Origin of the sequence: Methylobacterium sp. J-068 (assembly GCF_022829445.1) — a bacterium.
GTDB lineage: Bacteria > Pseudomonadota > Alphaproteobacteria > Rhizobiales > Beijerinckiaceae > Methylobacterium.
Genome location: NZ_JAKSXY010000125.1, coordinates 224,958 through 279,858, shown reverse-complemented (window position 1 = coordinate 279,858; position 54,901 = coordinate 224,958). Strand labels below are relative to the sequence as shown.

At 71.3% G+C, this 54,901-nt stretch carries 55 protein-coding genes (2 of these 55 only partly in view); 26 read left to right on the top strand and 29 right to left on the bottom strand.

What is annotated here, in order from left to right; translation table 11 throughout:
* From MKK54_RS24335 to MKK54_RS24305, 7 genes are all read right to left on the bottom strand, one after another.
* A protein-coding gene (locus tag MKK54_RS24335; RefSeq protein WP_244015211.1) for a formate dehydrogenase crosses the window boundary here: on the bottom strand, positions 1 to 73 show its beginning. The gene continues 170 nt to the left of window position 1, outside the view; only the first 73 of its 243 coding nucleotides appear in the window; it begins with the start codon at positions 71 to 73; the stop codon falls past the left edge of the window.
* 70 nt (positions 74 to 143) lie between these two features.
* Positions 144 to 809: a molecular chaperone gene (locus tag MKK54_RS24330; protein WP_409564236.1), complete on the bottom strand. Its 666-nt coding sequence runs from the start codon at positions 807 to 809 to the stop codon at positions 144 to 146.
* 105 nt (positions 810 to 914) lie between these two features.
* Positions 915 to 1,607, bottom strand: a complete 693-nt coding sequence (locus MKK54_RS24325) for a DUF3306 domain-containing protein (RefSeq protein ID WP_244015209.1) — start codon at positions 1,605 to 1,607, stop codon at positions 915 to 917.
* Positions 1,604 to 2,104, bottom strand: coding sequence for a DUF3305 domain-containing protein (locus MKK54_RS24320; protein ID WP_244015207.1), 501 nt, complete (start codon positions 2,102 to 2,104; stop codon positions 1,604 to 1,606). The genes MKK54_RS24325 and MKK54_RS24320 overlap by 4 nt, the downstream gene beginning before the upstream one ends.
* Positions 2,105 to 2,156: 52 nt before the next feature.
* Positions 2,157 to 3,167 carry a DUF6352 family protein gene (locus MKK54_RS24315; protein WP_244015205.1) on the bottom strand — a complete coding sequence of 337 codons (1,011 nt, stop codon included), beginning with the start codon at positions 3,165 to 3,167 and terminating at the stop codon, positions 2,157 to 2,159.
* Between the two features lie 34 nt (positions 3,168 to 3,201).
* Complete coding sequence (locus MKK54_RS24310; protein ID WP_244015203.1) at positions 3,202 to 3,771, bottom strand: DUF6505 family protein; 570 nt, start codon at positions 3,769 to 3,771, stop codon at positions 3,202 to 3,204.
* Complete coding sequence (locus MKK54_RS24305) at positions 3,768 to 4,511, bottom strand: biotin/lipoate--protein ligase family protein (RefSeq protein ID WP_244015201.1); 744 nt, start codon at positions 4,509 to 4,511, stop codon at positions 3,768 to 3,770. The genes MKK54_RS24310 and MKK54_RS24305 overlap by 4 nt, the downstream gene beginning before the upstream one ends.
* Before the next feature lie 269 nt (positions 4,512 to 4,780).
* Between MKK54_RS24305 and MKK54_RS24300 the strand changes: the two genes are divergently transcribed.
* Both MKK54_RS24300 and MKK54_RS24295 read left to right on the top strand, forming a co-directional pair.
* On the top strand, positions 4,781 to 6,787 hold the full coding sequence (locus tag MKK54_RS24300; protein WP_244015293.1) for a 4Fe-4S binding protein: 2,007 nt from the start codon (positions 4,781 to 4,783) through the stop codon (positions 6,785 to 6,787).
* Positions 6,784 to 7,290: a GNAT family N-acetyltransferase gene (locus tag MKK54_RS24295; RefSeq protein WP_244015199.1), complete on the top strand. Its 507-nt coding sequence runs from the start codon at positions 6,784 to 6,786 to the stop codon at positions 7,288 to 7,290. Before MKK54_RS24300 ends, MKK54_RS24295 begins: the two co-directional genes overlap by 4 nt.
* A 9-nt stretch (positions 7,291 to 7,299) precedes the next feature.
* Here the strand turns inward: MKK54_RS24295 and MKK54_RS24290 are convergent, their stop codons facing one another.
* Entirely contained in the window at positions 7,300 to 8,523 is a 1,224-nt protein-coding gene (locus MKK54_RS24290) for a c-type cytochrome (protein ID WP_409564242.1), read from the bottom strand.
* A gap of 263 nt (positions 8,524 to 8,786) precedes the next feature.
* Between MKK54_RS24290 and MKK54_RS24285 the strand changes: the two genes are divergently transcribed.
* The 4 genes from MKK54_RS24285 to glp are packed head-to-tail and all read left to right on the top strand — an operon-like array spanning position 8,787 to position 13,679.
* Positions 8,787 to 9,932 (top strand): molybdopterin-binding protein, encoded by a 1,146-nt coding sequence (locus tag MKK54_RS24285; protein WP_409564235.1) that lies wholly within the window; start codon positions 8,787 to 8,789, stop codon positions 9,930 to 9,932.
* Positions 9,929 to 11,899 (top strand): molybdopterin biosynthesis protein, encoded by a 1,971-nt coding sequence (locus tag MKK54_RS24280; RefSeq protein WP_244015194.1) that lies wholly within the window; start codon positions 9,929 to 9,931, stop codon positions 11,897 to 11,899. Before MKK54_RS24285 ends, MKK54_RS24280 begins: the two co-directional genes overlap by 4 nt.
* Positions 11,896 to 12,441: a molybdopterin-guanine dinucleotide biosynthesis protein B gene (gene mobB, locus MKK54_RS24275; RefSeq protein WP_244015192.1), complete on the top strand. Its 546-nt coding sequence runs from the start codon at positions 11,896 to 11,898 to the stop codon at positions 12,439 to 12,441. The genes MKK54_RS24280 and mobB overlap by 4 nt, the downstream gene beginning before the upstream one ends.
* Positions 12,429 to 13,679: a gephyrin-like molybdotransferase Glp gene (glp, locus tag MKK54_RS24270; protein ID WP_244015190.1), complete on the top strand. Its 1,251-nt coding sequence runs from the start codon at positions 12,429 to 12,431 to the stop codon at positions 13,677 to 13,679. Before mobB ends, glp begins: the two co-directional genes overlap by 13 nt.
* On the opposite strand, the gene MKK54_RS24265 is transcribed toward glp, so the two are convergent.
* Entirely contained in the window at positions 13,655 to 14,677 is a 1,023-nt protein-coding gene (locus MKK54_RS24265) for a substrate-binding domain-containing protein (protein ID WP_244015188.1), read from the bottom strand. The two genes, glp and MKK54_RS24265, sit on opposite strands and share 25 nt — an antisense overlap.
* Positions 14,678 to 14,750: 73 nt before the next feature.
* Here MKK54_RS24265 and MKK54_RS24260 point away from each other — a divergent pair, with 73 nt between their 5' ends.
* The 7 genes from MKK54_RS24260 (at position 14,751) to MKK54_RS24230 (ending at position 23,178) form a co-directional block, all read left to right on the top strand.
* Positions 14,751 to 15,446: an ABC transporter permease gene (locus MKK54_RS24260; protein WP_244015186.1), complete on the top strand. Its 696-nt coding sequence runs from the start codon at positions 14,751 to 14,753 to the stop codon at positions 15,444 to 15,446.
* Between the two features lie 5 nt (positions 15,447 to 15,451).
* Positions 15,452 to 16,168, top strand: coding sequence for an ATP-binding cassette domain-containing protein (locus MKK54_RS24255; protein WP_279597524.1), 717 nt, complete (start codon positions 15,452 to 15,454; stop codon positions 16,166 to 16,168).
* Complete coding sequence (locus MKK54_RS24250; RefSeq protein WP_244015182.1) at positions 16,141 to 16,974, top strand: extracellular solute-binding protein; 834 nt, start codon at positions 16,141 to 16,143, stop codon at positions 16,972 to 16,974. The genes MKK54_RS24255 and MKK54_RS24250 overlap by 28 nt, the downstream gene beginning before the upstream one ends.
* A 73-nt stretch (positions 16,975 to 17,047) precedes the next feature.
* A complete protein-coding gene (locus MKK54_RS24245; protein WP_244015180.1) occupies positions 17,048 to 18,439 on the top strand; it encodes a Wadjet anti-phage system protein JetA family protein in 1,392 nt (463 codons plus the stop codon).
* A 155-nt stretch (positions 18,440 to 18,594) separates the two neighbouring features.
* Positions 18,595 to 18,861, top strand: coding sequence for a hypothetical protein (locus MKK54_RS24240; protein WP_244015178.1), 267 nt, complete (start codon positions 18,595 to 18,597; stop codon positions 18,859 to 18,861).
* A 98-nt stretch (positions 18,862 to 18,959) separates the two neighbouring features.
* Complete coding sequence (locus tag MKK54_RS24235) at positions 18,960 to 19,595, top strand: DUF4194 domain-containing protein (RefSeq protein ID WP_244015176.1); 636 nt, start codon at positions 18,960 to 18,962, stop codon at positions 19,593 to 19,595.
* A gap of 118 nt (positions 19,596 to 19,713) precedes the next feature.
* The gene (locus MKK54_RS24230) at positions 19,714 to 23,178 is read left to right on the top strand and encodes an SbcC/MukB-like Walker B domain-containing protein (RefSeq protein WP_244015174.1); all 3,465 of its coding nucleotides are present in this window, start codon (positions 19,714 to 19,716) and stop codon (positions 23,176 to 23,178) included.
* 60 nt (positions 23,179 to 23,238) lie between these two features.
* Here the strand turns inward: MKK54_RS24230 and MKK54_RS24225 are convergent, their stop codons facing one another.
* A complete protein-coding gene (locus MKK54_RS24225) occupies positions 23,239 to 23,505 on the bottom strand; it encodes a DUF6894 family protein (protein ID WP_244015172.1) in 267 nt (88 codons plus the stop codon).
* Positions 23,506 to 23,523: 18 nt separating this feature from the next.
* Positions 23,524 to 23,886 carry a helix-turn-helix domain-containing protein gene (locus tag MKK54_RS24220; protein WP_244015170.1) on the bottom strand — a complete coding sequence of 121 codons (363 nt, stop codon included), beginning with the start codon at positions 23,884 to 23,886 and terminating at the stop codon, positions 23,524 to 23,526.
* Between the two features lie 382 nt (positions 23,887 to 24,268).
* Between MKK54_RS24220 and MKK54_RS24215 the strand changes: the two genes are divergently transcribed.
* Positions 24,269 to 25,051, top strand: coding sequence for a Crp/Fnr family transcriptional regulator (locus tag MKK54_RS24215; RefSeq protein ID WP_244015168.1), 783 nt, complete (start codon positions 24,269 to 24,271; stop codon positions 25,049 to 25,051).
* A gap of 72 nt (positions 25,052 to 25,123) precedes the next feature.
* Here the strand turns inward: MKK54_RS24215 and MKK54_RS24210 are convergent, their stop codons facing one another.
* Positions 25,124 to 25,327, bottom strand: coding sequence for an Rmf/CrpP family protein (locus MKK54_RS24210; protein WP_244015166.1), 204 nt, complete (start codon positions 25,325 to 25,327; stop codon positions 25,124 to 25,126).
* Between the two features lie 413 nt (positions 25,328 to 25,740).
* On the opposite strand from MKK54_RS24210, the gene MKK54_RS24205 reads away from it, so the two are divergent.
* The 6 genes from MKK54_RS24205 to MKK54_RS24180 all read left to right on the top strand — a co-directional run bounded on the left by MKK54_RS24205 (position 25,741) and on the right by MKK54_RS24180 (position 31,335).
* Positions 25,741 to 26,847, top strand: a complete 1,107-nt coding sequence (locus MKK54_RS24205; RefSeq protein WP_244015164.1) for a sensor histidine kinase — start codon at positions 25,741 to 25,743, stop codon at positions 26,845 to 26,847.
* Entirely contained in the window at positions 26,847 to 27,305 is a 459-nt protein-coding gene (locus MKK54_RS24200; RefSeq protein ID WP_244015162.1) for a response regulator, read from the top strand. The genes MKK54_RS24205 and MKK54_RS24200 overlap by 1 nt, the downstream gene beginning before the upstream one ends.
* A 105-nt stretch (positions 27,306 to 27,410) precedes the next feature.
* Positions 27,411 to 28,676: a LarC family nickel insertion protein gene (locus tag MKK54_RS24195; RefSeq protein WP_244015160.1), complete on the top strand. Its 1,266-nt coding sequence runs from the start codon at positions 27,411 to 27,413 to the stop codon at positions 28,674 to 28,676.
* Complete coding sequence (locus MKK54_RS24190) at positions 28,673 to 29,500, top strand: adenine nucleotide alpha hydrolase (RefSeq protein WP_244015158.1); 828 nt, start codon at positions 28,673 to 28,675, stop codon at positions 29,498 to 29,500. The genes MKK54_RS24195 and MKK54_RS24190 overlap by 4 nt, the downstream gene beginning before the upstream one ends.
* Positions 29,497 to 30,189, top strand: coding sequence for a nickel pincer cofactor biosynthesis protein LarB (larB, locus tag MKK54_RS24185; protein WP_244015155.1), 693 nt, complete (start codon positions 29,497 to 29,499; stop codon positions 30,187 to 30,189). The genes MKK54_RS24190 and larB overlap by 4 nt, the downstream gene beginning before the upstream one ends.
* Before the next feature lie 36 nt (positions 30,190 to 30,225).
* A complete protein-coding gene (locus MKK54_RS24180) occupies positions 30,226 to 31,335 on the top strand; it encodes an aldo/keto reductase (RefSeq protein WP_244015153.1) in 1,110 nt (369 codons plus the stop codon).
* Between the two features lie 60 nt (positions 31,336 to 31,395).
* Here the strand turns inward: MKK54_RS24180 and cynS are convergent, their stop codons facing one another.
* On the bottom strand, positions 31,396 to 31,884 hold the full coding sequence (gene cynS / locus MKK54_RS24175) for a cyanase (protein ID WP_244015151.1): 489 nt from the start codon (positions 31,882 to 31,884) through the stop codon (positions 31,396 to 31,398).
* A gap of 260 nt (positions 31,885 to 32,144) precedes the next feature.
* Positions 32,145 to 33,767 (bottom strand): ABC-F family ATP-binding cassette domain-containing protein, encoded by a 1,623-nt coding sequence (locus MKK54_RS24170; protein WP_244015149.1) that lies wholly within the window; start codon positions 33,765 to 33,767, stop codon positions 32,145 to 32,147.
* A gap of 185 nt (positions 33,768 to 33,952) precedes the next feature.
* On the opposite strand from MKK54_RS24170, the gene MKK54_RS24165 reads away from it, so the two are divergent.
* The 3 genes from MKK54_RS24165 to MKK54_RS24155 are packed head-to-tail and all read left to right on the top strand — an operon-like array spanning position 33,953 to position 37,365.
* Positions 33,953 to 35,836, top strand: a complete 1,884-nt coding sequence (locus MKK54_RS24165) for an MHYT domain-containing protein (RefSeq protein WP_244015147.1) — start codon at positions 33,953 to 33,955, stop codon at positions 35,834 to 35,836.
* Positions 35,837 to 35,871: 35 nt separating this feature from the next.
* Entirely contained in the window at positions 35,872 to 36,285 is a 414-nt protein-coding gene (locus tag MKK54_RS24160; protein ID WP_244015287.1) for a response regulator, read from the top strand.
* A 30-nt stretch (positions 36,286 to 36,315) separates the two neighbouring features.
* Positions 36,316 to 37,365, top strand: coding sequence for a sensor histidine kinase (locus MKK54_RS24155; protein ID WP_244015145.1), 1,050 nt, complete (start codon positions 36,316 to 36,318; stop codon positions 37,363 to 37,365).
* Here MKK54_RS24155 and MKK54_RS24150 read toward each other — a convergent pair.
* Positions 37,362 to 37,778: a rhodanese-like domain-containing protein gene (locus MKK54_RS24150; protein ID WP_244015143.1), complete on the bottom strand. Its 417-nt coding sequence runs from the start codon at positions 37,776 to 37,778 to the stop codon at positions 37,362 to 37,364. The two genes, MKK54_RS24155 and MKK54_RS24150, sit on opposite strands and share 4 nt — an antisense overlap.
* A gap of 86 nt (positions 37,779 to 37,864) precedes the next feature.
* Between MKK54_RS24150 and ftrA the strand changes: the two genes are divergently transcribed.
* Positions 37,865 to 38,845, top strand: coding sequence for a transcriptional regulator FtrA (gene ftrA / locus MKK54_RS24145; RefSeq protein WP_244015141.1), 981 nt, complete (start codon positions 37,865 to 37,867; stop codon positions 38,843 to 38,845).
* A gap of 23 nt (positions 38,846 to 38,868) precedes the next feature.
* Here ftrA and MKK54_RS24140 read toward each other — a convergent pair whose 3' ends face one another.
* A complete protein-coding gene (locus MKK54_RS24140; RefSeq protein WP_244015139.1) occupies positions 38,869 to 40,293 on the bottom strand; it encodes an FAD-binding oxidoreductase in 1,425 nt (474 codons plus the stop codon).
* Between the two features lie 283 nt (positions 40,294 to 40,576).
* Between MKK54_RS24140 and MKK54_RS24135 the strand changes: the two genes are divergently transcribed.
* Positions 40,577 to 41,839, top strand: a complete 1,263-nt coding sequence (locus tag MKK54_RS24135) for a D-serine ammonia-lyase (protein WP_244015137.1) — start codon at positions 40,577 to 40,579, stop codon at positions 41,837 to 41,839.
* 25 nt (positions 41,840 to 41,864) lie between these two features.
* Here the strand turns inward: MKK54_RS24135 and MKK54_RS24130 are convergent, their stop codons facing one another.
* The 12 genes from MKK54_RS24130 to MKK54_RS24075 all read right to left on the bottom strand — a co-directional run bounded on the left by MKK54_RS24130 (position 41,865) and on the right by MKK54_RS24075 (position 52,753).
* The gene (locus MKK54_RS24130) at positions 41,865 to 43,283 is read right to left on the bottom strand and encodes a phosphatase PAP2 family protein (protein WP_244015135.1); all 1,419 of its coding nucleotides are present in this window, start codon (positions 43,281 to 43,283) and stop codon (positions 41,865 to 41,867) included.
* Between the two features lie 79 nt (positions 43,284 to 43,362).
* Complete coding sequence (locus MKK54_RS24125) at positions 43,363 to 44,163, bottom strand: amino acid ABC transporter ATP-binding protein (RefSeq protein ID WP_279597523.1); 801 nt, start codon at positions 44,161 to 44,163, stop codon at positions 43,363 to 43,365.
* Positions 44,160 to 44,801 (bottom strand): amino acid ABC transporter permease, encoded by a 642-nt coding sequence (locus MKK54_RS24120; protein ID WP_244015133.1) that lies wholly within the window; start codon positions 44,799 to 44,801, stop codon positions 44,160 to 44,162. Before MKK54_RS24120 ends, MKK54_RS24125 begins: the two co-directional genes overlap by 4 nt.
* Before the next feature lie 9 nt (positions 44,802 to 44,810).
* A complete protein-coding gene (locus tag MKK54_RS24115; protein ID WP_244015131.1) occupies positions 44,811 to 45,473 on the bottom strand; it encodes an amino acid ABC transporter permease in 663 nt (220 codons plus the stop codon).
* An 85-nt stretch (positions 45,474 to 45,558) separates the two neighbouring features.
* The gene (locus MKK54_RS24110) at positions 45,559 to 46,347 is read right to left on the bottom strand and encodes a transporter substrate-binding domain-containing protein (RefSeq protein ID WP_409564241.1); all 789 of its coding nucleotides are present in this window, start codon (positions 46,345 to 46,347) and stop codon (positions 45,559 to 45,561) included.
* A 131-nt stretch (positions 46,348 to 46,478) separates the two neighbouring features.
* Positions 46,479 to 47,234, bottom strand: coding sequence for an ABC transporter ATP-binding protein (locus MKK54_RS24105; RefSeq protein WP_244015126.1), 756 nt, complete (start codon positions 47,232 to 47,234; stop codon positions 46,479 to 46,481).
* A 12-nt stretch (positions 47,235 to 47,246) separates the two neighbouring features.
* A complete protein-coding gene (locus MKK54_RS24100) occupies positions 47,247 to 47,981 on the bottom strand; it encodes an ABC transporter permease (RefSeq protein WP_244015283.1) in 735 nt (244 codons plus the stop codon).
* Between the two features lie 143 nt (positions 47,982 to 48,124).
* The gene (locus MKK54_RS24095) at positions 48,125 to 49,129 is read right to left on the bottom strand and encodes an aliphatic sulfonate ABC transporter substrate-binding protein (protein ID WP_244015124.1); all 1,005 of its coding nucleotides are present in this window, start codon (positions 49,127 to 49,129) and stop codon (positions 48,125 to 48,127) included.
* 40 nt (positions 49,130 to 49,169) lie between these two features.
* The gene (locus MKK54_RS24090) at positions 49,170 to 50,132 is read right to left on the bottom strand and encodes an aliphatic sulfonate ABC transporter substrate-binding protein (RefSeq protein ID WP_244015122.1); all 963 of its coding nucleotides are present in this window, start codon (positions 50,130 to 50,132) and stop codon (positions 49,170 to 49,172) included.
* Positions 50,133 to 50,151: 19 nt separating this feature from the next.
* Positions 50,152 to 50,679: a cupin domain-containing protein gene (locus MKK54_RS24085; protein ID WP_244015281.1), complete on the bottom strand. Its 528-nt coding sequence runs from the start codon at positions 50,677 to 50,679 to the stop codon at positions 50,152 to 50,154.
* A gap of 29 nt (positions 50,680 to 50,708) precedes the next feature.
* Entirely contained in the window at positions 50,709 to 51,650 is a 942-nt protein-coding gene (locus MKK54_RS24080; protein WP_244015279.1) for an ABC transporter substrate-binding protein, read from the bottom strand.
* Positions 51,650 to 52,753: an LLM class flavin-dependent oxidoreductase gene (locus tag MKK54_RS24075; protein ID WP_244015120.1), complete on the bottom strand. Its 1,104-nt coding sequence runs from the start codon at positions 52,751 to 52,753 to the stop codon at positions 51,650 to 51,652. Before MKK54_RS24075 ends, MKK54_RS24080 begins: the two co-directional genes overlap by 1 nt.
* A 444-nt stretch (positions 52,754 to 53,197) precedes the next feature.
* Between MKK54_RS24075 and MKK54_RS24070 the strand changes: the two genes are divergently transcribed.
* Positions 53,198 to 54,574 (top strand): FAD/NAD(P)-binding protein, encoded by a 1,377-nt coding sequence (locus MKK54_RS24070; protein ID WP_244015117.1) that lies wholly within the window; start codon positions 53,198 to 53,200, stop codon positions 54,572 to 54,574.
* Here MKK54_RS24070 and MKK54_RS24065 read toward each other — a convergent pair.
* A protein-coding gene (locus MKK54_RS24065) for an RrF2 family transcriptional regulator (RefSeq protein WP_244015115.1) crosses the window boundary here: on the bottom strand, positions 54,571 to 54,901 show its 3' portion. It continues 113 nt past the right edge of the window; 331 of the gene's 444 nt are visible here — the last part of the coding sequence; the start codon falls outside the window, past its right edge — the gene reads right to left on this strand; it ends in the stop codon at positions 54,571 to 54,573. The genes MKK54_RS24070 and MKK54_RS24065 overlap by 4 nt on opposite strands.

Below are 54,901 nucleotides of genomic sequence, written 5' to 3'. Positions count from 1 at the left end.
CCGCCACCGTGCCGCCCCCGAGCGCCCGGAAGAACTGGCGACGGCCGAGCTGGTCCTTCTGATCCTGTCCCATCGTCGCCACTCCTCAACCGGCGCCCGCCCGAAGGATCGGGCGCCTCGATCCACTGTGTCCGGATGCCCGTTCAGGCATCCATCGCGAAAGCCGCGGCCTCGACCTCTAGGAAGGCGCGGCCGAGGGCCCCCACGGTGCGGTAGAAGCGCGCCGCCTTCGCGCGCTCCAGATCCGCGAAGAAGCGCCCCGCCCACGGCGCCACGTGGCGCAGGAAGAACGCCCGTTCGGCCCCGGCCTCGGCCTCGAAACGCCCCGCCGCGAGCCCCGCCATCACGTCGAGGAGAATGGCGAGGTGATCCTCCGGTTCGGTCATCGCCTCGTCCCGCTCGATTCCCAGGGCGGCGAGGTCCTCGCGCACGCGGGCGAGAGGGCGCTCGTTCAGGAAGCCGGTCAGGTAATAGGAGGCGTAGGGCAACAATTCACCGCGTCCGACGCCCACGAAGAGCGCGAAATACTCGCGTTCGGCAGCTTCCCGCGTGGTGGCGGCGGCCTCCGTCCCGAGGGACGCGACCTCGCGGCCGAGCACGCTGTCGCCCCCCGTCAGGTCTGCGAGGACCGCGAGCAGCCGATCGTCCGGCGCGCGGCCCAGCAGGACGGCGAGCAGGTCGTATTGCTGGGCACGAAGTTGATCGACGTCGTCCGAGCTCACGTTGGCCAATGCGTTTCGGGTGATCGCGGCGGGTAGGTCGGCGCCGCTCGTGGCCGAGATCTCGATGAACGGCGACACGGAACGCATCCGACTCCTCGACCCGATCCGCTGCGCACCGTTCTCGATGAGAACCGGCTAGTTTGTATCTGTAATAAAAAGCGTTTGGCCCTGCCGCAATCGGGATTTTTCGATTCAGCTCGGCATCGCCCCGCCATGGCGTCGCAGGCGAGAGACAATCGTCGGCGATTGAAACTCGCGCACGGCGTTCGTCGGCGGAATAGAAACCGGGGGTTCGACGTGAGCCAGCGCCTCCGGCGCGTCCTCGGGGGGGACGGTCGCGTCTTCGGGCGTCACGGCCGCGACCTCGGGTGTGGTGGTCTCATCGGTCTCGGACGCGGGCATCGGGACTTTCGCAGCCGTCTCGGACCTCTTCGCCTCGGGTGCGTGGCCCCTCATCACGCGCTCCACCATCGCCCCGATATCGTCGGTGGGGAGCATCGGCCCGAGCCCGGGGACGCCACCGGGCGTGTTCCAGTCGTAGGCGTATTCGCGGGCCTCGCTCACGAAGTCGCGGATGCCGGGATCGACGGACCACATCCTCCGGAGCGCGGCGTTGCGCAGGGCGGACGGAATGCCGGCCCTCAGGAACGGAGCTAGGTCGGTCTGCGCCGTCAGGTCCTCCAGCTTCGGCAGGCGCGCGATCGCCTCGGCGAGGGCGCCCGCCACCTCGGGAGACTCTTGGGCTGCCTCGAGGGATTCGGGCGCCGCCTCGGCGGCAGGGCCCGGCGGCGTGTCCGGCGGGAGCACGTCTGCGCGTGCCTCGCGCTCGGCAGCGCGCGCCGCCTGCTTGCGCCGGGCCCAGCGCGAGAGGATTCCGTCGCTCATTCCCCTTGCCCCCGGTTGGATCCACCGCGAGCCAGGGCCTCCGGATCGGCGCGGTCGCGCTTGCGCTTCTCGAATTTCCGCTCGACGTGGAAGGCTTCGAAGAAGGCCAGCAGGACGGCCTGGGACTCGGCCGGCATCGGCACGGCCTCGACGATCTCGCCGATGCCTTCCGCCATGGACTCGCCCTCGTAAGGATCGGCGGTGACCGCCGCGACCTCGTAGGCGTCCTCCGCGAGCTTGCGCAGCGCGACCCAGAGGGAGGGGCGGCCCGAGACGAGGTTGTCGCGGTAATGCGCGGTCTCGGCCGGGTGAAGCAGCACGTCGAAGGCGCCGGCGTAGAACACCGTTTCCTCGTCCGTCTCCGTCAGCTTGGTCCAGTTCGCCACTGGGGGAGCCGCCGGAAGGGCGGCGACCGGCATCCAGGCATGGCTCGCCCACGGCCCGCGCAGGCGACGGCGGGCCACCAGGATTCCGACCTCGAAATGGTTCTCGGGCATCGCCAGGTCCTCGGCATGCGGCATCGCCGTGCCGGCGCGCCGTTCTGAAGTCTCAGGAAACGGGTGGAACGCCCCTCAGGGGCAATCCGGCGATCAGGTTCTGCGGCTTCAGCGTCACGAGGTTGGCGGATGTCGCGGCGAGCAGGAGATAGACGGGCCGGTCGCCGACGAGTTCGTCGACGATCGTCGTCTCCGCGAAGGTCAGGCGGAAGATCGCGATGACCCGCGCCCGATCGGCGGCCGCGACGGCCTCACCGCGCCAGAGCGCGTTGCCGATCCGGGTTGCCTCCGCGTCGAGGCCGACGAACCAGCGCCAGTCGGGATCCTCCAGTCGTTCCAGCGGCTCGACGCGCACATCCACGTTGAGGAGGTGGCGCAGGAAGGCCTCGATGACGCGCGCCAGGCCATCCCGGCTCCGGGCGCTGGAGCCGAGGTTCAGCGCCATCGAGAAGGCGTCGGAGCGGCTCCAATAGCTCCAGGCATTCTCGTCGTTGAGGATGTCGAGTTCGTTGGCGGCGTCCTTGCCCAGCATCGACACCAGCGGTGAGAGCGGCGCGCTGCCCTCGCGCGCCTCGATCACCTCGGAATCCGCCAGCAGCACCGCGCCGTCGAGGCGGCTGACCCTCTGGGGCCGGAAGAACAGCTCCGCCGCGCGCAGCACGAAGGGGTCGTCGCACCCATCGAGCGCGTTGCGCAGGATGAGATGGACGAGCTGATTGAGGAACAGGGAGGGCGTGCCCCGCAACCCGCCGCGCACCAGGTCCAGATAGGCCGCCTCGATGGATCGCGCCGCCAGTAGCCGGTCGCGGAACGCCAGCAGCACCTCCCAGTTTTCGCGGGCGTCGGCATCCGCGATGGCGCCGACCGCTTCGGGCGGAACGACCCGGCGCGGCGCGGCGCGCAGGCTCGCGTAAAGGGCGCGCTCGGCATCGCAGGCCTCCTCCGGCGGCACGAGTTCCGGCCGCGCCAGATAGGCGAGGATCAGCGCATCGGTGACCGCGAGACCGCCCCCCTCGGTGCGCTGGGTGAGGTGATGCCCGCTGGAGACCCAGAACTCGGTCATTCCGCCGGGTGCCCGGTACTCGGGATGCGCATGGTCAGGCTCCTGGACGATTGCGCGCGAGGCCGATGAGGTCGGCCCGTTCCTCGGGCTCCGCCTCGTCGGTCTCGACGATGTGGAAGGCGCGGGCATGGGCGTGCAGCCGGTCGGCGCCGGGCGAACCGGAATCGCGCCGGTTCAAGGTTCGGAAGTCTTCCGCGATCTCGCCGTTCCGGGTGGTGCGATGCATCGCCACGACGCTGCCGAGGGGCAGGTTGCAGAGCGAGGCCGCGAAATCCACTTCCTCGCGCGCCGCCAGGCGCGCCGTCGCGCGATCCGGCGCGCCGAGGCGCTCCTGGATATGGCGGGCCAGATCCTCCACGGCGGCGTCCCGTTCGATCTCCGTCGCCTCGCTCACCACCACCAGCGTCGCGAATCCGAGCGACGTCACGCCGACGAAACCGGAGCGGAAGGCGACCCGCGCCTTGCCGTCCAGGGCGTCGAGATCCCGGTCCCAGAACAGGAACGAGCCGGTCACGGCCCATTCGCCGGGTTCGGCCGGGTTGGCGAAGACGAAGGTGTCGGAGGCGTCGAGCCGCAGGGTGCGCGGCAGCTTCAGGGCGCTCACAGCCGCACCGTCCCGGTCTCGGGATCGCGCCATGCCGCCTCGCGCAGGAGGGAGGCAAGCGGCCAGCGCTCGGTCTCTCCGAGGACCACGTCACCCCGCGCATCGATCCGCGCCGCGACGCCGCGAGGGGTCGGCAGGTGCGCGAGGTAGTGCGCGGCGAGGGCCGGGAAGCCGTCCTCCGCCCACAAGTCGAAGGCCCGGATGAGGTTGCGGGCGAAGCTCTCCACGAGCAGCGGCCGGATGCCGGCGGGGAAACCCTCCTCGTCCAGCGCCGTCGAGTCGGGGGTCAGGCCGGGATCGCCGGCCCCGGTCTTCGAGACGATGAGCATGCCGGAGAACACCAGCCAATCCGGGACCTCGTCCTCCGCGCAATCCTCCGGCCAGACCAGGCGTCCGCCGCCGAGACGGGCCCCGTCGAACGTCAGCCCGTCGGGCCAGACGAAGGTGAGGGGCATTTCCGGCGGTCCATGCGCCCCGACCGCGTCCGCGAGCGCGCTCATTCCCGCGAGGAAGGCGCGCCGGGCCGAGGCGAGGGGCTCCTCGGGCGCGAGCACCACGGCGAGGTCGAGCACGTCCGCCCGGTCGACCAGCACCAGCGTGCCCGCCGCCTCCGGGCCGTCGCGCCGCGCGATGGCCACGGCGTTCGAGACGGCATCGGCGGGCGGCGCCAGCACGATCGCCGTGAAGGCCGGCGGCAGGGCGAGGGGGCCCGGAGCGGGCTCGGCGGTGATCGGAGGCATGTGTTCGAAAGATCGCATCCTGATCGGAGGACCACTGGGGTTAAGCGCCGGACGCAGATGTCCCGCGCGGGGCCGGGCCGCAAGGGGACGGCGTAGGGCCGAAGCGCGCACGTCTGCGGCGGACCGTAGTTTTGAACGCTTCGAGTATATAGGATACGAATGGTCCCGCGAAGGGGCGTCTCCGCCACCGCGCGATCCGTTTCCCCGCTCCCAAGGTCTCCCCTCACGTGTCCGACCGTATCGTGTTCGCCTGTTCCTGCGAGAAGACGATGCCGGTCGATGCCGACATCATCGGGCGCGGTTGCGCGGGACGGGTGAAGACGGCTGACCAGCTCTGCGGCCGCGAGCTCGACCGGTTCCGCGAGGCCCTGGGCACGGGCGCCCCGGTCACCGTCTCCTGCACCCTGCAATCACCGCTCTTCGACGAGGTGGCCTCGGATCTCGGCGCCGACGAACGCGTGAGCTACGCCAAGATCCGCGAGACCGCCGGATGGTCTTCGGAGGCGATGGCCGCCGGACCGAAGATGGCCGCTCTGATCGCCGCCTGCGCCGAGCCGCTGCCGGACGCCGCCACGGTGCCGATCGAGAGCGGGGGCGTGGCGCTGGTCTATGGCCGCGACGATACCGCCATCGAGGCCGGCCGGCGCTTGGCCGAGCACCTCGACGTCACCGTGCTGCTGACCGGATCGGAGGCCGTCGAGCCGCCGCAGCGCAACGACTTTCCCGTAGTGAAGGGCACCATCGCGAGCGCCCGGGGGCGGCTCGGCGCGTTCGATCTGCGCATCGACGACTATGCGTTGCCCGCGCCCTCGTCCCGCACGCGGCTCGCGTTCGGCCCCGGGCGGAACGGCGCGACCTCGACCTGCGACATCGTCGTCGACGTCACGGGCGGCACCGCCCTGTTCCCGGCCCACGAGGCGCGCCTCGGCTACCTGCGCGCCGACCCGCGCGATCCGGGGGCCGTCGAGCGGGCGATCGCGCAGGCATCCCATCTTGTCGGAACCTTCGACAAGACGCGCTTCATCGATGTCCACGCCGATCTGTGCGCGCATTCCCGCTCCCGCATCATCGGCTGCACCCGCTGCCTCGACGTCTGCCCCACCGGCGCGATCACGCCCGCCGGCGACAGCGTAGCGATCGACCCCCACATCTGCGCCGGCTGCGGCAACTGTGCCTCCGTCTGCCCGACGGGCGCGGCCGCCTACACGCTGCCCCCGGCGGATGCCCTGATGCGCCGCCTCAGGACCCTGATGCTCGCCTATGGGGCGGCCGGCGGGCGCGAGGCCACGATCCTGTTCCATGACGGCGACCACGGCGAGCCGCTGATCGACGCCCTCGCGCGCCACGGGGACGGCCTGCCCGCCCACGTCCTGCCGGTGCGGGTCAACGAGGTCACGCAGCTCGGCCCGGAGGCCTTCGCGGCCCTCTTCGCCTACGGGGCCACCGGGGTGCGGATCCTGGCGCGCGCCCGGCCGAAGCACGATCTCGAGAGCCTGCGCCGGGCCGCCGACCTCGGCGACACCCTGGCGCAGGGCCTCGGCTACGGCGGCCCGGCCGGCGCCGCTGTGGTCTCGCTGATCGAGACCGACGATCCGGATGCCCTCGGCGCGGCGCTCGCGGCCTTCGCGCCGGGAACGGCGGCGGCGCTTCCCGCCCGGTTCATGCCGGTCGGCGGCAAGCGCGAGGTGCTGCGCTTCGCCATCAACGAGATGCACGCGGCGGCCCCCAGGCCGGTGGCCCGCATCGCACTCGCCGCCGGCGCGCCCTTCGGCGGCCTGACCTTCCGCACCGAGGATTGCACGCTCTGTCTCGCCTGCGTCGGCGCCTGCCCGACGCACGCCCTGTCGGACAGTGCGGAGCGCCCCTTCCTCGGCTTCGAGGAGAGTCTCTGCGTGCAGTGCGGGCTCTGCGCCAACACCTGTCCGGAGAACGTGATCGATCTGATGCCGGGCGTCGATTTCGAGGCCTGGAAGGCGACCCGGCGGGTGGTGAAGGAGGAGGAGCCCTTCGCCTGCCTCACCTGCGCCAAGCCCTTCGGCACCCGCAGCACCATCGAGCGCGTGGTCGAGAAGCTGCGTGACCGGCACTGGATGTTCACCGGCCCGGCCGGCGAGGCCCGGGTCCGGGCGCTGATGATGTGCGAGGATTGCCGGGTCGAGGTCGCGGTCAACCAGGGCTTCGACCCGCATGCCGGGCCGATGCGCGACAAGCCGCGCACCACGGAAGACTACCTGCGCGAGCGCACGGCAGCCGGCGAGGCGTCCCAAGGCGAATGACGGGCCGCTGGCTCTGGCGCGGCATGCGGGCGGAGGACCTCGACCGGGTGGTGCCCCTGGCCGACACCCTGTTCCCCGACCATCCCGAGGAGACCGCGCGCTTCGCCGAGCGGCTCGCACGCGCGGGCGCGCTCTGTCTCACCCTCGCGGATAAGAGCGACCGCATCGGCGGTTACGCGATCGCCTATCCGTGGCCGCTCGGCCGCATTCCAGGCCTGAACCGGCCGCTCGCTGCGAGCGCCGAACCGGCTGACGCGATCTACCTGAACGACCTCGGCGTGCATCCGACCCTGTCCGGCGCCGGCCATGCGCGGGCCGGGCTCGGGCTCTTGGTCGGGCATGCGCGGGCGGCGGGCCTGCGCGCCGTCGCCCTCGTGGCGGTGAACGGATCGGCGGCGTTCTGGGCGGCGATGGGTTTCGAAGAGCCGACGGTCTCCGAGGCCATCGCGGCCAAGCTCGCGAGCTACGGCGCGGGGGCGCGCTACATGGTGCTGACGCTCTGAGGGCGCGCCTCAGCGCGCCGCCGTCGCGCGCTCGAGGAACCGCACCAGGGCCTCCCGGTCCTCCGCGCTGGTGATGGTCTGTTCCGGCATCCGCGTGCCGGGCGTGTAGCGGGCGGGGCCGATCGCGAAGAGCTGCGCGATGGTCCGCATGTCCCAGACGATGTCCATGCCCCTCAGGGCATCGGAATAGCGATAGTCCGGCGCCGTCGCGATCCGCCGGCCCATGATGCCCGCCAGCGTCGGCCCGGCACGCGGGCCATCCTCCGGCGTCAGGGCGTGGCAGGCCACGCAGGCGCGGAACACCTCCGCGCCCCGGTCGCCGCCATAGGCCGCCAGCGCATCGGCGGGGCGCGGCATCGCCAGGGGCCCGATCGGCGTGCCGATCCGCGCGTCCCAGCGCCGGATCAGGTGGTCACCACCCCCCGTGAGGAGTTCGGCCCCGTTCGGCCGCCAGGCGACGGACCAGACCGGCAGGCCTGGACCGACGAGACGGTGGTGGACCCGGCCCTCGGCGCGGTCGATGATGGCCACGGCGCCGCCCGCCGTCGCGGCCGCGATCCGGGTGCCGTCGGGGGAGGGCGCGAGCGCGACGACCGGGTTCGGGCCGACATCCACCGCGACGCGCACATGGCCATCGGGAGCCAGCAGCCGCACGACCGCGTCGCCGCCCGCCGCCGCGATCTCGCCGTCCCGGAACACCGCCAGGGCGTTGAGGACGGAGGGCAGGGTGCGTACGACGGGCGCGCCCCGCGCGTCGTCGGCCGCGGGCCAGATCCGGACCGTCGCATCGTAACCGGCCGTGACGGGGCGGCCATCGGGCAGGAAGGCCACGGCGTTGACATTGCCCTGATGGCCTTCGAGCACCCGCGCCGGACCGCCCGCGAGCGGGCGGATGCGCGCCGTCCCGTCCCACGACGCGGAGGCGAGGCTCAGCCCGTCCGGCGACACGGCCAGCGCGGCGACCGGGCCGCCATGCTCGGCGAAGACCCGCTCGGGCTCCGGCTGCCCGGCGCGCCACAGGGCGACGCGCCCATCCTCGGATCCCGTCGCGAAGCGGCCGTCGTCGAGGGCCGCGACCGCGTTCACCGCCGCGTCGTGAAAGCGCAGCACCCTCAGGGCGGTGCCGGTCTCGACCGCCCACAAGATGGCGGCCTGATCGAAGGAGCCGGAGATCGCCAGGCCGCCATCCGGCGCCACCGCGAGGGCCCGCACCGGCCCGCCATGCCCCCGCATCTGCGCCTCGGCGGCGGAAACCAGCCCGAGCAGACCAATCCCGATGAGAACCAGGACACCGGCGATCGGCGTCCATCGGCGTGCGGCCATCCGATGCCTCGTACGCTGCCCCGGCGCGACCATCGCGCCGCGGGCCGGCAGGTTAGTCGATGCCGTCACCGGGTGTCGCCATGCCGTGGCGAGACCCGGTGACGCGGCCGAGCGGACGCTTGATCATCGCCCGGCGATGGCGCATCGCTCAGCGCATGATCGCCCCTGTCCGCTTGACGGCCGAGACGCATGCCTTCGAGAACGCCCCGAGGCACGGCGCGCGAAAGCGCCTGGCCTCGGCGGCGCTGATGCCCCTCGCCGAGGCCGTCGCCCGGCTCACCGGAAGCCTTGCGCCCCTGGAGGCCCGCGACGTTCCCCTGGCCGGCGCGTGCGGCCTGATCGCGGGCGCCGACATCGTCAGCCCCCGCGATGATCCCGCGACGGCGCGCGCCCTGAGCGACGGTTGGGCCGCGCGGGCGGAGGACGTATTCGGCGCCTCGCCCTACGCGCCGATCCCGCTGTCCCAGCCCCTGGCCTGGGTGGAAGCCGGCGCGATCCTGCCCGAGGGGTGCGACTGCGTGCTCCCGCCCGAAGCCATCGAGGGCCGGAGCGTGGTCGCGGATGCGCCGGTGTGGTCCGGCACGCGCGCGGCGGGCGAGGAGATCGCGGCCGGGCGCCGTCTGATCGCGGCCGGCGCGCGGCTTACGCCCTTGCGTCTCATGGCCCTGGCGGCCGCCGGCATCGCGTCGGTGCCCGTTCGCCGCCCCCGGCTCCTGCTCGTTGTGACCGGATCGACCGAGCCGGATACGCTCTCCCCCGTCGTCGCCGGACTGGCGGGACAGGCGGGCGCCGTCGTGACGCGCATCGTCCGTGCCGCCGCCGCTCCGGATGCCATCGCGGCGGCGATCCGGGCCTCGGACGCGGACGCCACGCTGATCCTCGGGGGAACGGGATTCGGTCGCCACGACCACAGTGCGGCCGGGCTGGCATCGGCCGGGACCGTTCACGCGCACGGGATCGCCCTGAAGCCCGGCGAGACGGCGGCTTTCGGCGCCGCCGACGGCCGTCCGGTGCTGCTGCTGCCGGGGCGGCCGGATGCCGCCCTGAGCGCGTTCCTCGCCCTCGGCCACCCGCTGATCGATGGGCTCTCCGGCGCGACGGCGCCCGTTTCTCGGGTGGAACCCCTGTCGCGGAAGGTCACCTCGACCATCGGCCTGAGCGAGATCGTGTTCACCCGCCGGGAGGCCGGCGGAGTCACGCCTCTGGGCGGCGCCGATCTGCCCTTGCAAAGCTTGATGGAAGCCGATGGCGCCATCCTGCTGGCGCCCGATTCGGAGGGATATCCGGCGGGCACGCGGGTCGAGGTGCTGCCGCTGTGAGCGAAACCGAGGCCGCCTTCGCCGACCGCTTGGCCGGGGCCGCGCGCCAGGAGCAGTTCCTGCGCGTGGTCAGCCGCGAGGACGCGATCGCGCGGTTTCGCGCGGCGGTCCCGCACGTGGCCCTCGGCGCCGAGCGCGTGCCGCTCGCGGACGCGCTCGGCCGCGTCCTGGCGCGGGATGTCGCCTCGCCGATCGACGTGCCGCCCTTCGATCGTGCCCTGGTGGACGGCTTCGCCCTGCGCGCCGCCGACACGGAGGGCGCCGGCGCGGCGAGCCCGCGTGCCCTGACCCTCAACCGCGAGATCCTGGCCTGCGGCGTCGCGCCGAGCCTCGTCGTCGCCCCGGGGACGGCCACGCCGATCGCCACCGGCGGCGTCGTCCCGCGCGGCGCCGATGCGGTGATCATGGTGGAACAGACGGAGTTCGATGCCGAGGCCGGGTCCGTCGCGGTTCTCCAGGCCGTCCGGCCGGGCCAGTTCATCGGCTATGCCGGTGCCGACATGGCCTCGGGCGAGACGGTGCTGCGCAGGGGCATGCCGGTGACGGCCCGCGAGATCGGCATGCTGGCCGCCTGCGGCGTGGGCTCCGTGGAGGTGGTGCGCCGTCCCCGCGTCGCCGTGCTGTCCACCGGCGACGAGCTCGCGGCGGCCGGCGAGGCGCTTCGCCCCGGCGCGATCTACGATTCGAACGGCCCCATCGTCGCGGCTTCCGTCACGGAGAATGGCGGCGCCGCTCTTCCTCTCGGCTTCGTCCGCGACGACGAGCACGCCCTCGCCACGGCCCTGCGCGGCGCGATGGCCGTCGGCGATCTCGTCGTGCTCTCGGGCGGCACCTCGAAAGGGGCGGGGGACGTGTCGCATCGGATCCTCCAGCGCCTCGGCGCGCCCGGCATCCTCGTGCACGGCGTCGCCCTCAAGCCCGGCAAGCCGCTCTGCCTCGCGCTCGCGGACGGCGTTCCGATCGTGGTGCTGCCGGGCTTTCCGACCTCGGCGATGTTCACCTTCCACGACATCGTGGTGCCGCTGATCCGCGCCATGGCCGGCCTGCCGCCGCGCGAGGAGACGAGCGTGACCGCGACGGTGCCGCAGCGCGTCGCCTCGGAGCAGGGCCGGACGGAATTCGTCATGACCTCCCTGTCCGAGACCGAAGAGGGCCTCGTCGCCCTGCCTCTGCCGAAAGGGTCGGGCTCGGTCACGGCCTTCTCCCAGGCCGACGGCTTCTTCGCGGTTCCGGCCGCGCGCTCCGGCCTCGAGGCTGGCGAGACGGTCTCGGTCACGCGCCTCGGCGCGGGTGTGCGCCCGCCCGATCTGACCATCATCGGCAGCCATTGCGTCGGTCTCGACCGCGTCGTCGGGCGCCTCGCCGAGGCCGGGTTTCGCGCGCGCACCCTCTGGGTCGGGTCGGCCGGCGGCCTCGCCGCCCTGGGGCGCGGCGAGTGCGATCTTGCCGCGATGCATCTCCTCGACCCCGAGACCGGGACCTACAACCGGCCGTTCCTCGCCCCCGGCATGGCGCTGGCGCCGGGCTGGGGACGGTTGCAGGGCCTCGTCCATCGGCCGGGCGACCCGCGCTTCGAGGGCCGGAGCATCGGCGAGGCCGTGCGCGCGGCGCTCGCGGATTCCGAGACCGTCATGGTGAACCGCAACACCGGGTCAGGCACGCGCGCCCTGGTGGACGGGCTTCTCGCGGGCGCCCGCCCACCCGGCTTCTTCAATCAGCCGCGCTCGCACAATGCCGTGGCGGCCGCCGTGGCGCAGGGCCGCGCGGATTGGGGCGTCGCCATCGCCACGGTGGGACGGTCCTACGGCCTCGGCTTCCTGCCGCTGGCCGACGAGCGCTACGACTTCGCCTATCAGAGCGCGCAGAGCGCGCGGCCCGCGCTCGCCGCGTTCCTGGCCCTCCTGCGGGACCCGGAGACCCACCGGGCCCTCGCCGAGGCCGGTTTCACGCCGGGAGACGCCGCATGAACCCCGCCCGGGTCATCGGCCTCGCCGGCTGGAGCGGGGCCGGCAAGACCACGCTCCTGGCGCGCCTCATCCCGGTGCTCACGGCGCGCGGGCTTCGCGTCGCCACGATCAAGCACGCGCACCACGCCTTCGACGTGGATCGACCGGGCAAGGATTCCCACACCCACCGCCAGGCGGGCGCCGTCGAGGTCATCGTCTCCTCGGCGCGCCGCTGGGTTCAGATCCACGAGGTCGGCGACGCGGCCGAGGCGCGCCTGCCCGACCTGCTGCGTCGGCTCTCGCCCTGCGACCTCGTGGTGGTGGAGGGCTTCAAGCGCGAGGCCCATGCCAAGCTCGAAGTGCATCGCGCGGGGAACGACCGGCCGCCGCTCCACCCGGACGATCCGCGCATCGTCGCGGTGGCGAGCGACCGGGCGCATCCCGACGCGAGCGTACCGATCGTCGATCTCGACGCGGTGGAGGCCATCGCGGACCTCGTCCTGACCCTGGCCGAGCCGATGGAGACGGCGCTCGCGCGCCTGGAGGAGCGATGGCCCAGCTGACCGACGATTGCTTCGCCTTCGGTTCGCTCATGCGCATCGAGGATGCCGTCGCGCTGATCGCCGAGCGCCTGCCGGTTCTGGCCGGCACCGAGTGGTTGCCCCTGGCCCAGGCCGACGGTCGCATCGCCGCCGATGCCGTGACGGCCCTGCACGACGTGCCGCCCTTCGCCAACTCAGCCGTGGACGGTTACGCGGTCCGTCACGCTCTTCTGTCGGCGGATGCCGAGACGGTCCTGCCCGTGGCGGGCCGGCTCGCCGCCGGTGCCGCGCCCGATGCGGTCGCGGCCTCCGGCGGTGCCGTTCGGATCTTCACCGGCGCGCCGATGCCGGAGGGCGTCGACACCGTGTTCATGCAGGAGGACGTGCGCCGCGCGGGTGACGACGTCGTCCTGCCCGCCGGGCTGAAGCGCGGGGCGAATGCCCGCGTGGCCGGCGAAGACATCGCCGTGGGCGCCTGCGCGATCCCGGCCGGGCGGCGCCTGCGCCCGCAGGACCTGGCCCTGGCCGCCGCCACGGGCCACGACCGCATCGCCGTGCGGACCCGCCTGCGCGTCGCCCTGTTCTCCACCGGGGACGAGCTGACGGAGCCGGGCCGGCCCCTGGCGCCGGGGGCGATCCACGATTCCAACCGGGTGATGCTGGCGGCTCTGCTCGGCCGGTTCGGCGTCGCGGTGAGCGATCTCGGCATCCTGCGCGACGAGCGCGACGCGCTCTCGGCCCGGCTCGCGGCGGCGGCCCGCGACCACGACCTCATCCTGACCTCGGGTGGCGTCTCGACGGGCGAGGAGGACCACGTCAAGGCGGCGGTCGAGGCGAAGGGCTCGCTGATGTTCTGGCGCCTCGCGATCAAGCCCGGCCGCCCGGTGGCAATGGGCCTCGTCGCGGGCACGCCCTTCGTGGGTCTGCCGGGCAATCCCGGCGCGGTCTACGTCACGCTGCTCTTCGTGGTGCGTCCGCTCCTCGCCCGCCTCGGCGGCGCCGTCGAGGCCCCGCCGATCGGCCAGCCGGTTCGGGCGGCCTTCACCTACCGGAAGAAGGCGGGCCGCCGCGAATTCGTCCGTGTCCGCGTCGCGACCGCCGCCGATGGCGTGCTGGAGGCCTGGAAATACCCGCGCGAGGGGGCCGGCGTGCTCACGTCGCTCACCGAGAGCGACGGCCTCGTCGAACTCGCCGACGAGTCCGTCGCCGTCGCGGCGGGAGACATCCTGACCTATTATCCCCACGCCGCCCTCTGGTAGGCCGGGTCCGGCGGCGCGTAGCCGAGCGTCGTCCCAGCCGCCGCCGCGATGGCGTCGAGGAGATTCGTCAACGGGCTCCCGGTCGGATCGATCGATCGCTCCCAGAGATGCGCCCGGATGGCGAGGAAGTAGGTCTCCCACCCCACGGGCCGAAACGCGAGGCCGAAGCGCTCGGCCACCGCCGGTGTACCCAGCCCCACATCGGCCTCACCCGTCGCGATCAGCGCCGCCACGGCCTGATGCGTGAATTCTTCCGTTCGGGAGCCCACGATCCGCTCCGGGGACAGCCCGGCTTCCGCGCAGAGGCGCTCGAACCAGATCCGTGTGCCGGCCCCGCGCTGGCGGTTGACGTAGCGCAGGTTCATACGGGCGATGTCACCGACGGATTCGACCGCCCGCGGATTGCCGGGCGGCAGCAGGAAGCCCTGCTGGCGGTCGAACAGGGGGTGCACGACGAGGTCGCGATCCGCGAACAGGGCCGCGAAGGGCGCTGGCGCCTCCCCGCGCGCGCCGTAATGGAAGCCCGCCGCATCCGCCTCTCCGGCACGCAGCAGCGCCACGGCGTCGAGGCTGCCTGCAACCGCGAGATCGATGGCGGAGATCTCCGCCACCGCGCCGAGCAGCAGCGGATCGTGGCTTCCCGCCAGCCTCAGACGCCACGGCTCCGGGGGCCGCAGGGCGCGCAGGCTCTCCGCGAGGCGGACTTCCTCGGCGGCGAGGTCCGGTGCGAGCCGCTGGAACGTGCGGGCGAGGGTGGCATGGAGCGCCGCGCCATAGGGGGTCAGCGCCGTGCCGTGCCCTTTCGTCTTGATCACCACGCGCTGTCCGAGCGCCGCCTCGATGGCCGCGAGCCGGCTCCAGGCCGAGCGGTAGGAAATGCCCAGCGTCCGGGACGCCGCGAGGAGCGAGGGGGCCCCCGCGACGGCGTCGAGGATCGCGAAGGTCGGCCCGAGCCTCAGCCCGCCCGCGTCGCCGTCGATCCCCAGGCGAACTCGCATAGGCAATCCCTTTCCTATTGATCTGATCGCGCGTGCCGTATCATCGAAGCCTTACCCGCGCAGCCCGGTGACGATGCTCCAGACGCTCCAAGAGACGGTGTCGCGCCTCTCCAGCCTCGATCGCGACGTGCTCGCGATCGCGTGGCTGTCCCTGCGCGTCAGTCTCACGGCCGTCGGGATCGGACTGGCGCTCGGCATTCCCCTGGGCGCGTTCCTCGCGGTCACCGCGTTTCCCGGGCGGGGCGCGCTCGTCGGGCTGTTCAATGCCTTCATGGGCCTGCCGCCCGTAATCGTCGGGCTGGTGCTCTACCTCGTGCTGTCGCGTTCGGGGCCGCTCGGGTCCTTCGGGCTGCTCTTCACCCCGGGCGCGATGGTCGCGGCGCAGGCCGTGCTGGCGACGCCGCTGGTCGCCGCCCTGACCCGGCAGGTGGTGGCGGATGCGGAGGCGCATCTCGGCGAGCAGCTGCGCTCGCTCGGGCTGTCGGCGCCGCGCCGCGCCCGCGCGCTCATTCACGACACCCGCTTCTCGCTGGTCACGACGGCGCTCGCGTCGTTCGGGCGGGCGATCTCGGAGATCGGCGCCGTGCTGGTCGTCGGCGGCAACATCGACGGCCACACCCGCACCATGACCACCGCGATCTCGCTGGAGACCCAGAAGGGCGACCTCAGCCTCGCCCTCGCGCTGGGCCTCGTGCTGATCGGCATCGTCATCGCGGTGAACGCGGTCGCCGCCCTGCTGCGCGGGCACGCTGCCCGAGCCTACGGGTGAGGACGATGCCGAGCCTCCGGTGCGAAGACCTCGTCCTGCGCCTCAACGGCGCCACCATCCTGGACGGCCTCAACGCCGCCATTCCGGCGACCGGCATCACCGCGCTGATCGGCCCGAACGGCGCGGGCAAGAGCGCGACGCTCCGGGTCATCGACGGGCTCATGGCGCCGACCAGCGGCCGGGTGCGGATCGTCTCCGACGGGCCCGTGCGCCGGGCCTTCGTGTTCCAGCGTCCCGCCCTGGTGCGGGCGAGCGCATTCGCCAATGTCGCGCTCGCGCTGGTGCCGCTGAAGCTGTCGCGGGCCGCGCGCGAGGCCCGCGCCCGCGACGCCCTGGCCCGGGTCGGCCTCGGCGATCGGGCGGGTGCCCCCGCCACGCGCCTCTCCGGCGGCGAGCAGCAGCGTCTGGCCCTGGCCCGTGCCTGGGCCGTGGAACCGGACCTCCTCCTCGCCGACGAGCCCACCGCCAACCTCGATCCCGCCGCCACCGAACTCGTGGAGGCGCTCATCGCCGAGATGGCCGCCGGCGGCACGAAGGTGGTGCTGGTCTCGCACAATCTCGGGCAGGTCATGCGGCTCGCCGCAGACGTCTTCGTGCTCGCGAAGGGGCGCGCCGTCGAGCACGGTCCCACCCGCACCCTCCTTCTGTCCCCCCAGATGCCCGAAACCCGGGCCTACCTCTCCGGAGAACTGCCTTGGACCTCCTTCGCCGCCGCTTCGTAGCCCATGGCGTTCTCGCCGCCCTCGGCCTCCTCGTCGGGCTCGCGCCCGCGCGGGCCGAGCCGGCCTCGATCATCGTGGCCTCCACCACCTCGACCGAGCAATCGGGCCTGTTCAAGCATCTCCTGCCGCTGTTCGAGGCCAAGAGCGGCATCACCGTGAAGGTTGTGGCGCTCGGCACGGGACAGGCCCTTGACGCGGCCCGGCGCGGCGACGCCGACGTGGTGCTGGTTCACGACCGCCCCGCCGAGGAGAAGTTCCTGAGCGAAGGCTTCGCCACCAAGCGCCAGGACGTGATGTACAACGACTTCGTCCTCGTCGGCCCCAAGGCCGATCCGGCCGGCGCGAAGGGCGACGACGTGAGCGCGGCCTTCGGCAAGATCGCCGCCGCCCAGGCGACCTTCGTCTCGCGTGGGGACCGCTCGGGCACCCACAGCGCCGAACTGCGCACCTGGAAGGAGGCCGGCGTAGACCTGCCGGCGGTGAAGGGCGCGTGGTACCGCGACGTCGGCCAGGGCATGGGCCCGGCGCTCAATGCCGCCTCGGCCCTCGATGCCTACATCCTGGCCGATCGCGGCACCTGGCTCTCGTTCAAGAACCGGGGCAACCTCGCCATCCTGGTCGAGGGCGACAAGCGCCTGTTCAATCCCTATGGCGTGATGCTGGTGAACCCGGCCAAGCACCCGACCGTCAAGGCGAAGGAAGGGCAGGTCTTCATCGACTGGCTGATCTCGCCCGAGGGGCAGGCCGCGATCGCGAGCTACAAGATCGGGGGCGAACAACTATTCTTCCCCAGCGCCGCGCGATAGCGGCGCTCGGAGGGCGCCGGCTTCGGCCGATTTGACTCGCGGTCCCCGGCGGGGCGATGGATCACCCGCCGCCATGCTGTTCAACTGCCTCTCCGACGACCTGTTCAAGCCGCTGGCCTCCCCGAGCCGGGCCTTCAACGCGGCCCTGCTGCTGCATCTCCATGCCCGGATCTTCGGCGACACCGCCGAACCCTTGCGCAAGAGCGAGCTCCTGGCGGCGATCGGCGACTTCGCGGCCGATTACGTCGGCAGCGAGATCGCCGACGACGAGGCGACCCCGGCCGATCCGAGCGAGCGCCGCTCGGTGGTCTACCGGCGCCTGCTCGAGGCCGGGTGGCTGGTGGAGCGGCGCGAGCGCTACGTGCCCGTGGTCGAGTTCGATCCCGAGGCCCGCATCCTGGTCGAGGAACTCGCGCGCCTGGACCGGGGCGAGACCCGCTCCTACGGCGGCGCGGTCCTCGACGTCCTGGGCAGCCTGGAGAGCGCCATCGCCAACCCGGCCGAGCGCTCCGAGGCGCTGGTCAACGCCGCCAAGGCCGCGCGCGCCTTCCTCAGCCACCTGCGCAGCTTGGCCGGCTCCATGCGAAAGAGCGAGGAGCGCATCCTGCGCGAGGCCGATCACGGCGCGGCCTTCCGGCTCTACTTCGAGGAGTTCGTGGCGCGCCACCTCGTCAGCGATTACCGCACGCTGCACACGCGCCTCAACCCGTTCCGCTTCCGCTCCGGCATCGTGCGCGAGGCCGGGCGCGCCTTGCGCGATCCGCTCACCCTGCGGGCCCTGGCCGAGGCGGGGCTGCGCGAGGGACGGGCGCCGCACATGGAGGCGGCCGAGCGGTCGGTGCGCTCCGACCTCGCCGAGATCCTGTCGATCTTCGAGGGCCTCGACCGGCACCTCGACGCGGTGGCCGAGATCGTCGCCCGCCTGGAGCGCCGGATCGCGGCGGCGCTACGCACCCTCGATCACCGCGATTCGGATCGCATCGAGCGCACCGCCGCCGCTCTTCGGGCGGTCGCCGCCTGCGCCGACGACGAACTTCCGGGCCTGCCCGACACGCAGGTCTCGACCTTTCGCCCACCCATCGGCGAACCGCATTGCTACGCCCCGCGCCTGCGCCGCCCCCCCATCGACAGCGAGCCCCTGCCGGAATTCGAGCTCGACCCGGCGATCGAGGCCTTCATCGCGGCCAAGGATGCCTTCCGCCTCCGCGTGGCGGTGACGCCCGAGCGGGTGGTGGACTTCATCGAGGGGAAGCTCGGGCACGGGCGCGCGATCCGGGGTTCGCAGATCGGGATCGCGGATGTCGACGACTTCGTGGTGTTCCAGCGCCTGCGCGAGATCGACGTGCTGTTCGACGGAACCCTGCGCGGCCGCTACCGCCTCTCGCGCGTCGAGGGCCGCGTCAGCAACGGCTGGCTCGATTGCCCGGATTTTTTGGTGGAGCGCGCGCCCACGATGCCGCGCTGAGACCGGTTTCCGCCGCGCGCCGACCCGCGGCTCGACCCTGCTCCTCAAGTCTTCGCATCGTCGAGACCACGCGTCCCCTTGGCAAAGCCCCGAGCCGGGTTCATCCTCATCAGGCGTCACGCGCGAAGATGCGAACAACGCGGGAGCGTTCATCCATGAATCCCGGGACATGCCTGATCAAATCCGCCTGGATCGCAGCCGAGGTCGGACGGGAGCGCAGCGAGCGCGTGCTCGTGGTCGAGACCTACATCGCGGTGAGCCCGCTGGAGCCGAACTACGACGCCGCCCGCTACGAGGCCATCGTGGCCGAGGTGCAGCGGGTCCTGGCCGCCAACCCCTCCCTCGACCGCGCCTCGATCCTGAGCATGCACCGCGACAAGGCCTGTCTGTCGCTGTTCCGGGCCCAGCCGGCCGCCGCCTGAGGGGCCGGCGTCGCCGGGTCTTGGCGCGCAGCCGCTCCGCCGGGTAGAGAGCCGAGGCGCACGCGGGCCGGCCCCGCTCCGGCCCAGCGAGACCCGCCATGCTCGAACCCTTTCGCGCCATCGTGGACGGCGACGAGCCGCCCCCGCCCGGCGCGCGCGCGCCCTCCGAGGAGGAATTGACCCGCGCCCTGCAGGTGCTCCTGAAGAGCCAGTGCGTCTATGCGGGCACGCCGGGCATCGGGCGCTCCTACGAGCTCGCCCGGCACTACGCCCCGTTCTTCCAGGCCTATTTCGGATGCCTCGGCTATCGCTTCGAGGTCGCGCACCGCGACCAGATGGTGTGCCTGCGCGTGCCGATCGACGGGGTCCGGCACGATGCGCAGGGCGAGCGCCTGCGCAAGGACGAGACCCTCGTACTGCTGGCCCTGCGCCTCGCATACGAGGAGGGCCTGCGCGCGCATCGGGTCACCACGGACGGCGTGGTCGAATGCACCACCGACGACATCGCGGAATCAATCCGCACCGCCACCCGCAGCGATCCGCCGGAGGAGCAGCGCCTGATCGAGATCCTGCGCCTGTTCGCGCGCAAGGGCGCACTCCGCCTCGGCGAGCGCGACAAGATCGAGAAGATCACGCCCCTGATGGTGCTGCCCGGCATCGCCGTGCTCTCGCCCGAGACCTGGATGGATCAGGTCCGGGCCTGGGGCGCGGCGCGCGGCGAGGAGGAGGCGTGAGCCTCGCTTCGCCCGGGGTCCGGTCCCCAGCCTCGGATCGGGGCCGACTTGCATCCTCGGGCCGGGGCGTCCATGCGAGGGAGGCTTTTCGCCGAACCGGGACCAGACCAGAACCGCCGTGTACCGCCTCACCGACATCGTCCTGTCCAACTGGTACCTGATCCGCCGCGAGCAGATCCGGATTCGGGGGGCTGCCGCCCTGGTCGGACCGACGGGGGCCGGCAAGTCCACGATCTTCGACGCGGTCGGCACCGTGCTCGCCGGCAACAACGCGAGCCGCCTCGCCCTCAACGCCTCGGCCTCGGGCCGCAGCGCCCGCACCGTGCGGGATTACTGCCTCGGCTGGATCAGCGATCCGGCCGAGGGGGGCCGCCCGACGCGCGAGGCCTGCGAGAGCCTGATCGTCCTCGTGTTCGAGAACGCGGTCACGGGCCGGGTCGTCTCGGCGGGGCTCGCCCTCGCGGCGCGGGCCGAGGAGAGCCGCGAGACCACGCTCTCGCGCTTCGTCCATGTGGGCCACCGCTTCGAGATCGCGGATTACGTACGCGAGGCGCCCGCCGGCAGCTTCGTGGCGCCCTGGGCCGAGATCGCCAAGGACCTGCGCAACCGGGGCACCACCTTCGACGAGTTCCGAGCCTCGGGCGAGCGTTTCACCGCCGAGTTGCTCGGCATCCTGCGCGAGGGGGCGGCGGTGCCGGAGCCCCGCCATTTCCTGCGCACCTTCTCGAACGCCGTCGCGTTCAAGCCGATCTTCGACTCCTCGGCCTTCGTGCGCTCCTTCGTGCTCGAACCCGAGCCCCTCGACGTCGCCCGCATCCGCCAATCGGTGGAGAACTGGCGCCGCCTGCGCGAGACCATCGAGGAACTGGAGCGGCGCCTCGCCCATCTCGCCCGCATCCTCGGGCGCTACGAAACCTGGGCCGAGGCCAGCCTGTCGGCGGCGCTCGACGAGTTGCGCGCCGCCGACGCGGACCTGCGCCGGCGCATCCTCGACCATATCGGCGCCCGCCACGCCCTCAAGGACGTCGCCGAGCGCCTGCGCATCGCCCGCGAGAGTGTCGCCACCAGCCAGGGCTTCGTGCGGGAGATCGACGGCGAGATCGCGGGCAAGAAGGCGCTGATGGCCGGGACGGCGGCGGAAGGCCGGCTCGCCGCCTCCAATGCGGGCCTCGCCATGCTGGCCCGCGACCGGCGCGACCTCGCCGCCCGCGTCGCCGACCTCGTCGGGATCGTCCTCGACGCCGGCAAGCTCGCCGTGGTGGCCGGCGAAGTTCGGCGGATCGCGCCGGAGGCCGCCCGGCTGGTGGAGGCCTGCGCCCGCTCGGGGCTTCGGCGGGAGGCCAATCCGGAGGAGACCCTGCGCTCGGACGGAAAGCTGGCCACGCTGCTCGCCGGCCTCGCGGATGCGCCGGAGATCGCCACGCCCCTCGAACGCGCCGCCGAGGACGCGGCCCTGCGCGCCCGCGCCCAGGAGAACGAGGCCCAGTCGCGCGCGCCGGCCCCCAGCGCCGGGCGCGGCGCGCCGCGCCTGTCCTCGGACGTCGCGGCGTTTCGCGAGGAGCTGGCCCTGCTCGGGATCGAGGCGACGCCGATCTGCGAACTCGCCGAGATCGTCGATCCGACCTGGGGTCCGGCCCTCGAAGGTCTGCTCGGCGCCGCCCGCGAGGCCCTGGTGGTCGAGCCCGACCGGCTCAACGCGGCCTTCGCCCACCTGGAGGCGCGCAAAAGCCAATTCTACCGCTGCATCCTGGTCAAGACCACCGACACCGCCAAGCGACGCGGCGGGCGCGACGACGATGGTCCGCTGGGGCTGATCGAGACGCGCGACCCGCACGCCCAGGCCTTCCTCGGCGCGCGTCTGGGAGGTTACGACCTCGCGCCGAACGACGCGGCGCTCGCCCATATGAGCCGGGCCGTGGCGCCGAGCGGGCGCTCGACCTCCGGCATGGCCTATTCGGTCGTGCGCCCGGTGCAGTTGATGATGACGCGCGGTCATCGCGGCCCCACCGCCGAGAGCCGGCAGGATTGGGAGCAGACGGTCGCAGAGGCGCGCCGCCTGCGCGCGGAGGCCGACGTGCTGCGCGAGGCCGCCCGCATCGCTGCGACCCTGAAGAGCCGCATCACGGCCACCAGCCTCGACCTCGCCGAATTGCGCGCGGAGGCCGACGCCCTGGAGGGCCGCCGCCGCAGTCTCACCACCGAGCGCGAGACCGTCGAGCGGGCCGAGACCGGCGTGCTGGAGGCCGAACTGAAGGAACTCGCCAAGGAGCGCTCCGCCTACCTCACCGAACTGGTGCAGGTGCTGGAGCCCAAGCGCGACCTTCTGCTCGGCGAGGAGGCGGGCTTGCGGGCGAAGGTCGCATCCACCCGCGACTTCGCGCGGGCCGCGCTCATGGCGCGGCGCACGGCCCATGCCCGCTGGATCGGCGGTGACACGCTGCGCATCCGCCTGGTCCAGCCCGAGGGCTTCGATCCGCGTGCCGTCTCCGATTTCCGCGCCAAGCGTGCCGACCTCGACCCCAAGGCGCTCGGGAGCCTCGCTCAGGTCGCGCGCGCCGCCGCGCGCGAGGCGCAGGAGACCGCCCGGACGCAAGGGCGCGCGGCCGAGCGCGATCTCGCCGAGTACTGCGTGCAGTGGCGCATCGAGAACCCCCTCGGCAACGGTGAAGCCCCGGCCTCGTTCGGCTATGCCTGGGCCAGGCGTGCCCACGACGAGGTCGCGGGCCACGAGTTGCGGCGCTACCGCGACCAGGCCCTGCGGGCGGAGGGCGAGATGCGCCGCCTGATGATCGAGGATCTGCTGACCCGGCTCGCCGACAAGTTCGAGCGGGTCCGCGCGCGCCTCGACGCCCTGAACGAGCGCTTGTCGAGCCAGACCTTCACGGGCCAGACCTACGCGTTCGAGGCCGAAGTCGACCGGCGCTACGCGGCAGTCCACGCCCTCGCCACCGAGGTCGCCCGCTCGCCGGATGCCGCGCAGGCCATCCTGCCGGGGGAGGGCGCCTCCGGGGAGAATCCCCCGCTGGAAGGGCCGCTCGCCGACGCCATCGCGGAGATCACGGCCCTGATCGCCGGGGACGAGAGCGCGGCGCGGCTGGCCGATTACCGCAACTACTTCGTCTATGAGATCGGCATGCGCGACCGGGCGGGCAACCGCACCACCATGTCGAATCGGGCCCTGCGCGGCTCCGGCGGCGAGGCGCAGGCACCATTCTACGTGGCGATCGCCGCCTCGCTGGCCTCGGCCTATTATCCGGGCGACCGGCCCGGCGACGAGAATCCGGGCCTCGGCCTCTGCCTCCTCGACGAGGCGTTCTCCAAGCTCGACGTGCGCAACAGCCAGGCCCTGGTCGATCTCTATCAGGCCTGGGGCCTGCAACTCCTCATCGCCGCGCCCGAGGACAAGCGCACCACGCTGACCGAGGTGATGGACACCATCGTCACCGTCTACAAGAGCCCGGATCTCACCTCGGTGCGCATCGAGGCCGAGCATCCTCTGGAGGCCGCCAAGCGCGCGCTCGCCGCGATCAACCCGGAGCGACAGGGCATCGAGGGGTTCCGCACCTCGGATGCCGCCGCCTGAGGCCGCGCACCCCGCGTCGGAGCACGCGTTGGCGATGGCCCGACGACGGCCGGCCTCCGCTCAGGCCGGATCGGGCTCGTCCCGCTTCGGCACCGAATCGGAGAAGGGCACGGTCGAGACGCGGCGTCCCTCGATGTCTTCGATCTCGAAGCTGCACACGAACCAGTCGCGGATGGTGCTGAGCCGCGTCCGGGCGATCAGGTCGCGCGCGATGGTGAGCGCATGGGACCGTGCCGTATCGAGGTCCGGGAGTTCGTCCCCTTCCGGGTCGACGGCCAGCTGTTCCGGTCCCGGGCCGTAGCGGACGTTGAAGAAGTAGCGTGGCATGACGACCCGCCTTCGATACTACCCACCTTCGATCAGGCGAACGTATTCGGCTTGCCGCCCATCGTAGGCCCGATTCGCCACGGCTTCGAGTTGATCCCGCCGCAGCACGATGACGCGCCCGCGCCGCGATCCGATATGCCCGGCCCCCTCCGGATTCTGGAGGGCCGGCGTGACGCCGCCCCGTCGAACGCCCAGCATGACCGCGAGGAAGTCGTGCGTCAGGGTCGGTTCGTCGCCGTCGACGCGATCGTGGCACATCAGCGGCCAGCGCGCGAGCCGGACCTCGGCGACGAAGAGGGCGCTGACGTAGGCCGCCGGGCGACCGACCGCATGCAGTCGAAGCTTGCAACTCGGACAATCGAAGACGCTCGACGAGGGCAAGTGCCAGTCAATGATCGGAGCACACGCGATTTCCCAACCGGTCGTGCAGATACAATCGAGCAGCCGGTGGACGAGCAGCCGGTGGAAAATCCTAGCCGACAACCTGAAGCTTATCCAATAAAAGGTGCTGTATCGTCTGGTAGCATACAAATCCCAATGTTTGATATCATACGCAGCCGATCTGGTGACTTCACACGGTCGCGTTTTCGATTACAAAAAGAGGCATAATCAGTGTGTTTCTGTTCGATTAACATTTGATAGATTAAGGCCGAGCCGATGGGGACGGACAAGCTTTCCTTGATCCCCCTGGTCGATATCCATGAGACCGTCGGGATGAACCGGTGGGATGCCTTGCGCGTGACGATCGGGAGCCTGTGAGGCGATGACCGCGTCGAACGCCGTCGCCGGCGAGAGCCGGTCCGGCCCATCGCCCGGGGGGCCGAGGAACGCGCTGATCCGGCGCCTCGGTCACTTCGCGGCTTTGTCCACGGACGAGCAGGCATTGCTCCTGCACCATTGCGCCCAGGCCCGCACCTACCCGGCCCAGGCGGATCTGGTGCGGGAGGGTGAGTCACCGGACGGCATCCTCGTGGTGCTGGAGGGCTTCGCCTGCCGACAGCAGTACCGGAACAACGGTGCCCGCCAGATCACCGCCTACCTCCTGCCGGGGGATCTCTGCGATTGGGACCCGGCGCTGGGCGGCCGCCTGGACGATGCGGTGAGCACCCTCTCGCCGTGCCGGGCGGCCCGCATCCCGAGGGAGGCCCTGCTGCGCGAGGCCCTCGGCCCGCATTCGGGTCTGGAGCGCGCCCTGCGCATGAGCCATCTCACCGACGAGTCGACCCTGCGCGAATGGGTGGTCAACATCGGATGCCGCTCGGCGGTCGAGCGGATCGCCCACCTGTTCTGCGAACTTCATGTCCGGCTCACGGCCGTGGGTCTGGCCGCCGAAACCGGCTTCGACTTCCCCCTGACCCAGAACGATCTCGCGGTGACTGTGGGCCTGTCGGACGTGCATGTGAACCGCTCGCTCCAGGCCCTGCGTCGAGAGCGCCTGATCGCCTTGAAGAGCCGCCACCTGACGATCCTCGACTGGGACGCGTTGGTGGACCTCGCGGAATTCAACCCCGCCTACCTGCGTTTCGGACGCTTCCCGGTGTCCTGAACCGATGCGGGACGCCGAGGACGCGATGCGGCGCCCCGGACCTGCGGACAAGCGGGCTCGGTCTCGCGTCGCTCAGGGTTTCGGCGCGGTCTGCGGGTCGGTGGTGCCGGTATCCTGCTCCGCCCGGTCGTCCGCCGCCTCGTCATAGGCCTGCAGCCAGGCCGTGCGGTCCTGCGTCCCCTCGGCGTAGGGGCAACGCTCGCGCGGCTTGCCGTAGAGTCGCGCGTTGCGGCCCTGGATGAAGGGGCTGTCGCTCGCCGTGGCGCCTTCGCTCATCTCTGAACTCCCTGTCACACCGGATCGCACGCGGGCGAAAGGCCCATCAGAGATCCGAACCCCATGAGAGGTCCGAACCCCATGAGAGGTCCGGACCCCATGAGAGGTCCGAACCCGTGGCCGACCCGATGGAAACCCAACCCGAAACCGCTCGATCGGGTTCAGAAAGTGTAGCGCGGCCGAATCGCACCCGCGTCGGGCGCGCTCCACATCGGCGACCCGGCGGGTTTCGGGGCCTTCGCATTCGAGATTGTCCTCGACACGGAACCAATCGATGGAGCATGGATTGCGCCTTGCAGTGCTCATCCGGGTACCGCGATACACGCCGGAGGATCGTCCGGCTCCGGGGTCACGCCACCGTCGATCAACACCGCCGGCCGCAGCGCCGGCAGGAATTGGGGAACCGATCTCTCGTGCCGAGCCGTGGACCGATCGAGGCGTATGACACCGCCATCACGACCCTTCCGACGTTGCGTCGCGGGTCTCAGCTTCACGAGACCGAACGGCGCCTCAACGCGGTCCTGAACAACGCCTCGGTGTCGATCTTCCTGATGGATGACCGCCAGCACTGCGTCTACATGAACCGGGCGGCGGAACTGCTGACCGGCTTCACCCTCGCCGAGGTGCTCGCGCGCGACTGCCCGCTGCACGACGTGGTGCATCACACCTATCCCGACGGGCGCCCGTTTCCCCTGGCCGAATGCGCCATCGACCGTGCTTTTCCCGAGAACAACCAGGAGCGGGGGGAGGAGGTGTTCGTCCACAAGGACGGGCATTTCTATCCCGTTGGCTTCACCGCGAGCCCGATCCGGGACGATGCCGCCAACATCATCGGCACGATCATCGAAGTGCGGGACATCACCGAGGAGAAGGCGGCGTCCGAGCGCCAACGCCTCCTGACGAACGAACTGAACCACCGCGTGAAGAACACCTTGGCGACGGTCCAGTCGATCGCCGCGCAGACGTTCCGGGGCCGGACGGACCAGGTGGCGCGGCAGATGTTCGACGCCCGTATGGTCGCCCTGTCCAACACGCACAACGTGCTCACCGCCGAGAATTGGGAGAGCGCCAGCCTGCGCAGCGTGGTCGAGTGCGCGCTGGCGCCTCACGCCCTGGCGGAGATCGACACGGCGCGCTTCGATCTCGTCGGCCCCGACACCCGGCTGCACCCCAAGGTCGCCGTCACTCTCGCGATGGCCCTGCACGATCTGATGACCAATGCCGCGAAGTATGGCGCCCTCTCGGTTCCCGAGGGCCGGGTGAGCGTGCGCTGGACGCTGGAGCCGGTCGGGGCCGGGGAGCGCCTGAAGCTCGACTGGACGGAGAGTGGTGGTCCCACCGTCGCGGAGCCGACGCGGAAAGGTTTCGGCACGCGTCTGATCGAGCGCCAGCTGCCGATGGAGTTCGAGGGAACGGCGGTGATCGGCTACCCGCCGGGCGGCGTCGTCTGCCACCTCGAAATCCCCCTGACCGCTCTGGGCTGGCACGGCCGCGACGTCGTGCTGGGGCGCGGGCTCTGATGGCGCGGCTCGAGGGTCGACGGGTTCTCCTGGTGGAGGACGAGAGCCTGGTGGCGATGCTGGGCGAGGACATGCTCCTCGAACTCGGCTGCGAGGTCGAACTCGCCATGCGGCTCGACAAGGCGCTGAGCCTCGCGCGCGGCGGCGACTTCGACATGGCGATCCTCGACGTGAACCTCGGGGAGACCTGCAGCTATCCCATCGCCGACGTGCTCTTCGAGCGCTGCATCCCGTTCATCTTCGCCACCGGCTACGGAACCGCCGGTATCGAGCCTGCGTACAACGCGATTCCGGTGATGCAGAAGCCCTATCAGATCGGGCAGATGGCGACGCTGCTGCGCCATCTCCTCGCTTGCGAGACCCTGGCGCAGAAGGGCACCGATCCGGGCAAGGCGCTGACCTGCACCTGCGCCGTCGGTTTGGGTACGCGTGGTCCGACGCAGATCCGCGCGGACTGACACGCCCGTTGCTGCGGCCTTCGGTCCGGGCCCGGTGACGCTTGGCGCCGGACCTTTCCGGTGCATGTCGCGTTCGCCTCTCACGAGCCGCGAACACCTGAGCGCATGCAGATCCATCTCGACGCCCTCGGAGGGGTCGCGGGCGACATGTTCGCCGCTTCCCTCCTTCACGCCTTCCCGGAGCACGAGGCCGGGGTGATCGCCAGCATCCGCGCTGCCCTGCCCGAGGTGTCCTGCGAAACCTTGCGCCACAACGACGGCATCCTCGACGGGCGCCGCTTCGTCGTCGCCAGGCCGGGCGCGCCGGACCACGACATGTCCGGGCATCGGCACGCCCATCATCACGGCGCGGATCACGCCCACGTCCATGCGCACCGGCCCTGGTCGCGCATCCGTGACGAGCTTCAAGGCGCGCCGCTCGCGCCGGCCGTTCGCACGCACGCGATCGGGATCTTCTCCCGCCTCGCCGAGGCCGAGGCGCGCGTCCACGGCATCGGCGTGGATGCGGTCGCCTTCCACGAGGTCGGGGCCTGGGACTCGATCGCCGACATCGTCGCGGCCGCGCACCTGATCGCCGCCCTCGAGGCCACGGCCTGGAGCGTGTCGGCCCTGCCGCTCGGATCGGGCCGGGTTCGGACGCAGCACGGCCCCCTGCCGGTGCCGGCCCCCGCCACGAGCCTGCTCCTCGAAGGCTTCGCGACCCTCGATGACGGCATTCCCGGCGAGCGCGTCACCCCGACGGGCGCCGCCATCCTGCGCCACCTGCGCGCGATCGTGCCGCCGGCGGCGGCCGGCCCGCGCCTCCTCAAGGCCTCGGGCATCGGGTTCGGTACCAGGACGCTGCCCGGCATCAGCAACTGCCTGCGGGTCCTCGTCTACGAGGAGGACGAGGCTGCGCCGCGAAGATCCGCCGAGCACCGCGAACTCGGCGTCATCGAATTCGAGGTGGACGACCAGTCCGGCGAGGATCTCGCGATGGGGCTCGACCGCCTGCGCGCCCATCCCGACATCTTCGACGTCGTGCAGATGCCGGTCTTCGGCAAGAAGGGCCGGATGATGATCCATGTCCGGGCGCTCGCCCGCGCCAGCGCGATCGAGGGCGCCATCGCCGCCTGCTTCACCGAGACGACCACGATCGGCCTGCGCCACCGTATCGTTTCCGGGGCCGCCCTGCCGCGCCGGCTCGAAACCGTGGCGGTCGAGGGGCTCCCCGTCCGCGTGAAGATCGTCGCCCGTCCCGACGGCGCGAGTGCCAAGGCGGAGGCCGACGACGCCTTGGCGCGCGAGGGCCATGCCGGGCGGGCCGCCCTGCGCCGGACGGCCGAGGCGATGGCGCTGCGCGACCACGCCGGTTTCGGAGACGACGCGTGAGCGCGGAGCCCCAAGAGCGTCTGGCCGCCGTGCTCGCCGGGATCGGCCCCCTCGCGGTCGCGGTGAGCGGCGGCGTCGACAGTCTGACCCTGGCGGCCCTGGCGCACCGCGTCCTCGGCGCCGAGGCGGCGCTGATGGTGCACGCGGCGTCGCCCGCCGTTCCGGCCGAGGCCACGGCACGCGTACGGGCGGAAGCGGCCCGCGCGGGTTGGACCTTGCGCGTGGTCCAGGCCGGCGAATTCGCCGATCCGAACTACCGGGCGAACCCGGTGAACCGCTGCTTCTTCTGCAAGACCAACCTCTACGGCACCATCCGGGCGGTCAGCGACCGCACGATGGTCTCGGGCGCCAATCTCGACGATCTCGGCGAATATCGCCCCGGTCTCGACGCCGCTCGCGAGCATGCGGTCCGCCACCCCTACATCGAGGCGGGGTTCGACAAGGCGGCCGTGCGCGCGCTCGCCCGCGCCCTCGGCCTCGGGGAGGTGGCGGACTTGCCGGCGGCGCCCTGCCTCTCCAGCCGTGTCGAGACCGGAATCCGGATCGAGCCCGAGACCCTCGCGTTCATCCATGCCGTCGAGAGCCTCGTCGGCGGCGCGCTCGGGGTTTCGGCGGGGGCCAAGCGCGCCGTGCGCTGCCGCGTGCGCGCCGCCGGAATCGTGGTCGAACTCGATCCGGACAGCCTCGCGGTTCTCGACGCGGATCGGCGCGGCGACCTCGCCCTCCGCATTCGCGCGACAGCCCCGCTCGGCCTGCCCGAGGCGCCGGTGCGCTTCATGGCCTACCGGACCGGCAGCGCCTTCCTGACGGGGCCTTCCGCATGAGTGTCGGCGACGAGTTCGTCCTCGATTTCGCCCGGCCCGAGCGGATCGGCCTGGAGGAGGCGATCTATGCGGCGGGCAAGTCCCCGGTGCAGATCGACGCCATCCTGGAGGCCGCGGCCGCGCGCGGCGCCTCCCTGCTGCTGACCCGCCTCGACCCCGACAAGCACGCGGCCCTGGCCGAGGCGCATCGCCGCCGGATCGATTATTGCGGCGTCTCGCGCACCGCCATCTTCGGCACGCCCCGGCCGCTGAGGGGCCCGTCCCGGATCGGCATCGTGGCCGCCGGGACGTCGGACGTTCCGGTGGCGCGCGAGGCCGAGCGCACATTGGCCTATCAGGGCCATGCCGCGACGCTGTTCGCCGATGTCGGCGTTGCGGGTCTCTGGCGCCTGACCCGCCGCCTGGAGGAGATCCGGGCGCTCCCGGTCCTGATCGTCGCGGCCGGCATGGATGCCGCGCTGCCCAGCGTCCTCGGCGGCCTCGTCGCCAGCGCCCTGATCGCGGTGCCGACCTCCGTCGGCTACGGCGTCGCGGAGGGCGGGCGCACCGCCCTCGACGCCATCCTGGCGAGCTGCGCGCCCGGGATCACCGTGGTCAACATCGACAACGGCTACGGTGCCGCCTGCGCGGCGATGCGCTGGCTCCACGCCGCGCGGATGCTCGCCTCCGCCGCCTCGGAGCCGACCTGAGATGCCGTCCCACATCGTCCATCACGGAGACCGAACATGGAACGCCGCAGCTTCCTTCAGGGCGCCGCCCTCGGCGCCGGCCTCGCCGCGACCAGTTCCGCCGGGGCGGCCGTGACCGCGCCGGGCCTGCCGGAGACCCGGCCGAAGGACCCCGCCGACCTGCCCCTCGTCACCGATCCCGGCGAGCGCCGGGGCGAGATGCTCTACCGCCCGTTCGGACGGCACGCCGAGAAGATCTCGGCCATCGGCATGGGCGGCTTCCACCTCGGCAAGAACGCGGTCTCGGACGACGAGGCCACCCGCTTGATCCATTCGGGCATCGAGCGCGGCATCACCTTCATGGACAATTGCTGGGACTATAACGGCGGCCGCTCGGAACTGCGCATGGGCGTCGCGCTCTCACAGGGCGGCTACCGCGACAAGGTGTTCCTGATGTCCAAGATGGACGGGCGCACCAAGCAGGAGGCGATGCGCCAGATCGACGAATCCCTGAAGCGTCTGCGCACCGACCGCATCGACCTCGTCCAGCACCACGAGATCCTGCGCTACGACGATCCCGACCGGGTCTTCGCCGAGGGCGGCGCCATGGAGGCTTTCGTGGAGGCTCGGGCTGCGGGCAAGCTGCGCTACATCGGTTTCACCGGTCACAAGGACCCGCGCATCCACCTGCAGATGCTCGAAGTCGCGGCGGAGCGCGGCTTCCACTTCGATTCCGCGCAGATGCCTCTGAACGTGATGGACGCGCATTTCCGCTCGTTCGGCCACCTCGTGCTGCCCTATCTCGTGCGGGCCGGCATCGCGGCGCTCGGCATGAAGACCTTCGGCGACGGCGTGATCCTGAAGAGCGACGCGCCGATCAAGCCGCTCGAATACTTGCACTTCAGCCTCAACCTGCCGACCACGGTGGTCATCACCGGCATTCAGAACCAGCGCGACCTCGATCAGGCCTTCGAGGCGGTGAAGACCTTCAAGCCGATGGACAAGGCCAAGGTCGCGGAGTTGCTGGAGCGCAGCAAGCCCTATGCGCTCCAGGGCAAGTACGAGCTGTTCAAGACCAGCGCGACCTTCGACGGCACGGCCAAGAACGCGGCCTGGCTCGGCGACGACGTCGAGGGCGTGCAGAAACTGGCACCCACGATGGAGTGATCAACCGGCGGCAGGGCCAGTCCCTCGGGACCGGCCCTGCCGAGCGGGCGTGAGGCGGATTCAGCTCTCCTTGAAGCCGTAATCCGGCACGCCCTCCTCGTTGCCGTAATACTTGTAGGGCAGGAACTTGCCCGAGAGGTTCATCTTCACCCGGTCGCCCTTGTTGTTGGGCTCGCGCTCCATCGTCATGTTGAAGTCGATGGCCGACATGATGCCGTCGCCGAAATCCTCCTGGATTAGCTCCTTCCAGGTGGTGCCGTAGACCATCACGAGTTCGTAGAAGCGGTAGATCAGCGGGTCGGTCGGCGGCATCTGCGCGATCGAGCCGCGATAGGGGGCCTCGTTCAGCATGCGCTCCTCGGCCTGGGACAGGCCGAACAGGGCGGCGGCCTTGGCGGCCTGGGCCTTCGGAAGCTTCATCTGGCCCATGCAGGCGGCGGTGATCAGGATCGGCGAGATGCCGCCGATCTCCTCCTGAATGTGTTTCCAGGTCCAGCCCTTCTCACGCTTGATGTCGAGGAGCTTCTCGGTGAGGTCTTCGCGCTTCATGGGCAACGTCCTGGGCTCGCAACGGGAGGCCGCGCGGTCGGCGGCATCGGAGCCGGACGAGCAAGGGGCGGACCACGGCCGGGCCCGGCCGATGCGGCGTCGAGGGGACGCAGGGGCGAGCGTCCAGACGGCCAGGGATGCGTCCCCGCATCGACTGCTGCGGGATTTCAGACCCGAACTGCTCAATTTCAGGGCAGATTCGCACAACCTGCCCGTCAGCTTGGCTTTCGACGCCCTCGGATGACCGGATCCGACCCGAATCAGCTCCGCAGGCCGGGAGCCTCCTGCCCGGTGCGGGCGACGTATTCGGTGTAGCCGCCCCCATACTGGTGAATCCCGTCCGGGGTCAGTTCGAGCACGCGGTTCGAGAGCGCGGCCAGGAAGTGCCGGTCGTGGCTCACGAAGAGCATCGTGCCCTCGTAATTCGCGAGGGCGGCGATGAGCATCTCCTTGGTGCCCATGTCGAGGTGGTTGGTGGGCTCGTCGAGGACGAGGAAGTTCGGCGGGTCGAACAGCATCTTGGCCATCACGAGCCGGGCCTTCTCGCCGCCGGAGAGCACGCGGCAGCGCTTCTCCACGTCGTCGCCGGAGAAGCCGAAACAGCCGGCCAGCGCCCGGAGCGAGCCCTGGCCCGCCTGCGGAAAGCTGGCCTCAAGGTCCTGGAACACCGTCAGGTCCCCGTCGAGGAGGTCCATGGCGTGCTGAGCGAAGTAGCCGAGCTTGACGCTGCCTCCGACCGCGATGCTGCCGTCGTCGGGGCGCGCCGTGCCGGTCACGAGCTTGAGCAGCGTGGACTTGCCGGCGCCGTTGATGCCCATCACGCACCAGCGCTCGCGCCGGCGGATCGAGAAATCGAGGCCCTCGTAGATGCTGCGGCTGCCGTAGCGCTTGTGCACGTTCTTGATGATGACGACGTCGTCGCCGGAGCGCGGCGCCGGCTGGAACTCGAACGCGATCGATTGCCGGCGCTTCGGGGGCTCCACCCGCTCGATCTTGTCGAGCTTCTTCACCCGGCTCTGGACCTGCGCGGCGTGGCTCGCGCGGGCCTTGAAGCGCTCGATGAACTTGATCTCCTTGGCGAGCATGGCCTGCTGGCGCTCGAACTGCGCCTGCTGGTGCGTTTCGTTCAGCGCCCGCTGCTGCTCGTAGAAGACGTAGTCGCCCGAATAGGTGGTCAGCGTGCCGCCGTCGATCTCGATGACCTTGGAGACGATTCGGTTCATGAACTCGCGGTCGTGCGAGGTCATCAGAAGCGCGCCCTCGTAATCCTTGAGGAAGGCTTCGAGCCAGATCAGGCTCTCGAGGTCGAGGTGGTTGCTCGGCTCGTCTAGGAGCATCACGTCCGGGTTCATCAGCAGGATGCGGGCGAGCGCCACGCGCATCTTCCAGCCGCCCGAGAGCTTGCCGACGTCGCCGTCCATCATCTCCTGGGAGAAACTGAGGCCCGCCAGCACCTCGTAGGCGCGGCCCTCCAGGGCGTAACCGTCGAGTTCCTCGAACCGGGCCTGGACCTCGCCGTAGCGCTCGATCAGGGCCTCCATCTCGTCGGCGCGGTCCGGATCGGCGAGCGCGTGCTCCACCAGCTTCAGTTCGGCGCCGATCTCGCTGACCGGGCCGGCGCCGTTCATCACTTCCGAGACGACGCTGCGGCCGGACATCTCACCGACATCCTGGCTGAAATACCCGATCGTGATGCCGCGATCGGTGGCGACCTGGCCCTCGTCGGGCTGCTCCTCGCCGGTGATCATCCGAAACAGGGTGGTCTTGCCGGCGCCGTTCGGGCCGACGAGGCCGACCTTCTCGCCCTTCTGGAGGGCGGCGGATGCCTCGATGAAGACGATCTGGCGGCCGTTCTGCTTGCCGATTTTTTCGAGGCGGATCATGGGGTCACGATCATGGGATCAAGGGGGCTGGGGGTTGCAGCGGCCTTACGGCATGCGCGGCCCCAGGGGTAGTGCAGGGCCGCACCGGAGCGCTCTGTTTCCATCTAGCGTCCGCGATGGTCCTCGGGGCACGGCCGGGGTAACCTGGCGCACGCCTCCTCCACACCGGTCCCGCCCGTCGCCTCATGCTCCACACCGGCTACAACCCGGCGCTCGTCGCCCTGTCCGTCTCCATCGCGGTCCTCGCATCGTATACGGCGCTCGATCTCGGCAGCCACGTGCGGAGCGCCGCGAGCGGCCCGCGCTGGGCCTGGATCGCGGGCGCGGCGGTGGCGATGGGCGGCGGCATCTGGTCGATGCACTTCGTCGGCATGCTGGCCTTCGAGATGGGCATGCCGGCGGCCTACGACCTCGGCCTCACCCTGCTGTCGCTCGGCCTCGCGATCGGCTTCACGGGCGCCGCCTTCGCCTGGATCGGCCGCAGGGGCGCCGCGACCCGCGACATCCTGATCGCCGGCCCGGTGATGGGGCTCGGGGTCGCGGCCATGCACTATACCGGCATGGCCGCGATGCGGGTGCCGGGCAATCTCGCCTATCATTGGCTGGTGGTCTGGGTCTCGGTGGCCATCGCGGTCACGGCCGCGACGACCGCCCTGTGGCTCACCTTCCGGCAGAACAGCGTCTGGCAGAAGCTCATCGCCGCCTGCGTGATGGGCGTCGCCGTCGCGGGCATGCACTACACCGGCATGGCGGCCGCCACCTTCACCGCCGAGGCGGCCGGGGCGCACGCGGCCCATGCCGCGGAGCTGGATCATGCCCAGCAGAACCTGGCGCTCGCGGTCGCGGGCGCGACCTTCCTGATCCTGTTCCTGGCGATGCTCGCCGCCTCCTTCGACCAGCAGCGGGTCGGGGGCGAGTTGCGCGCCAGCGAGGCCCGCTTCCGCGCCGCCGTGCAGGCCGTGCGGGGCGTCCTCTGGACCAACGATGCCGAGGGCCGGATGGTGGGCGAGCAGCCCGGCTGGAGCGCGATCACGGGCCAGACCCGGTCCGAATACGAGGGCTACGGCTGGGCGGCGGCCGTACACCCCGACGATGCGCAGGCCAGCATCGAGGCCTGGAACGAGACGGTGCGGGCGCGCCGGACCTTCATGCACGAACACCGCGTGCGCTCGGCCGACGGCACCTGGCGCCACTACGCCATCCGGGCCATCCCCGTCCTCGATGCGCGGGGCGCCATCCGCGAGTGGGTCGGCGTCCACACCGACATCACCGAGCAGCGCCAGGCCGAGGCGGAGCTGCGCGAATCGAACGAGGAGATCCAGCGCTACGCCTACATCGTCAGCCACGACCTGCGGGCGCCCCTCGTCAACGTGATGGGCTTCACCAGCGAGCTTGAGACGACGCGGGAGGACGTGCGCGCGGCGCTGCAGGACCATCCGCGGGCGGCGGGGATCGACGCCGATCTCGCCGAGGCCCTCGGCTTCATCAAGGCGGCCGTGACCCGGATGGAGAGCCTGATCGCCGCCATCCTGAAACTCTCGCGCGAGGGCCGGCGCACCTTCGCGCCCGAGCGCCTCGACATGACGGCATTGCTGCGGCGGATCGCCGACGCCCAGCACCACCAGACCGAGAGCGCGGGCGCGCGCGTGATCGTCGCGCCCGACCTTCCGGAGGTCACGGCCGATCGCCTCGCGGTCGAGCAGGTCTTCGGCAACCTCATCGACAACGCGGTGAAGTATCTCGACGATGCGCGGCCCGGGCGCATCGAGGTCACGGCTCAGACGGTCGGCGGCGGCCGGGTCCGGTTCAGCGTCCGTGACAACGGGCGGGGCATCGCGGCGCGCGACCATGCCCGCGTCTTCGAGTTGTTCCGGCGTTCCGGCGCGCAGGACAAGCCGGGGGAGGGCATCGGGCTCGCCCACGTCAAGGCGCTGGTGCGCTCGCTCGGCGGCCGGATCGAGGTCGCCTCGGAATTCGGCGTCGGCACAACCTTCAGCGTGACGCTGCCGCGCGAGAGCGCTACAGGTCAGGGACAGGACGTGCCGCCGGTGCGGCTCGCAGCGGAATGAGGCCGAGGCCCAGCGTGAACGCCGTCGAAATCGTCATGATCGAGGACGATGAGGGCCATGCCCGCCTGATCGAGCGCAACATCCGTCGCGCCGGGGTGAACAACACGATCCTGCCCTTCCGGGACGGGACCACGGCGCTCGACTACTTGCTCGGGACGGACGGAAGCGGCGAGGCCAGCGCGAAGCGCCACCTCCTGATCCTGCTCGACCTCAACCTGCCGGACATGACGGGCATCGACATCCTGGAAAAGGTCAAGGCGAACCCGCACACCAAGCGCTCGCCCGTGGTCGTCCTCACCACCACCGACGACCAGCGCGAGATCCAGCGCTGCTACGATCTCGGCGCCAACGTCTACATCACCAAGCCGGTGAACTACGACGGATTCGCCAACGCCATCCGGCAGCTCGGCCTGTTCTTCTCGGTGATGCAGGTGCCCGAAAACCCATGAGACCCTCAGCCCCATGAGATCCTCAAGCCCATGAGCGAGCCCGCGCCCCAGGATCGCGGTCGCATCCTCTACGTCGATGACGACCCGGGTCTGGGGCGGCTGGTTCAGCGCGCGCTCCAGGCGCGGGGCTACGTCGTGGAGCTCGCGGCGGACGGCGATGCCGGGCTCGCCCGGCTGGGCCTCGGCGGCATCGACGTGGTGGCGCTCGACCATCACATGCCCGGCCAGACCGGGCTTGACATCCTGCCGGCGATCCGGGCACTGCCCGATGCGCCGCCGGTGGTCTACGTCACGGGCTCGGAGGACAGCCGCGTCGCCGTCGCCGCCCTGAAGGCGGGCGCCGTCGACTACGTCTGGAAGGACCTTCAGGGCCAGTTTCGCGAACTGCTCGGCGAGGCGATCGACATCGCCCTGCGCCAGGAGGCCATGCGGCGCGACAAGGAGCGGGCCGAGCAGGCCGTTCGCGAGGCGCGGGACCGGGCCGAGATCATGCTGCGCGAGGTCAACCACCGCGTCGCCAACTCGCTGGCCCTGGTGGCGGCCCTCGCGCACATGCAGACGAACGCCGTGAAGGACCCCGCCGCCAAGGCCGCCCTTCAGGAGATGCAGGCCCGGATCTCGGCCATCGCGGGCATCCACCGCCGGCTCTACACCTCGGACGACGTCGAGGCGGTGGATCTCGACGCCTATCTGGCGAGCCTCGTCGAGGAGTTGCAGGCGGCGATGAAGGCGGCGGGCCGCGACCACGCCATCCGCCTCGACGCGGCACGCGTGCGGCTCGCCACCGACAAGGCGGTCTCGGTCGGCGTGGTCGTCACCGAACTCGTGACCAACGCCTACAAGTACGCCTACCCGCCGGAGGTGCCTGGCGAGATCCGGGTCTCGGTGGCGCGCGAAGGCACCGAGGGCCTGACCCTGACCGTGGAGGACGACGGCATCGGCTGGACCGGCGAAGGCCAGCCGCGCGGCACCGGGCTCGGCTCCCGCATCATCCGCGCGATGGCGACGAACCTGCGCTCGGCCCTGGTCTACGCCCATGGCCGGGCCGGCACGCGCGCGACGCTGTCGTTCCAGGGCTAGGATTCGCGCCCGGCCGGAACGTCGGCGCGCGCCAGGGCAAAGCCTTCCGCGATCCAGCCCGTGATGCCCCCGGCCATGATCTTCACCGGTCGGCCGAGATCGGCCAGCCGAAGCGCGCCTCGGGCGGCCCCGTTGCAATGGGGGCCCGCGCAGTAAGTGACGAACACCGTATCGTCCGGCCAGCGCACGAGGGCCGAGCGCACGATCTTGCCCTGCGGGAGGTCGAGGGCGCCCGGAACGTGACCGCGTGCGAACAGGGCCGGAGCGCGCACATCGAGCAGAACGAAGTCCTGCTCGCGGGAGAGGGCGTCGTGCACGTCCCAGCAATCGGTCTCGAACGCGAACGCGGCGGCGAAGTGCGCGCTGGCGACCTCGGACGGCGCGGGCGGAATGGCGGTGACGGCACTGGACATGGCGGCTTCCCCGAACGGCTCGCCTTCATGTCACCCGAGCCGGCGAAGCCTTGCAATTGGCATGAAGGACAGTCTACGGGAACATCATGCCAAACCCACGCGGGCCCCTCGTCGTCGCGCTGCTCTACGACGGTCTCTGCACCTTCGAGTTCGGCATCGTCGCCGAGATCTTCGGCCTGTCACGCCCCGAGATGGGCGCGGACTGGTATCGCTTCGCGAGTTGCGCGGTCGAGGAGGGTCCGCTCCGGGCCCATGGCGGATTCCGGGTCGTGCCCGAGCACGGCATCGACCTGATCGATCGCGCCGACCTCGTCGTGGTGCCGGGCTGGAAGGGCGCGGACGAACCCGTTCCCGACGCGCTGTGCCGCCGCCTCGTCCAGGCGCACGAACGGGGCGCGCGGCTGGCCTCGATCTGCTCGGGCGCCTTCGTACTGGCGGCGACGGGGCTCTTGGACGGCGGAACGGCCACGACGCACTGGCGCTATGCCGGGGCGCTGCGGGCGCGCTACCCGGCCATCGCGGTCGATGAAACGTCGCTCTACCGCGCGCAGGGGCGCCTCCTCACCTCAGCCGGCAGTGCGGCCGGGATCGACCTGATGATCGAGATCGTGCGCCAGGATTTCGGAGCGGACGCGGCGAACGCGGTGGCGCGACGCCTCGTCATGCCCGCGCACCGGACCGGCGGTCAGGCGCAGTTCCTCGAGCGCCCGGTGCCGGCACGCGCGAACGCCGCCGTCGCGCCCTTGCTCGACGCCCTGCGGTCCGATCTCGGCGCCGCATGGACCCTCGCGCGCATGGCGGCGGAGTGCCGGATGAGCCTGCGCACCTTCGTGCGCCGCTTCACGGAGGCGACGGGCTCGCCTCCGGGCGCGTGGCTGGTGGCGGAACGCGTCGAGGCGGCCAAGCGCCTCCTCGGCGCCGACGGCCTCACCACCGACGCGATCGCCGGCGCTGTCGGTTTCGGAAGTGCCGACACGCTGCGCCACCATTTCCGGCGGCACGTCGGCATCAGTCCGGGCGAATACAGGGCGCGCTTCGGCGCTCACCCGGCGGCGGCGACGCGCTGAGCCGATCCCGCCGGAGTGGCGGATCACAGCATCGCACCCGCGTTCATCACGTCCTGCGGGTCGAGGCTTCGTTTCAGGGTCCCGATCAGCGTCAGACGGGCCGGATCGGAATAGCGCACGAGGAGGTCGCGCTTGAATCGGCCGATGCCGTACTCGGCACTGAAGCTCCCGCCGAGATCCGCCGCGAGGGCGTAGAGGTCGTGGGCGAAGCCCGCCTCAATCGCGCGGGTGAATTCCAGTCGGTCGCGGCCCTCGGGCACGACGAGGTTGTAGTGCAGGTTTCCGTCGCCGACATGACCGTAGACGGAGAGGCGCACCTCGGGCAGGCGTTCGGCCAGCAGGGCCGCGCCCCCCGCCAGGAAGGCGGTGAGCTGGGAGATCGGCACGGCGATGTCGTGCTTGACCGAGCCGCCCGCATGCTTCTCGCCCTCGGGAATGGTCTCGCGCACGGCCCACATCGCCCGACGCTGGGCCTCGGACTGGGCGAGCACCGCATCCGTCACCCAGCCCTTCTCCATCAATGGTTCGAGGCAGCCCATCAGCAGGTCGTCGAGGGGAATGCGCTCGGAGGAGGCGGTGAGTTCGAGGAGCACGGCCCCGCCCGGCCCGGAATTCAGGCCGGTTCCGCCACCTCGCATCTCCGCCACCAAGCCGAGCGAGGAGGCCGAGATCAGCTCGAAGGTCGAGGCGAGGTCGGAGGTTTCACGCCGGACCGTGGCGGCCATCTCGGGGATGGGCGCCTCCGCGCCGAGTTCGAGCCAGGCGGTGGCGCGCTGCGTCTGGGCGGGCCAGAGCTTGAGCACCACGCCGGTGATAATGCCCAGCGTGCCCTCGGCGCCGATGAAGAGCTGCTTCAGGTCGTAGCCGATGTTGTTCTTGCGCAGGGTCCGCATGTCGGAGAACAGCGTGCCGTCCGGCAGCACCACTTCGAGGCCGAGCACGAGGTCGCGGGCCATGCCGTAGCGGAGCACCTGCAGGCCACCCGCATTGGTGCCGAGATTGCCGCCGAGCCGGCAGCTTCCCTCCGAGCCCAGGCTGAGGGGGAGGAACAGCCCCGCGGCTTCCGCGGCTTTCTGGGCGTCGCTGAGGATCGTGCCGGCATCGCAGGCGAGGGTGAAGTTCAGGGGATCGACCGCGCGGATGCGGGTCATCCGTTCCAGGCTGACGACGAGTTGGCGCCGGCCGGGCTCCGGCGTCGCACCGCCGACGTAACCGGTGTTGCCGCCCTGGGGCACGAGGCCGAAGCGCCCCTCTCGGGCGAGCCCGACCAGGGCCTGAACCTCGTCCACGCCGCGCGGGCGCAGCACCGCCGGCGTCTCGCCCAGCATCAGATCGCGGTGATCGCGGGTGTAGCGTTCGGTCATGTCGGGGCTCGTGAGCACCCCGCTCTCACCCAGCAGGTCCCGAAAGGGGGCGAGGCCGTCGCGTTCCGACATGGCGTCCGACATAGGTCAGGGCTCCTCGATCGAGGCGTGGCGCGGGCCCGCCGATGGGCCGACCATGTCGTGCCGGGTGTCGGAAGGAAAGCGCGCGCCTTTCAACGTCCATCCGATGTCAGCCCTCTCCGTCTTGGGTCCGGACTGCCGTCGCGTGGTCGGCGCTCGCGGCGACTTCCGCGAGATCGGGGTCTCCGATATGCCGGATCTCGACCGCCCGCGCGGCGCTTGAAGGCTCGCCGGGTGCGCGCCGGACCCCACCGCTCGCCGTTCCGACCGGAAGGAACCCACTCGCATGCCCGACACCCCGAACGGGATTCCCGACGCCGTCCGCGCGGGCCGGCCGACGGTCTGGCGCAACCCGCATCGCCGCCCGGCGGCCGAGATCCTGCCGGGTCTGGCCTACGGGCTTGCGGAGGTCGCGGCGGCCGAGGCGCGCTGGCGCCGCTTCGATCCCCTGCTGGCCCGGCTGTTCCCGGACCTGGAGACCGGACGGATCGACTCGGACCTGCTGGCGCTGCGCGCGGATGTGTCCGCGCATGTCGCCGGTATCGCGGGCGCGGCGATTTGGGTGAAGGCCGACCACGACCTGCCGGTGACGGGCTGCATCAAGGCGCGCGGCGGCGTCTACGAGGTGTTGGTCTATGCCGAGACCCTGGCTTTGCGCGCGGGCTGGCTGCGCGGCGGCGAGTCCTATGCCCGTCTCGCCGAGCCCGTGATGCGGACCGCGTTCGGTGCCTACACCGTGGCGGTGGGCAGCACCGGCAATCTCGGCTTCAGCGTCGGCGTGATGGCGCGGGCACTGGGCTTCGCGGTCGAGGTCCACATGTCCCACGACGCCAAGGCCTGGAAGAAGCAGCGCCTGCGCGACCTCGGCGCCCGCGTGGTCGAGCATGCGGGCGATTACGGCAGCGCCGTCGCTTCGGCGCGCGACGCCTTCGCGGGGCGGCCGGACGCGCATTTCGTCGACGACGAGAGTTCCGTCGACCTCTTCCTCGGCTACGCGGCGGCGGCCTTCGACCTCCAGCGCCAATTGGCGAGCGCGAACGTCACGGTCGATGCCGAGAGTCCGCTCCACGTCTACCTGCCCTGCGGAGTCGGCGGCGCGCCCGGCGGCGTGACGCTGGGCCTGAAGCTGCTGTTCGGCGACGCCGTGCGCTGCATCTTCGTCGAACCGGTGGCGGCGCCCTGCATGCTGGTGCAACTCGCGGCCGGCTTGGAACGTCCCGTCAGCGTCTACGATATCGGCCTCGACAATCGCACGGCGGCCGATGGCCTCGCGGTCTCCCAGGCCTCGCTGCTGGTCGCCGGCACGGTCGGCGCGCTGATCGAGGCCGTGGTCACGGTGGAGGACGCGGCCCTGTTCACAGGCGTGCGCGACCTCTGGGAGCGGGCCGGGCTCCGGCTCGAACCCTCGGCGGCCTCCGCCTTCGCGGCCGTGGCTCCGGCGCTGGCGGCCCTGCCCGAGACGCACCGGGGCACGCACGTGGTCTGGACCACGGGCGGCGCGCTCCTCCCGGAGGCCGAATTTCAGAAGGCCCTCGCGGCGGCGGCCTGAAGGGGCGTCGGCCGCGACGGCGCGTTCAGCGCGCGGCGCGCGGTGTTCCCTGTTTCCGGGACGCCAGCGCCGCGGCTTTCCCGGCGGCCGCGTAGAGGTCGAGGCGCGCGTACAGGCCGAAGGCCGAGCCGTCGTCGAGGAAACCGCCGCCGGGCCCTTGCGTCTCCGTCAGGATCGCGTTCGCCTCCTCCAGGCTCAGCGACGGGAACGCGGCCGTGAGGAGGTGTCCGGCTTCCGGGGCGACCCGGCCGACATCCTCGCGCGTGCCCGCACGCCCCGCATGCACGACGGGCAGACCGTAGGTCTGCGTCGCCTCGTACAGGGCGGCGTTGGCGGCGGCATCGCGGAAGCGTCCCGTATCCGTGGTGGCGCAGGCGGCGACCGGCTCGCCGCACCCGTCGCGGAGGAACGCGGTCAGATCGGCGCGGGCGGCTTCGAGCGCCGCCCGGTAATCCGTGACGGCCACGGCCTCGTTGGTGGCCGTGCTCATCTCGTTGGTCACCGCGGGGTTCCGGCGGATCTGGCCCACATAGGCCGGGTCGTTGGCGAGCAGGTGCGCGACCGCGTGCAGCGCCGTCGCGCGTCCGCCCAGCACGTCCATGGCGTAGTGCGCGCCGACCAGGATGCGGTTGTTGCCGTACTCGGCGGCGCGGCCGATCATCTGCTGGTAACGCTCCGGCACCAGGATCGCGAGGACCACCGCCTCGGTGTAGCCGTAGGTCGTGTGGCCGCTCGGATAGGATGGGCTGTCGGTCAGGTTCTGGCTCGGTCCCCGCAGCCAGTCCAGGCTATGCGAGGGCTGGCCGAAATAGTCCTCGCCCCGATAAGCGAGCAGCGTGGGAAGGGTCTGGAACGGGCGGGCATTCCCGTAGGCGTCGGAGCCCTGGCTGCCGGCCGGTCGTCCATAGGCCCTGCCGAACACGTCGAGCGTGCCCCCGCGCGCCGCCAGGATGGCCCGGGCCGCCTCGGAGACCGGGACCTTGCCGTTCGTGGTACCGTTGGCAAAGAAGTACTTGCCGGCGTTCGAATCCGATTTGGCGACGTTGTTGGTGTAACCGATCAGGTCCGCCACCGACTGGGCGACGTTCGTGAACTTCTCGCGGTCGGTGTATCGGGCGCGCGCCTGGTAGAGTCCGCCGAGCCTGCTGCCCAGGCCGTCGGCGAGTTCCGTGGCATTCCCGTCGGTGATGAAGGCGTCGCGGAGCGCGAGTTGGCGCTGCTCGGCCTCGGGCAGCAGGAGCGGCTGACGCGCGCGTGCGGCCTGGATGTCGCCGGTCACCCGCAGGTTCGCCTCAAGGGCGGCCCGGCCCTCGGGGCTGGCGGCGAGGGCGCTCACGGGGGCGAGGCCGCTCAGGGCGGTCAGGTTGGTCGCCGATTGCGCCAGGGCCGGAACGGGCGCCAGGATGCAGAGGGCGATCCATGTTCCCTTGAGCGTCGTCCACATGGCGTGTCTCCCGGTGGCCTGCGGTTCCGCCTCCGAGAGACCGCAGGACGCGCCCGATGTCCAGCGCCCGCCCGGCGGCTCAGTCGTGCAGCGAGGACAGGAACTGGCGCAGTTCCGGCGTCCTCGGCGCGCCGAACAGCTCCGCCGGCGGGCCGATCTCGTGGACGAGCCCCTGGTGCATGAAGATGACCCGGTCGGCGACCTTGCGGGCGAAGCTCATCTCGTGGGTCACCATCAGCAGGGTCATGCCCTCGTCGGCGAGGGATTCGACCACCCGCAGCACCTCGCCGACGAGTTCGGGGTCGAGGGCGCTGGTGATCTCGTCGCAGAGCATGATGGCCGGGTCCATCGCGAGCGCGCGGGCGATGGCGACGCGTTGCTGCTGGCCCCCCGAGAGCTTGTCCGGCATCGCGTCGAACTTCTCCGCGAGGCCGACGCGGGCGAGGAGCTGGCGGGCGCGGGCGTCGTTCTCCGCCCCCGGCCGCTTCTTCACGAGGTGCGGGGCGAGCATGACGTTGCGCCCCACCGAGAGGTGGGGGAACAGGTTGAAGTTCTGGAAGATCATGCCGACGCCCTGGCGCAGGTCGCGCATGGCCTTGGGGTTGTCGTAGAGCAGGTGCTTGCCGTCGACGATCAGCGACCCGTGCTGGAAGACCTCCAGGCCGTTGATGCAGCGAAGCAGCGTGCTCTTGCCCGAGCCGCTCTTGCCGATGATCGCCAGCACCTCGCCGCGCATGACGTCGAGGTCGATGCCGCGCAGGACCTCGTGCGTGCCGTAGGATTTGCGTAAGGCCGTGATACGCAGGATCGGCGCCCCGACCTGGGTGTGCGGCTCGGCGGACGGGCCGCCCTTGGCCACGCTCTCGGGGACGGCGATCATGCGAGTTTCCTCTCTAGGGCGCGGGCGTAGAGGCTGATGGGAAAGCACAGGACGAAGTACATCGCCGCCACGCAGGCATAGGTCAGCATCGGCTCGTAGGTGACGTTGGCGATCATGCCGCCGGCCTTTGTCAGCTCGACGAAGCCGATCACCGAGGCGAGGGCCGTGCCCTTCACCACCTGGACCAGGAAACCGACCGTCGGCGCCACCGCGATCCGCAGGGCCTGGGGCAGGATGATGTGGCGAAACTGCTGGCCGAAGCTGAGCGCGAGGCTGGCCGAGGCCTCCCACTGCCCGCGCGGGATCGCCGCGACCGCGCCGCGCCAGATCTCCGTGAGGTAGGCCGAGGCGTAGAGCGTGAGGGCGACGCAGGCCGCGAGCCAAGCCGAGGTGTTCACACCCATGACCGCGAGCCCGAAATACAGCAGGAAGAGCTGCATTAGCAGCGGCGTGCCCTGGAAGAGCTGCACGTAGATACCGACGAGGCGCTCGAGGACGCGCCGGCCCGACAGGCGCATGAGCAGCAGCAGCAGGCCGAACACCGTCCCGCCCAGGAAGGCGATGAACGAGAGCGCCACGGTCCAGCGCGCGGCGAGCAGCAGGTTGCGGACGATGTCCCAGAGGGTGAATTCGGGCATGCGGGCCTCCTAGCGGCCGAACAGGAAGCGCGGGCCGGCCCAGTAGAGCAGGTTGCGGACGAGGATCGCGAGGCCGAGATAGCTCAGGGTGCCGACGATGTAGGTCTCGAAGGCGCGGAAGTTGCGGCTCTGGATCAGGTTGGTGGCGTAGCTCAGCTCCTCCGTCGAGATCTGCCCGCAGACGGCGGAACCCAGCATCACGATGACGATCTGGCTGACCAGGGCGGGCCAGACCTTCTTCAGGGCCGGCGGCAGCACCACGCGGGTGAAGACCTGCGCCTTCGTCAGGGCGAGGCTCTCGGCCGCCTCGATCTGCCCGCGCGGCGTCGCCTCGATGCCGGCGCGCAGGATCTCGGTGGCATAGGCGCCGAGGTTGACCGTCATGGCGAGGATGGACGCCGTCATCGGCGAGAGCCGGATGCCGAGTTCCGGCAGGCCGAAGAAGATGAAGAACAGCTGCACGATGAAGGGCGTGTTGCGGATGATCTCCACGTAGCCGCCGACGAGCCAGCGCAGGGCGCGCGGTCCGCCGGCGCGGGCCCAGGCGCAGACGATGCCGAGCATCCCGCCCAGCAGGGTCGCGATCGCCGTGAGGGCGATCGTCCAGGCCGCGCCCCGCAGGAGCAGCGGCCACTGGACCAGGATACTCATGAAGTCGAGTTGCAGCGGCATGGCGGATCGGAGGCCCTGGCGAGCGATCGAGACGCGGACCGTCCGAAGGACGGCCCGTGTCGGTGAGGCGGGTCTCAGCGATGGATCAGAGCGGCAGGTCGCCGGTTCCGCGCTTCAGCCACTTCTGCGACAGGGCCTCCAGGGTCCCGTCGGCCTTGGCCGCCAGCACGATCTCGTTGACCTTCTTCAGCAGGGCGTCCTCGCCCTTGTTGACGCCGACGAAGCAGGGGCTGTCGCGCAGGAGCAGCTTGTACTCGACGCCGAGATTCGGGCTCTTGCGGCTGAGCACGGCGATGTTCGAGACGCTGGTGGCGATGACCTGGGTCTGGCCCGCCGCGAAGGCCGCCGTGGTGGCGGCCTGATCCTCGAAGCGCTGGATCGTCGCGGAAGCGGGCGCGACCTTGCCCAGCATCTCGTCCTCCATCGCGCCGCGCGTCACCGCCACCGACTTGCCGGCCAGATCGTCGAAGCTCTTGATGCTGGTGGATTTCGGCGCGAACACGCCCTGGTAGAACGGCGCGTAGGCGGCGCTGAAATCGATGATCTTGATCCGCTCCTCGTTCTTGCCGAGGGTCGAGACGATGAGGTCGATCTTCTTGGTCTGCAGGTAGGGGATGCGGTTGGCGCTCACCACCGGCACCAGTTCGACCGCGGCCCCGAGCTTGGCCCCGATGAGGTTGGCGACATCGATATCGAGGCCGATCGGCTTCAGGTCGAGCCCGACGAAGCCGTAGGGCGGGTAGTCGGCCGGGACGCCGATCTTCACGACCTTGGCCTTCGTGATCTCCGTGAGGGCGTCCTGCGCCTGCGCGCCTCCGAACGACAGCAGGGCGGCATTCAGGCCGAGGGCGAGGAGGAGGCTGCGCTTGGTCAGGGGCATCGAATAGGGGCTCTCGTGGATGACGGCCCGGGTCCTGTGCAAAATCTATGCACAGAGCGGCGCCCGCCCGTGACGGACGCCCACAATCGTCATCCGGTGCGTTCGCCGACGGGCGTCGCGCCCGCTCAGGCCGGCACGGCGGCGCGCTCCGTAATCCGTCCGAGCGAGGCGTCGAGCAGGGCGCGCAAGGATCGCGTCGCCGCGAAAGCGACGTCCGAATCGCCGGAGCGCGGCCGCGGCACGACCACCGTGTCGTGGATGCGCCCCGGATGCGGCCGCATCACCACCGCGCGGTCGGCGAGCGCCACCGCCTCGGCGACGTCGTGGGTGACGAGCACGATCGTCGGCCGCGTTTCCGCCCAGAGGGCGAGGAGGTGCCGGTGCAGGTCCTCGCGGGTCACGGCGTCGAGGGCCGAGAACGGCTCGTCGAGGAGGAGCACCACGGGGTCCGCCACGAAGGCGCGGGCGATGGCGACGCGCTGCTGCTGACCGCCGGAAAGGTCGCGCGGCCAGCGCGTCCCATGGGCGGAGAGGCCGACGCGGGCCAGCACGTGCGCCACCCGCTCGCGCCGGACCGCGCGCGGCAGGTGCGCCAGTCCGAAGCCGACATTCTCCGCGATCGTGAGCCAGGGCAGCAGACGCGGCTCCTGGAACACCAGCCCGACACCCGGATGCGGCGCGGTGATCGCCGCGCCGTCGAGGCGGATCGTGCCGGCGGTGGCGGTATCGAGGCCGGCGACGAGGCGCAGCAGCGTGGTCTTCCCGCAGCCCGACCCGCCCACCAGGGCGAGGATCTCGCCGGGTGGGATGGCGAGGCGGATGCCCGTCAGGGCCTCGGTGCCGTCCGCGTAGGTCTTCGACACGTCCTGGATCGTCAGCATGGTCCGGACTCTTCAGAGGACGTCGCGGGCCACGTCCTGCCAGCGCAGGAGCGGACGGGTGAGGAAGACGAGCAGCGCGTCGGCGAGCTTGCCTAAGGTCGCGAAGGCCAGGATGGCGGCCAGGATCTGGTCGGGCTTCCCGAATTGCTGGCCCTCCACGAGCAGGTAGCCGAGCCCCTCGGAGGCGCCCATGAGTTCGGCCGCGACCACGAACAGGAAGCCGAGCCCGAGGCCGGTGCGCAGGGCCACGATGGTGCCGGGCAGCACGGCGGGGAGCAGGATGCGGCGGGCGAGCGCCCAGCGCGAGAGCCGGAAGATGCGCCCCACCTCCACGAGCTTGCGGTCGACCGAGGCGATCGCCCCCGAGACGCCGATATAGACCGGGAAAAACACGCCGACCGCGATCAGCGCCACCTTCGGCGTCTCCAGGATGCCGAGCCAGAGGATGAAGAGCGGCACCCAGGCGAGCGACGGCACCGCCCGCAGCGCCTGCAGGCCCGGATCGACGAGGTGGCGCATCAGCGGCACGGTTCCGGTGACCGCCCCGGCCAGGATGCCGAGACCCGCGCCCGCGACGAAGCCGAGCGCGACGCGCAGCAGCGTCGCCTGCACGTGGAGCCGCAGGTCGCCGGATTGCGCCAGGGCCAGCAGGGTGCCGAGCACCCGGCTCGGGGGTGGCAAGAGGCGTCCCTGGGTGAGCCCGGCGCGGGTCGCGAGTTCCCAACCGAGCACGAGGCCGAGCGGGATGAGGACGCCGAGAACGAACCGGACGGCATGGCGCCCATCGGCCCGTCGAGAACCCGCGTGAGGCCGGGATCGCGCCCGCGCGCCCGCCTCCCGGGTCTTCCCGTCGGCCTCGAAGCCGAGAATGCGCGCGGCCGCGCCGGCGCTCACCGCTCGGGTCCGGGGTTGAAGCGGGTGTCGATCAGGCCGTCGACGGCGCTCGCCACGTTCGTTTCCGGCGGGATCACGCCGGCCTGCTGGAGGGCGAGGCCCGCCGCCTGGATGCTCTCGGCCTGGACGCGGCCGATCGCGGGCCTGGTCAGGTCGGTGCGGGCGAGTTGCCGGGCGATCACGGGCTCGGGCAGCTTCGTGGCGGCTACGAGCGCGCGGGTGACGGCATCCGGGTTGGCGATCGCGTAGGTCCGGGCCTCCTCGTAGGCCGCGATCACGGTGCGGACGAGGTCGGGATTGGCCTTCGCGAAATCCTCCCGCACGTCGAGCACGCCCCAGGTGTTGGCGGCCGGGTCGCGGAAGAACAGCACGCTGCCGTTCTCGATCTCGGAGGCCGCCATCATCGGGTCGAGGCCGGCCCAGGCATCGACGTCGCCGCGCTCCAGGGCGGTGCGGCCATCGGCGTGCTGGAGCAGGACGAGTTTGGCGTCCCGCTCGGCGAGGCCCGCGCCCTGGAGGGCACGGATGAGGAAGATGTGCGGATCGGTGCCGCGCGTCACCGCGATCCGCTTGCCCTTGAGGTCGGCGGGCTTCGCGATGCCGCTGTCCTTCCGCGTGACGAGGGCCGTCCATTCGGGCTGCGAATAGGCGTAGATCGCCTTGACCGGGTTTCCGTTGACCCGCGCCAGCAAGGCGGCCGCGCCCGCCGACGAGCCGAAGTCGATGGCGCCGCCGTTCAGGTATTCGAGCGCTTTGTTCGAGCCGAGCGACTGCGTCCAGCGCACCGCGATACCCCGCTCCCTGAGGGCGGCTTCGAGGAAGCCCTTCTCCTTCAGGACGAGGCTGACGGGGTTGTAGGTCGCCCAATCGAGGCGGACCTCCTTCACCTCGGCCGCGTCGGCCCGGTGCGGTGCGCCGATGAGGAACAGCGTGCAGCCGGCGGCCCCGAGCAGCGCACGACGGGAGAGGGACGCGGCACGGCGCCCGAGGAACGACATCATCGACTGTAAGTCCTCGTGGAGGGCAGGAACGGCAAAAGACTCAGAGCGACGGCGGCACCCAGATCGGCAGCGCGGAGGCATCCACCGGCCGGGGCAGCAGGCCCTCCGCCCGGAAGGCATCCGCGATGGTCTGCTGTTCCGAGAGGCCCGCGCGGGTGACGGGCTCGACGGCGTAGCTGCGCCGCCCGTTGGCCTGGAGGACGACGGCCGGTTCGAGCTTCCACAGGGCGCCGAGGCGGGTGGCGGCCGCGTCCGGGTTGGCCTTCACCCAGGTCCCGGTCTCCCGCAGCTTGCCGAACAGGATCGCCAGCACGTCGGCGCGCTGCGCGGCGTAGTCGGCCCCCGCGAGGTAGTAGCGCTTGTATTGCGACAGACCGGTGCCGTCCTGGAGGATGCGGGCCCCGGTCTGCTGCTCGGCCGCCGAGAGGAACGGGTCCCAGGCGACCCAGGCGTCGACGCTGCCGCTGGCCAGGGCCGCGCGACCGTCCGAGGGGGTCAGGTAGGCCGGGCTGATCGACCGGAACGGCAGGTTCGCCGCCTGGAGCGCGGCGAGCAGCAGGTAGTGGCTGCCGGCGCCCTTGGTGACCGCGACCTTGCGGCCCTTCAGGTCGGCGACGGACTTGATCGGCGAATCGGCGCCGACGAGGATCGCCTGAGCCTTGGGCGATGCGGCCTCCTGGGCGACGTAGGCGATGCGGGCCTGGGCGGCCTGGGCGAAAATCGGCACGGTGTCGGCCACATCCGCCGACACGTCGATCTGCCCGGCGTTCAGCGCCTCCATGATCGGCAGGCCGCTGGTGAATTCGTGCCAGGAGACGGTGACGGCGAGCGGCGCCAGCGCCTTTTCCAGCACGGCATCCTGCTTGAGCAGGGCGATCAGCGTCGAGGATTTCTGGAAGCCGATGCGCAGCTTCCCGGGCTCGGCCGCGCGTCCGGCACCGGGGAACAGAGCGAGGAGGCCGAAGCCGGCGGCGGCCCGCAGCGCGTGGCGGCGATCGATCATGGTTGGACGTCTCGTGTTGTCAGGGATGCTTGTGGATCGGATCGACCCAGTGGACGGTCTCGGGCCGTTCGACGGGCTCGACATCCGTGATGTTGACCACCACGGCCTCGTTGTCGGAGCGCACGAGGACGCAGTTCAGCGGCTGGTCCGGGTCGGCGTTGATCTCCTGGTGCGGCACGTAGGGAGGCACGAAGATGAAGTCGCCGGGCCCCGCCTCGGCCACGAATTCGAGCCGGTCGCCCCAACGCATCCGGGCGCGGCCCGAGACCACGTAGATCACGCTCTCCAGGGCGCCGTGGTGGTGCACGCCGGTCTTGGCGTCGGGGGCGATCGCCACCGTGCCGGCCCAGATCTTCTGGGCGCCGACGCGGGCGTGGTTGATCGCCGCCTGCCGGAACATGCCGGGCGTCTGGGCGGTGTTCGCATCGAGCCTGTCGCCCGGAATCACCCGCACGCCGTCGTGCTTCCAGCGCTCCGACGGAGCGCCGTGGTCGTGATGATCGTGGTGGGCATGATCGTGGTCGTGCTCGGAATGATCGTCGTGCATCTTCGGTCCCTCGCGCTGTGCGTCGCGGCTCATCGTACCGCAGCGGCGGCGGGTTCGAAGCTGCGGTCGAGGATCGCCTCGGCCCTCGGCGCGCGGGCCTGCGGAATCAGCCCCGAACGGACGTAGAGATCGATGTTGCGCTGCTCGTCGGCGATCACCGCGTCGTCGATGGGCACGGCGCGGTATTGCGCCCGCGAGAACCAGCGCAGCGGCACCGTCTCGGGCAGGCCGATGAGCTTCGACCAGACGGCGGCGTAGGGGGCCGGGTCTTTCAAGGCCCATTCGCGCGCCGAGACGAGGCGCCGGCCGAAATCGGCGAGCTGCGCCCGCTTCGCCTTCAGCGCGGCGTCGCTCGCCACCGCGAAGCTCAGGCCCGGCGTGATGCCGTTCCCGTCTCGGACCGCGCGGGCGAGGCCGGCGAGCTCGGCCGTGGAGGTGTAGGGCTCCCAGGTCGCCCAGGCATCGACGCTGCCGCTGGCCAGCGCGATCTTGGCGTCCGCCGGGGGCAGGAAGCGTAAGGTCACGGCGCTCGCCGGCAGGCCGGCCTCCTCCAGGGCGGCGAGCACGACCTGATGGCCGATGGAGCCGCGATTGGTGGCGATGCTCCTGCCCTTCAGGTCGGCGACCGTCCTGACCGGAGAGTCCTTGGGCACCAGGATCGCGAGGCCGTCCTGCCGGTTGCGAAAGGCCAGGAACGCCTTCACCGGCACCCCGGCGGCGGCCGCGAAGGTGAAGGGCGCGTCGCCGACCCCGCCGGCATCGATCGCCCCGGCATTCAGCGCTTCCAGCAGGGGCGCGGCGGCCGGGAACTCGCTCCATTCGAGCCGATAGGGCAGGTCCGCGAGCACGCCCGCCGCCTCCATCAGCGCGCGCGCGTTGCCGCGCTGGTCGCCGACGCGCAGGACCGCGTCGTCGGCGCGGGACAGTCCCGTGAGCGCCAGGAACGCGGCGATGGCGAGAGCGAACCGCATCACGCCGCCTCCGACCGCGCGCCGCGCTCGGCCAGGAGCCGGCGGAAGGCGGGGATGAGGTCGCGGCCATACGCGATGGCGTCCTCCAGCGGGTCGAAGCCCCGGATCAGGAAGGTGCGCACCCCGAGGTCGTGATAGGCGAGCAGCGCCTCGGCGACCTGTTCGGGTGTGCCGACGAGGGCCGTCGAGTTGCCCGAGGCGCCGGTTTCGCGCGCGATGGCGGTGTAGAGCCGCGTGTCGAGGCGCGAGCCCTGCGCGGCGGCCGCGAGCAACCGGCGCGAGCCCTCGTTCTGCGGCGCCGCGGCGGGGCCGAGCCCACGGGCGGCGCGCAGGGCGCGGGTCTGCGCCAGAATCGCCTCGGCCCGCGCCCAGGCCGCCGCTTCGGTCTCGGCGAGGATCGGCCGGAAGGAGAGGCTGAAGCGCGGGCTGCGCCCGTGCGGCGCGGCGGCCGCGCGAACCTTCGCGATGGCCTCGCGGACCTGATCCAGGCTCTCGCCCCAGAGGGCGTAGGTGTCGGCGTGCCGGCCCGCCACCGCGATGGCGGCCGGCGAGGCGCCTCCGAAATAGACCGGGATGCCACGCCGGCTCACGGGCTTCACCTCGGAGAAGCCGCCCTCGATCCGGTAATGCGCACCCGCGAAGTCGAACGGGGTCGCGGCGGTCCAGACCTGTCGGGCGACCGTGAGAAACTCGTCGGTGCGGGCATAGCGCTGATCCTTGGTGAGGTGGTCGCCGTCCTGCGCGAGTTCGCGGTCGTCCCCGCCGCTGATGGCGTGGATGGCGACGCGCCCGCCGGTGAGCTGGTCCAGGGTCGCGAACTGGCGCGCGGCCACCGTCGGGGCGGTGAAGCCGATGCGGTGGGCGATCATCAGGCCGATGCGATCCGTCACCGCCGCGATCTGTGCCGAGAGCAGGATCGCGTCGGGCTGCGTCGAATAATAGGCCACGAGGATACGGTCGAACCCGCCCCATTCATGGGCCTGGGCCAGAAGCCGAAGGTAGTCGCGGTCGATCGCCGGGCCGGAGGCCGCGTGGGTCTCGGAATGGTAGCGGGGTGCGGCGAATCCGATGAACTCGACGGCGTCGGGGCTGAGGAAGCTCATGAGGTCTCCTGATGGATCACGACGCTCGGAGGCCGAGGGCGGCTTCGCGCAGGGCGAGGTGCCGGGCGCGTGCGAGGCTCGTTTCGGGGCGGGGCGGAACGAGCGGCATCGGGCGCGACATCGGCTCACGGTCGGGATCGGAACACGCGCCGGGAGGGCCTCGAAACCCGTCCGGCGAAGGCCCGCATCGTCCCGTCAGGACGCAGGAGAGTCAACAAGAACGTTCTTTTTTAAGAACGCTCTCGTAGGGGATCATCTTTCCCTTGAAGCCGAGATGCGAGCAAGTTCTTGCGATCCTGCCGAGTGGAGCGCCGAATAATGGTGTCGCTGCCTATTGGATGCCGGCCGACGCAGGTCCTTCGTTCACGGATCGGCATGTCTTGTTCTCTATATCGAACGAACCTATGAGGCTCCAAGCTAACGGACGGGATGGAGTTTCCGACCATGACAGAGACCGACCGCCCGCGTCCGCTTGCCGTCATCGGCGGCGGCTTCAGCGGTTTCGTCGTCGCCCGGCAGCTGCTCCGCGCGCTTCCCGACGATCGGCGCGTGCTCCTCTGCGAGCGGACACACGAGGCCGGCCGAGGGCTTGCCTACTCGACCTCGAACCCGGATCACCTGCTCAACCTACGCGCGGCGCAGATGAGCGCCGATCCCGACCGGCCCGGGGATTTTCAGGACTGGCTCCAACGCTCCGCCTTCGATTCCACCGAGCGCTCGGGCATCCGGGTCACCGACGCGGGGACCTTCGCGGCGCGCGGGCTCTACGGGCGCTACCTCGCGGAGCACGTGGCCCGCACCGAGGCCGGTGCGGGAACGCGCCTCGAACACGCGCGGAACTCGATCGTCGACGTGGTGCCGGAGCGCGACGGCTTCGCGTTGCGAACCGGGACGGGCGCGCGCATCCCCGTCGCCGGGATCGTCCTCGCCATGGGGAACCTCGCGGGTCCCGTCGCGGCGCGGAGCCGGCACCGGCGCGACCCCTGGGAGCCGAAGGGCTTCGGCCAACTCGATCCCGCGCGAGACGTGCTCGTCGTCGGCACCGGCCTGACGATGATGGATTCGGTGGCCGCCCTGCGCCGCCACGGCTTCGCGGGCCGGATCGTGGCGGTCTCCCGGCGCGGGCTGGTGCCGAAGCCGCATGCGCCCGTGCCGGCCTGGCCCCGGCCCGATCTGAGTGCGGAGACCCGCGCCTCGCTGCGCAGGCTCCTCGCCTGGGGGCGGGCCGAGATCGCGGCGGCGCGCGCGGTCGGCGTCGATTGGCGCAGCGTCATCGACGCGCTGCGCCCGATGACCGACGCACTCTGGGCGGGACTGCCTCGTGCCGAGCAGGCGCGCTTCCTACGCCACCTGCGCCCCTACTGGGACGTGCATCGCCACCGCACCGCCCCGCCGGCGGCGGACGCCATCGCCGAGGAGGTGGCGCGCGGCACGCTGGTGGTGCTGGCCGGGCGCATCCGCTCCGTCATCGACGAAACCTCGCACGCGGTCGTCACCCTCCAGCCGCGCGGCGGCACAGGGACGCTTCGGATCGACGCCCAGACGATCCTCGACGCAACCGGGTTCAGCCGCCTCGCGGAGACGGAGGATCCGCTCGTCCGTAACCTGCTGGCGCGCGGCCTCGTGCGTCCCGGCCCGTTCGGCCTCGGGCTCGACGCGACGCCGGACGGGGCCGTCGTCTCACCGCGGGGCGAGGCGCCCCTCTGGGCCATCGGGCCGATGCTGCGCGGGGTGCTGTGGGAATGCATCGCCGTGCCGGACATCCGCGACGCCTCGGTTCCGCTCGCCGACGCGATCGCGGCCCGCCTCGCCGATGTCTAGGTGCCGTCCGCGCATTCCGCCGGACATCGCGCGTCGAAGCCGCGCGCCAGTTCGGCGAGGCTGACCGCGTCGAGCCGTGCGACCAGCAGCGCCTCGGCATCGCGCAGGGCGTCCGCCACCGCCGCGTTGACGACCTTCTCGACCGCACAGGCGGGATTGGGATGCTCGTTGCCGATCGCGAAGATGCGCGGGCCGCCCACCGCGCGATGAACGTCGAGCAGCGACACGTCTCCCAAGTCGGCGGCGATGACCCAGCCGCCGCCATGGCCCTTCTCCGAGCGCACGTAGCCTGCGTCCCGCAGGCCCGCCATCGTGCGGCGGACCACC

Bases quoted from the DNA above. Each gene is read 5' to 3' on its own strand.
- MKK54_RS24330 (WP_409564236.1), bottom strand. From the start codon at position 809: ATGCGTTCCGTGTCGCCGTTCATCGAGATCTCGGCCACGAGCGGCGCC.
- MKK54_RS24325 (WP_244015209.1), bottom strand. From the start codon at position 1,607: ATGAGCGACGGAATCCTCTCGCGCTGGGCCCGGCGCAAGCAGGCGGCG.
- MKK54_RS24320 (WP_244015207.1), bottom strand. From the start codon at position 2,104: ATGCCCGAGAACCATTTCGAGGTCGGAATCCTGGTGGCCCGCCGTCGC.
- MKK54_RS24315 (WP_244015205.1), bottom strand. From the start codon at position 3,167: ATGACCGAGTTCTGGGTCTCCAGCGGGCATCACCTCACCCAGCGCACC.
- MKK54_RS24305 (WP_244015201.1), bottom strand. From the start codon at position 4,511: ATGCCTCCGATCACCGCCGAGCCCGCTCCGGGCCCCCTCGCCCTGCCG.
- MKK54_RS24300 (WP_244015293.1), top strand. From the start codon at position 4,781: ATGCCGGTCGATGCCGACATCATCGGGCGCGGTTGCGCGGGACGGGTG.
- MKK54_RS24295 (WP_244015199.1), top strand. From the start codon at position 6,784: ATGACGGGCCGCTGGCTCTGGCGCGGCATGCGGGCGGAGGACCTCGAC.
- MKK54_RS24290 (WP_409564242.1), bottom strand. From the start codon at position 8,523: ATGCGGGGGCATGGCGGGCCGGTGCGGGCCCTCGCGGTGGCGCCGGAT.
- mobB (WP_244015192.1), top strand. From the start codon at position 11,896: ATGAACCCCGCCCGGGTCATCGGCCTCGCCGGCTGGAGCGGGGCCGGC.
- glp (WP_244015190.1), top strand. From the start codon at position 12,429: ATGGCCCAGCTGACCGACGATTGCTTCGCCTTCGGTTCGCTCATGCGC.
- MKK54_RS24265 (WP_244015188.1), bottom strand. From the start codon at position 14,677: ATGCGAGTTCGCCTGGGGATCGACGGCGACGCGGGCGGGCTGAGGCTC.
- MKK54_RS24260 (WP_244015186.1), top strand. From the start codon at position 14,751: ATGCTCCAGACGCTCCAAGAGACGGTGTCGCGCCTCTCCAGCCTCGAT.
- MKK54_RS24255 (WP_279597524.1), top strand. From the start codon at position 15,452: ATGCCGAGCCTCCGGTGCGAAGACCTCGTCCTGCGCCTCAACGGCGCC.
- MKK54_RS24245 (WP_244015180.1), top strand. From the start codon at position 17,048: ATGCTGTTCAACTGCCTCTCCGACGACCTGTTCAAGCCGCTGGCCTCC.
- MKK54_RS24240 (WP_244015178.1), top strand. From the start codon at position 18,595: ATGAATCCCGGGACATGCCTGATCAAATCCGCCTGGATCGCAGCCGAG.
- MKK54_RS24235 (WP_244015176.1), top strand. From the start codon at position 18,960: ATGCTCGAACCCTTTCGCGCCATCGTGGACGGCGACGAGCCGCCCCCG.
- MKK54_RS24225 (WP_244015172.1), bottom strand. From the start codon at position 23,505: ATGCCACGCTACTTCTTCAACGTCCGCTACGGCCCGGGACCGGAACAG.
- MKK54_RS24215 (WP_244015168.1), top strand. From the start codon at position 24,269: ATGACCGCGTCGAACGCCGTCGCCGGCGAGAGCCGGTCCGGCCCATCG.
- MKK54_RS24210 (WP_244015166.1), bottom strand. From the start codon at position 25,327: ATGAGCGAAGGCGCCACGGCGAGCGACAGCCCCTTCATCCAGGGCCGC.
- MKK54_RS24200 (WP_244015162.1), top strand. From the start codon at position 26,847: ATGGCGCGGCTCGAGGGTCGACGGGTTCTCCTGGTGGAGGACGAGAGC.
- MKK54_RS24195 (WP_244015160.1), top strand. From the start codon at position 27,411: ATGCAGATCCATCTCGACGCCCTCGGAGGGGTCGCGGGCGACATGTTC.
- larB (WP_244015155.1), top strand. From the start codon at position 29,497: ATGAGTGTCGGCGACGAGTTCGTCCTCGATTTCGCCCGGCCCGAGCGG.
- MKK54_RS24180 (WP_244015153.1), top strand. From the start codon at position 30,226: ATGGAACGCCGCAGCTTCCTTCAGGGCGCCGCCCTCGGCGCCGGCCTC.
- cynS (WP_244015151.1), bottom strand. From the start codon at position 31,884: ATGAAGCGCGAAGACCTCACCGAGAAGCTCCTCGACATCAAGCGTGAG.
- MKK54_RS24170 (WP_244015149.1), bottom strand. From the start codon at position 33,767: ATGATCCGCCTCGAAAAAATCGGCAAGCAGAACGGCCGCCAGATCGTC.
- MKK54_RS24165 (WP_244015147.1), top strand. From the start codon at position 33,953: ATGCTCCACACCGGCTACAACCCGGCGCTCGTCGCCCTGTCCGTCTCC.
- MKK54_RS24160 (WP_244015287.1), top strand. From the start codon at position 35,872: ATGATCGAGGACGATGAGGGCCATGCCCGCCTGATCGAGCGCAACATC.
- MKK54_RS24155 (WP_244015145.1), top strand. From the start codon at position 36,316: ATGAGCGAGCCCGCGCCCCAGGATCGCGGTCGCATCCTCTACGTCGAT.
- MKK54_RS24150 (WP_244015143.1), bottom strand. From the start codon at position 37,778: ATGTCCAGTGCCGTCACCGCCATTCCGCCCGCGCCGTCCGAGGTCGCC.
- ftrA (WP_244015141.1), top strand. From the start codon at position 37,865: ATGCCAAACCCACGCGGGCCCCTCGTCGTCGCGCTGCTCTACGACGGT.
- MKK54_RS24140 (WP_244015139.1), bottom strand. From the start codon at position 40,293: ATGTCGGACGCCATGTCGGAACGCGACGGCCTCGCCCCCTTTCGGGAC.
- MKK54_RS24135 (WP_244015137.1), top strand. From the start codon at position 40,577: ATGCCCGACACCCCGAACGGGATTCCCGACGCCGTCCGCGCGGGCCGG.
- MKK54_RS24130 (WP_244015135.1), bottom strand. From the start codon at position 43,283: ATGTGGACGACGCTCAAGGGAACATGGATCGCCCTCTGCATCCTGGCG.
- MKK54_RS24125 (WP_279597523.1), bottom strand. From the start codon at position 44,163: ATGATCGCCGTCCCCGAGAGCGTGGCCAAGGGCGGCCCGTCCGCCGAG.
- MKK54_RS24120 (WP_244015133.1), bottom strand. From the start codon at position 44,801: ATGCCCGAATTCACCCTCTGGGACATCGTCCGCAACCTGCTGCTCGCC.
- MKK54_RS24115 (WP_244015131.1), bottom strand. From the start codon at position 45,473: ATGCCGCTGCAACTCGACTTCATGAGTATCCTGGTCCAGTGGCCGCTG.
- MKK54_RS24105 (WP_244015126.1), bottom strand. From the start codon at position 47,234: ATGCTGACGATCCAGGACGTGTCGAAGACCTACGCGGACGGCACCGAG.
- MKK54_RS24095 (WP_244015124.1), bottom strand. From the start codon at position 49,129: ATGATGTCGTTCCTCGGGCGCCGTGCCGCGTCCCTCTCCCGTCGTGCG.
- MKK54_RS24090 (WP_244015122.1), bottom strand. From the start codon at position 50,132: ATGATCGATCGCCGCCACGCGCTGCGGGCCGCCGCCGGCTTCGGCCTC.
- MKK54_RS24085 (WP_244015281.1), bottom strand. From the start codon at position 50,679: ATGCACGACGATCATTCCGAGCACGACCACGATCATGCCCACCACGAT.
- MKK54_RS24080 (WP_244015279.1), bottom strand. From the start codon at position 51,650: ATGCGGTTCGCTCTCGCCATCGCCGCGTTCCTGGCGCTCACGGGACTG.
- MKK54_RS24075 (WP_244015120.1), bottom strand. From the start codon at position 52,753: ATGAGCTTCCTCAGCCCCGACGCCGTCGAGTTCATCGGATTCGCCGCA.
- MKK54_RS24070 (WP_244015117.1), top strand. From the start codon at position 53,198: ATGACAGAGACCGACCGCCCGCGTCCGCTTGCCGTCATCGGCGGCGGC.